Here is a 56,554-nt window from a genome sequence, read left to right as displayed (position 1 = left end):
GACAGGAGGAATCATGCAGAAGTTTCGTACCGGCGTCGTGGCGACAATCGCCACGCTCTCCCTGATCGGCGTCGCCGCCCCAGCCGCGGGGGCTCCGGCCCAGGCCGTCGCGGCGCCGACCGTGGTGCCGTGGTCGGCATCGCACGGTGCGGCCACCGCGAGCGGTGGACGCTGGTTGGAGACCCGGCCTGGTCAGGTCATTCCCGACGTGGTGGTCGAGGGGCAACTGGCGACGACAGGTGCCGGCTGCCATGCGGTCTGGGTGCAGTGGCGGCGCGACTTCTTCCCGTTGCCCTGGACCCAGGTCGCGAGTCGGTGCGGTGCCGGGACCACGCCGGTGGCCACCCGCTTCTACGGCTACCTCCCGACGGTGACCGGTCAGCTCAAGGTCTGTCGGGGTCAGGCCGATCAGCAGGACTGCGGACCGTCGACGTCGCTGACCAGCTGGCCGGTGGCGCAGCAATAGGGCCATCGTCCTCGGTTGCTGTCCCCCGCCGCCCGCCGCCCGTCGCCCGTCGCCCGCCGCCCGCCGCCCGTCGCCCGTCCCCCGTCGCCCGCCGCATGATCGCGCTCGATCCAGGATCGAGTGGCCTCCGGGCGCCAGCGACACCACTACAACGTGGATCGAGCGCGATCATGCCCGGGGGGCGGCGGCGGGCGGGGGGCGGTAGCGACGAGTCGTCGCCACACCCAGGTTGAAATGTACCTAATGCCATAACTTGTCCTGTTTGTTTTCGTTCAGTCGTTGACGGGTGTCGACCGCCGAGCACGCCCGTCAGTCGAACTGAACGGGGGAAATTGGTGAGCTCTGTCCTGCGAAGAATCACGACCGCATCCACGGCGATGCTTGTCGTCGGCCTGGCAACCCTGGGATTGGGGACGCCGGCCTGGGCGGCGCCTGGTGACGCGAGTGCGCGAGGTGTGGTCGTCGACCTGTCCGCGGTGGTGCTCGGCACGCCCGTGATCAGCGCCGACGCGACAATCGGCACGGCCACCGCCCCGCCCGGAGGCGGCACCGACACCGACAACAGGGCCGTCTCGCTGCCCGGGGCGATCGGTATGACCGCCAGCGGCACCGTGGAGGTGTCCGCCACCCGTGCGGCGGCCTCCTCGTCGGCGTCCGCCCGCGTCACCGACTTCAACCTGGCCGTGCTCAGCGTCGACGTGGTGGGCCTGACCGAGGCCACCGCCACCGCGACCTGTCCGCAGGCCGGCGCGACAAGCGCCGGCACCACGCTTGTCGGGCTGGAACTCTTCGGCTCGGCGGCGACGCCGGAGCCGAACGGCCCTCCCGTCGTGGCGAGTGTGCCCGTGGTGGTGCCGGGGTTGGTAGGCGCGAGCCTGAACGCCTCGTTGACCCGGACCGAGACGACGACAGCCGACGGTGCCGCCGCGGTCGCCCTTCGGGCCGCCCTCACCCTGACGGGCCTCCTCCTCGGCGAACAGACGACCATCCCGATCGGGACCGTGATCGCGGCCGAGGCGACCTGCGCGCGTCCGCCCGCGGCACCCACCGCCGCGACGATCACGCCGGACGAGGGCCCGCAGGCGGGCGGCCAGACCGTCACGATCGCCGGTACGGGGTTCATCCAGGGCGGCACCACCGTCACCGTCGACGGAGTGCCGGCGACAGGTGTCACGGTGGCGCCGAACGGCACGTCCCTCACGGCGGTCACCCCGGCCGGCGCGGTCGGCCCCGCATCGGTGGTGATCAGCACGGTGAACGGCACGGCGCCCCCGCTGGGCTACACGTACCTGGCCGGTGGCGGTGTGGTCACCGGACTCTCGCCGACCTCCGGACCGACCTCGGGGGGCACGACGGTGACGATCACCGGGACCGGCCTCACCGGCGCGACAGGCGTGACCTTCGGTGGCACACCGGGCACCAACCTCGTCGTCGCCCCGGGCGGCACGTCGCTGACCGTGGTCACACCGCCGGGGCCGGCTGGCACGGCGGACGTCACCGTGCTCCTCCCGGGTGGGAACGCGGACGCGCCGGACGGCTTCACCTACGTGGCGGCCGCACCGACCGCCGGGACGATCGCGCCGAACCAGGGGCCGCAGGCGGGCGGCCAGACCGTGACCATCACCGGTACGGGCTTCGTGCCCGGGAGCACGACTGTCACGTTCGACGGTGCCCCGGCCACCAACGTCACGGTCAACGCGCAGGGCACGTCGTTGACGGCGGTCACGCCCCCCGGCGCCGTCGGTCCGGCGGTCGTGGTGGTGAGCACCGGCGGTGGCGCGTCCGCGCCGCTGGACTACGCGTACCTGGCCGGCGGCGGCAACGCCACCGTGACGGGGCTGACCCCGACCACCGGGCCGACCTCGGGTGGCACCACTGTGACGATCACCGGGACCGGCCTCACCGGCGCGACCGGCGTGACCTTCGACGGGGTGCCCGGCACCGGGTTCACCGTGAACCCGGCCGGCACCACGATCACCGTGGTCACCCCACCCGGCCTGCCCGGCCCGGTGGACGTGATCGTGCAGGTGCCCGGCGACGACGTCGTCAGGGCGGACGGCTTCACGTACCGGATCGCCCCACCCGTCGTCGACGCGCTGACCCCGGCCGAGGGGCCGGCCGCCGGCGGTAGCACGGTGACGGTCCGTGGCTCCGGCTTCCTGCCAGGTCGGACCGTGGTCACCATCTGCGGTCAGACCATCCCGGCGAGCGGGGTCACCGTGGCGTCGGGCGGACGTTCGTTGACCTTCCGTACGCCGGCCTGCGCGGCCGGGAACACCACTGTCGCCGTACGTACCGACGGCGGGGTCTCCAGTGGCCTGGCCTTCCGCTACCTACCGCGGAGCCTGCCGGTGACCGGTGACGCCCTCACGGCGCCGTTGGCCGTCGGCGCGCTGCTGGCTCTCCTCGGCATGGTCCTCGTGCTGGTGACCCGGCGCAGGCGACCCGCCGACCGGATCGGCTGACCGACGGTCCCGGTCAGGACCCGGTCCGGGTCCTGACCGGGACGCACGGCACGAAAGGCCGACCAGCGGGTGTACCGGTGTCGCGGCGCGCATCGGACCGGCGCTCGGAGCTAACCGCTCGCGGCGTTGTGTTTCGCGACCAGGCTCGGCAGTTCGTCCAGCGAGTCGATGCGGAACAGGCAGTGCGCGGCCACGTCGGGGAGGTCGAGGATGTGACCCCACGGGCCGCGCCGGATCAGGCACGTCGGCATCCCGACCTCCTGGGCCGGGCGTACGTCGTTGTCGGGCCGATCACCGACGTACAGGATCGACGCCGCGTCGCCGCCGCCGGCGCGGACGACCCGCTCGAAGAAGGCAGGTGACGGCTTCGCCACCCCCCATCCGTGCGACGTGCCGATCACGTCCACGGGGAGGCCGAGTGCGCGGAGGGTCGCCTCGGCGTGCGCGGGTTGGTTGCCGGCCAGGCCCAGGAGCAGGCCCTGGTCCTTCAGGGAGGTCAGGCACCGCCGCGCGTCAGGGTAGAGATCCTCTTCGCCGAACGACTCCTCCCGGCCCGCGGCGGCCCGGCGCTCAAGCTCGGTGTCGAGGTCGAAGTCGGGCCGGAAGGCCCGGAACGTCTCCTGGTAGTCCAGACCTCTGGCGATCACCGAACCGAGGACGGCCGAGAGCGTGTGCCGTGGCACGCCGAACCAGTCGGCCCAGGCCTCGAACTCACGGGACTCGTCGAGAATCGTCCCACCAACATCGAAGAAAACCGCGTTGATCACTGCGCCCCCGGTCACGGTCGTGGTGTCGGTGCAGCATAGACAACTCGGTCGCATGTGGACGCCCGACGAGGGCGTACGGTGTTCCGGTGCACGTGCTCGACGATCCGACGGTGTCCGCCAGGGTGGCCCGTTTCCTCGGCACACACGGGGAGCGGTGGCCGAGCACCCCGGCCGAGCGGATCCGGCGGTCGGCGAGTGCGGACGGACCCGACGGGCCGCTGGCCGTGGTGCCCGACGAGCTGGTCGCGGTCGCCGTCGCGTTCGAGGAACGCTACGGCGGGCTCGCCTACCGGCTCAAGACAGACGGCAACCACATGGAGTACGGCCTGGAGGGCCCGGCGTACTTCCGCTGGACCTCCGACCTCGGGTGGATGTTCCCGGCAGCCCTCGACGGAGCCTGGACGTGGGGCGTCGATGTCCTGCTCGACGGGCGCACCGCCATGGCCCCGGGCAACTGGCCGTACCGGCTGATCGACCGCACCATCGAGCAGCGGCTCGAGAAACACGCGCTCCTGGCGGAGGTGCGGCGTTGGCCGCACGTCACGCTCACCTACGAGACCGCGACCCTGGTGTCGCCGACGGTCACCCTGAGCGGTGTCCCGGAGGTGCGCGAGGCCACCGGCCCAGCCGATCGTCTGTGGTACGACGGTGCGGTGGCGGCGTGCCTCTCCCTTCGTGGCTGGCCCGCCGGGAGGGACCGCTGGGTGTTGCGGTGCTTCTCCCGGACGAGATCCGGGTTGTCCGGCGTGCTCGACCAGCTCAGTGAGATCGGCGAGCTGGACGACTGGTGCTCGATCTGTGGCCGCGCCCTGCGGCCGTCGATGCCTTCCTACGTCCCGCAGGGCGGCGAACCGGGCCTCTGTCTACCCTCGGTCCATGGGGGAGTCAGCGGAGCCGGTGGGTGAGGTGCTCGTGCTCGGGCGGTCGCGGGTCTGGCCCGCCGTCGCGGTGCCGTCCGCGATGGTGGTCGGCCTGGTCGTCGTCGCGGTGCTGCTCGACTGGGTCAGCTGGGGCGGGTTGGTGCTCGGCGCCGTGTCGATGGTCCTCGCGTTCGTCCGCTGGCGAAACGCGGTGTTGGCCGACGACACCGGGCTGCTGGTACGCGACCGTGGCGGCTTGCGGCGCTCGTACGCGTGGTCGGAGATCGAGCGAATGGGCTGGCAGGGGAATTCCCTTGTGGTCTATCCCCGCGGCGGCCCCTACGACGTCCCGGGACCCAATGCGTCAGTCACCGTGGCACGCATCGCGCAACCGAGACGTGCGCACCTCGCCGACCCGATGCCGGGGCTGCTCCAGACACATGGCATCAAGGCGCTAAGCGAGCCCTGATTCGCTCAACGTCGTCGACCACGGTCAGCCGCAGCGTCCGAGCGGTGGTGGGTGCGAAGCCCAGGGCCCGGTAGATGGACTCCCCGTCCTCGCTGGCCTTCAACTCGATCACCGTGACCCCACGGTGGTGATACCAGTCCAGCAGCGCTTCGAGGCAGGCTCGGGCGTAGCCGCGCCGGCGATGGCCGGGGTCGGTGGCGACGTTGAAGACGTACCCGGTCGCTCCGCTGGGGTTGATCGGGCCGCCGAGCCGGTGCTCGATGACGCCGACCACGCACGCGGCCAGCTCGTCGGGTGCGTCCGGCTTGTCGACGACGTACGCCGCCAGCGTCCCCTCCGGATCCGCCAGTCGCCGGCGCAGCGTCCCCAGCGCTTCGTCCTGCCACGGGCCGGGCTCCGGCGGGCGACCGTCTAGTGTGGTCAGCAGCACCCCGCGCAGCCGTACCAGTTCCTGGGCATCGTCGATGCTCGCGCGGCGTACCGTGATCACACGCCAGACCCTAACGCCCGTCGCGGAGGTGTGGGTCGGGCTAGTAGGGCGGGGTGGGCATCTCCGGTGCGTGCCGGCGTGACCGTCGGGAGTCCGCGCCCGCCACCGCGAGCAGCACCACCCCGGCGGTGGCACCGGCGGTGAGCGGATTGAGGCGCATCGTCGCCGGCACCAGCAGGCCGAGGGCCAGGAGGCCGGCCAGCCGGGAGCGGGAGACCCGGGCGAACACCTGGTATTCGAGGGCTGATCGTCCGGCGAGGAAGACGACGGGGCCGCCGAGGATGGCGATGAGCCATGCCGCTGGCAGGTGCCCGAGCGGCTCGGTGATGAGCAGTTCGAAGCCAACGCCGGTGAGCACGATCCCGGCGATCATGACCAGGTGGGCGAACGCCATCTCGGTCGCGAGCCGATCGGCGTGGCCCGAGCGGCTGACGGCGGTGTCCATCACCTTCCCCGCCAGGTGGAAGTAGATCCGCCAGAGCAGCACTGTGGTCGCCAGGGCCAGGACGAAGCCGGCCGTCTGGTCGGCGTGGAAATCGCTGCCGCTGAACGCCAGACCGATGACGAAGATCGCCTCACCGATCGCGATGAGGAGGAACTGTTGGTAGCGCTCGGCCAGGTGCCCGGCCGCGATCGCCCGGCCGCCGATCCGTTGCGCGCCGATGCGGGGGGTCGGCCACCCGAGGTAGAGCCCGGTGTAGTCGATCAGCACGGCGATGATCCAGAGTGGCCCACGGATCGTGCCCTCGTCGGCCAGACCACCGATGATCCAGAGCGGTGCGCTCAGAGCGAACCAGACCAGGACCCGGGTGGTCTGCCGGGGATCGGGCCGGCCGTGCCCGGCGATGTGGAAATAGACCACGCGGCCGATCTGGAGGCTCACGTAGGTGATGGCGAAGAGGGCGGCGCGCGCGCCGAAGCCGTCGGGCACCGCGACCGCCATCGTCATGGCGCCGACCGCCGTCATCACGATGACGACCTGGACGATCGGCGCCTCCGGGTCCAGCCAACTTGTCGACCAGACGGTCAACGACCAGACCGCCCACAGCGCCAGGAACAGCAGGAGTGCCTGACCGAGGCCCGCGACCACGCCGCGCCCACCGTCGGTGAAGTCGCTGATCACGCGTGCCGAGATCCGGGTGAGGGCGAAGACGAAGACGAGGTCGAGAAAGAGTTCCAGGAACGTGGCTCGTTGCCGGCTGGCGGCGTCGCGCACCAGCCCTTCGTCGCGCTGCTCGCTCATCCGTCCGCCACGGCCCGGTGCCGTCGAACGACCACGTGGCCTCCCGTCGTGATGATCCCCTCACCTAACGAGCGACGGTCGGCGGTGGCACGTGGGGCCGGAGGAACGGCTTCGTTCGCCTTACGGCTGTAAGGTCATACGGTGACCACACCGAGAACGCGCGCTCGCAACAAGCGTGGCGAAGGCAGCCAGTTGCGCGAGGAGATCGTCCGCGCCGCCGGCACGCTGCTGGACGGTGGCGACCCGCAGAGCGTGACGCTGCGGGCGGTGGCCCGGGAGGCCGGCATCTCGGCGCCGTCGATCTACGCGCACTTCCCGGACCTGGACTCGATTCTGCTGGTGGTCGCCCAGCGCGCGTTCGCCGCCCTGGAGCAGGAGTTGGCCGGGCCGGACGACAGGGACCCGGCCGAGCGGCTGCGGGCGATAAGCGCTGCCTACCTGACCTTCGCCGAGCGCCAGCCGCACCGGTACCGGCTGATGTTCGGGGCGGTCTGGGATGCCGGCGAGGCCCGCGATCGGACGCCGGCGTTGGCGGACGACCTCGCCGTGCTCGGCATGGGCGCCTTCGAGGTCATCCACCGCACCGTCGCCGAGTGTGCCGCGAAGGGACTCTCGACGAGCGCGGATCCCTTCGCCGACGCGACGGCGCTCTGGGTGGGGCTGCACGGGCTCGCCCAACTCCAGGTGGCGACTCCCCTGTTTCCCTGGCCACCCCACCTGCGGGAGGCCCTCATCGGACGGCTGGCACTGCTGGTCTGACCAGCCCCGACAGTCGCCAATCCGTCACCAGGCGACTGCTGTCGGTGTCCGCCCTTACGCTCAACTGCGTGCCCGGACCTGCCGAGAAGGCCACCGAACAGGACCGGCGTGACCTCATCGTCACGGTCGCGCGCGAGCTGGCCGAGGCGGAGGGCTGGGCGGGGGTGAGCACCCGACGCCTCGCCGAGCGGACCGACATCGACGTCGGCGACCTCTACCGGCACTTCGCGGATCTCGACGCTCTCCTCGCCGCCGTGGCCGTCTGCGCCTTCGCCGACCTGGCCGCCGATCTGGCGGAGGCGCACGCGGAGGGCGCCGGCAGCCCCGAGGGGGCCTGGCCGGCTGTCGCTTCCGCGTACCTCGACTTCGCGTACACGAATCCCGAGGTCTATGACGCGATGCTCGCGCTGACCCCCGACCTGGCCCTCGGCGTCGGTGGGGTCCCGGCCGCGCCGCGGGCGGTCTTCGCCGAACTGCGCGCGGCCCTGACCCCGCTGGCCGAGGGGCGCGACCCGGACACCCTCGCCGAGGTGGGTTGGAGCCTGCTGCACGGCGTGGTGATGCTCACCCGGGGCGGACGACTCCGACCCGAGGGGCAGGAGGAACGCGAGGTGTTGATCGCCAAGCGGTTGCTGCGGTGGCCGTGACGGGCGCCCTGGTCAGTTGAGGGGCTGGCGGTCGGACGGCCCCTTGTCGACGAACCGGAACGTGCTGTCCAGCGGCGCGGTGCTCAACTCCTTGAGGATCAGACCGTTGCCGGCGGCGTACAGAAGGAACCGGGTCTCACTGCCGATCGCGTACGTGCCGGCGTCCATGGGAGTGATGCTGAACCGCTGGATCGGATTGTCCGGATCGCAGACGGCGGCCTCGACGGTCAGCTCGGGCTCGATGTCCAGAGCGTTCACCTGCCAGCAGGACGGATCGTCGTTGGCGGGGTGATCGTCCTTCGTGCCGAAAGCCTTGATCACGTACTGGTCGTTGCCGATCGGCGTCGGAACGAACAGGACGCGTCCGCCGGTGTCGCCGCCCTCCTCAAGGCGGCCGCTGAGTTCCAGCGCGTTCCCTGGTCCCTGCACCCGCGCCATGGTGACCTCGTGCTTGCCGGACAGCAGGGGGTCGGTCGCGAGTGCCGCCGGTGACGGCGTTCCCCCCGGTGGCGTCGACGGGGACGCCACGGCACCCGACGGCGTCGGCGTGGCCTTCGGCGCCTTGTCGGCGTCGCTCCCGCACGCCACAAGCGCGCCGGTGCACGCCAGCAGCGCCGCGCCGGCACCCCAGTTCATCGTGATCACGTCGTACTCCTCATGAGCTGTCCCGACCTCTCGGCCGCGAGGAATTCTCCCACCCACCAGACGAAAGTCAGGCCGGGACGGTTCACGGAAAAATCCGAAATTCACAGCGGATCTCCCGCCTATCCTGTCCCTTCGACGGGGCGGCGAAGGCATGGGGAGGGGACGGGATGACGGACGGCGCGGCGGCGCGGCGGCAGGCGCAGGTGCTGATCTTCGATGCGGACGACACGTTGTGGGAGAACAACGTGGTCTTCGAGCAGGTGATCGACGACTTTCTTGGGTGGCTCGACCACCCCACGTTGGATCGCACCGAGATCCGATTGATCCTCGACGACATCGAGCGGGCCAACACGGTGGCGCACGGGTACGGCAGCAAGGTCTTCCTGCGCAGTCTGGCGGAGTGCCTGGAGCGGCTGCGTGAACGGCCGGCCACCGACTCCGAGCGCCAGGAGATCGAGCGCCTGGCGGTCGCCCTCGTCGAGCACAAGGTGGAGCTGATGCCGGGGGTGGCCGACGCGCTCGACGAGCTGGCCGGCCGGCACGAGCTGCTGCTGCTCACCAAGGGCGACCAGGCGGATCAGCAGCGCAAGCTGGACGCCTGCGGGCTGCTGCACCACTTCCGGGCCGCGCACATCGTCGCCGAGAAGGACGTCGAGACGTACCGGTGGCTGGTCCGGGAACACCGGCTTGATCCGACCCGGGCCTGGATGATCGGCAACTCCCCGAAGTCGGACATCCTGCCGGCACGTGCGGCCGGGTTGAACGCGGTCTTCATTCCCAACGTGAACACGTGGGTGTTGGAGAACGACGAACTGGACCCCACCGACGGCGGGGTGTTGCGGCTCGCCGCGTTCCGCGACCTGTTGCACCACTTCTAAGGCCGGTGCCGAAAGCGAACAGCGTCGACGATCATGGTCGCGTTACGCCGGCTTGTCTGATTTTCACCCTGGGATCAGTCCCGCCGTCGGTCGCCCGGCGCGGCTTGTCCGGCCGGTCCGGGTCGGCCTAACCTGGCCCGGCGCTCACGGCCTTCGGGGTGTCTGCCGGGAGCGCGCCGGCGTTCGGCGGCTGGCACCGTGGAGCTGAGTGCCGGAGCTGTCCGCTCCCATCCGGACGGCCGAGGGTCAGGGTCGGGTAGTTGCGGACCCGATCCTGGCCCGGCCACCGATCGACCGCGCCCGGCCGAGCGGCGCAGACCAAGCGCCGCAGGCCGGGCGGTCGTGCGGCGCAGGCCGGGCGGTCGTGCGGCGCAGGCCGGGCGGTCGTGCGGCGCAGGCCGGGCGGCGTGCGCCGCAGGCCGGGCGGTCGTGCGGCGCAGGCCGGGCGGTCGTGCGGCGCAGGCCGGGCGGCGTGGTGGGTCGCGACCTCAGGAGGCCCCGCCCCGGACGATCGACACCGCCACCCGGCAGAACTCGTCCATGTCCGGGTTGAACCCGGCCGCGATGTCGGGATGCAACCCGGAGCGGGTCTCCTCCAACAGTCGCTGGCAGACCTGCTCGACCGGCTCGCCGCCGTAGCCGGCGCGAACCCGGTCGGTGGCCGCCTGAAGCGCCGAGGTCAACTGCTCTTCCAGCGGGCCCCGCAGCTTCTGCTGCACAGGGTCGAGCCCGCGTGGGTCGAGCGTGACATGTGGCTCCGACATCGGTGCTCCCTTCGTCGGCGTCCGCGATACCCCACCGCGGTCGTCGGTCAAACCCCGTCCGGTACGGCAGCGACCCGCACCCGGTACGAGAAGTCCTCGGCCGGCTCCTCCTGGTACGACAATCGGCGGATCTGCCGGTCGTCCTGGTAGAGCGCGACGTCCACAAGCACACCGAGGTGGGTGAGGCCGATGGACGTCACCCGCTTCTTGTCCTGCAGCACTGCGCAGACGCCGCCGAGCAGGGTGCTGGCGTCGCCCGTGCGGTGCCCGGGCGGACACCGCAGGACCATCTCCACCGCGATCGGCCCGCCCAACGGCGTCCAGCCGGTGCGCTGAGCCGCGATGAGGGCGGCCTGGAGCAGGGTGCGGACCCTCGTCGCCTGCCGATGCCCGGCCGCGAAGATGGACAACGCTTCGGTCTTGACCGGTGGCAGGCCGCTCACCTCGAATGTCAGGGCGAGAGCGCGGGTGTCCTGCACGACGGCACCTCCTCGTTGGGACGATCCTGCCGAACCGGGGGAGCGGCGGTGGGACGTTCCCGCGATTACCAACCGATCGGGCAGGACGGGGGTCGGCCGGAGGCGTGTCGACGGCGGCGGCGAGCGCCCTGGCTGCGGCGTGAGGAAAACGCTAGCCGACGCCGGCCGCCCCCGGTAGTCGGCCAGTCACCCGATGGGGCGCGGCGGAAAGGCGCAGAACTCGTTGCCCTCCGGGTCGGCCAGCACCCACCACCAGTGTGTCGCGTCGAGCGGCTCCCGCAGCAACGTCGCGCCCGCCGCGATCAGCGCCATCGGCTCCGGGTCGAGCAGGTCGACGTCCCAGTGCAGCCGGTTCTTGACCGTCTTGGGCTCGGGCACCCCGGCGAAAACCCAGTGGTCCCAGGGGAACCCGGCCGCGCCGGTGACCCCCGCGTGGGTCGACTCGTCCTCGACGGCGCCGCCGACCACACCGGCCCACCAGGTCGCCTGCGCGAGCGGGTCGGCCGAGTCGACGACCAGCTCGAACGGGCCCGGCCCGGTGCCCTCACGAGCCGGGAAGGCGCAGAACTCGTTGCCCTCCGGGTCGACGAGCACCCACCAGGTGGCCTCGCCGGCCGGCTCCCGGACCAGCCGTGCGCCGGCCGCGAGCAGCGCCGCCGGGTCCGCGCCGGCCAACCGCAGATCCAGGTGTACGCGGGTCTTGCCGACCCGGGGTTCGGGAACCTTGTTCACCCAGATCGACTCGGCGGTCGAACGCGCCGAGCGGGGATCGACCCGGGTGTCGTCGTCGCCGGCATCGGCCACGTCACCGTCGAGCATCCGGGCCCAGAAGGCGCCGAGTGCGAGCGCGTCGGTGGCGTCCAGGCAGAGGTCCTTGAAGCGCGCGATCATCTGTCGATGGGGCTCAGTGCTGCTTGGCGTACGCGATGAAGGCCTTCCAGGCCGTGGGGTCGACGCGCAGGGTGCCGCCGTCGCGGTCCTTGGTGTCGCGCACCAGCACCACGCTCGGCAGGTTGTCGGCGACCTCCACGCAGGCTCCGCCGTTGCCGCCGGACCTGGTCGACGTGCGCCACTGTGGGGTCAGCATGTCCATGACTTGGCCACTTCCTTGATCAGCTCGGTTGACTGCCGGCGGGGGAGCGCCTCGTTTCGCACGATCTCCCACGTCTTCGCCAGCTTAGCGACGTCGGAAGGCGCATCGACGATCTGCGCGGTGAGTTGGTTGTCCGCATAGGTCACCCGCTCCCCGTCGGGCATCTCGGCGATGATGAACTGACCGCCCATCCCCAGATACATTCCCGCATCCACCGGCACGATGTGCACCTGGATATGCTCCGCCGTCGCCAACTGCACCAGGTGCTCACACTGCTCGACCATGAGCCCCGGCTGGTCGAGCACCGGCCGACGCAGCACCGCCTCGTCCAGGACGGCGATGAGCTGCGGTGGGCGCGGGCGTTGCAGGATCGCCTGCCGCTCCAGCCGGGAGGCGACGATCCGATCCACGTCCTCGGCGTCGAACCGGCCACCGGCCAGCGTGGCCCGCGCGTACCGCTCGGTCTGGAGCAGACCCGGCACGTACGCCAACTCGAACCAGCGCAGCGTGGTCGCCTCCCGCTCGAACTCGATCCACTCGCGCAGCCAGGCCGGCTCGGCGTCGAGCCGGGCCAACTTCTCCAGCATCCGTTGGAAGCGTCCCGCGGTCGGGTGGTGCGTGTCGATGGCCCGCATGTACTCCTTGGTGGGCGCCCGGCCGCCGGTCTCCACCGAGCTGACGTGTGAGCCGGAATAGCCGATGCCCCGGCCGAAGTCGTCCTGACTGAACCCGAGCCCCGTGCGGAACAGGCGAAGCTCCTCCAACACGTAGTCGGTGACGTTGCCCATCGAATCCCCAATCCCTGCCCAACCTGAACCGGCGTGTCCGTCGTGGTTGCTCGACCGGGCCGCTGAGCTGCACGGATGCCGCGAGCACGTATCGACCGTAGTCGGGTCCTCGCAAACTGTCACCAGTGGCGGGCTCGCCGGTGGCCGAGAGGGCGGCGGCGGGCTCTGCTCCCGGGGTCGCTCCCGTCTCCCCCTTGCGGGAGCGGCCCCCTTCCCCGTCCCCGAGGAGGTCACTGTGCTGAGCCCGACCGGGCACCACGACGAAACGAGGTGGCGGTGATGGTGGTCCGGCCCCCCGTACCGCACGTCGCCATGCGTCCGCTGTGGCGGTGCCGCAACTGTGGCCGGGAATGGCCCTGCCAGCCGGCCAAACTCGCCCTGCTGTCGGAGTACCGGACCAGCAGGACCACGCTGCTCATCTACCTCGGCACCCTCATGAACGAGGCGACGGCCCAGCTCACCCAACTGCACCCGGACCACCCGCCGGCCCGGATGACCGAGCGCTTCCTCTCCTGGGCGAGAGCCCGGGGCTGACGTTGCCCGCCGTCGGTCATCCCGGGAAGTGGATCAGCGGCACCCCGTCGGAGTATTCGGGACCTTCACTTGTCAGCACCGCGGAGTCATGGGTCAGGCCCGCCACCGCTGCGGCGGCCAGGTCGAAGCGGCGGGTCCTGCGCTGCCAGAAGGTCAGCTCCGGCAGATCCTCCGACCGCTCCGGCAGCAGCGCGCAGGAGGGCAGGGCCAGCAGCTTGTGCAGCAGCGCCAGGTCCTTGCCGGTCGTGATGGTCAACGCTTCGGTCGCTGCCACCACCGGCACCCCGAAACGCACCCCGTCCTCAATCACCTCGTGGACGGGCTCGCCCACGTGCACCGTCCGGAGGACGGCGTAGCCCAGCAGAGCCGACCGGTCCAGGATCAGCCGGACCGGTGGCGTCGTCTCCGAGGTCATGCGGCGTCGGCGCGGGGAGCGTCGTCGTCGCCGTCCATCTCGGCCGCCATGGCGGCGCGGATCTTGGCGCGCTCCGCCTCGAACCGCTCCGGGGACCACTCGGCGTCCACGCCCAGGCGACGGGCCCGCGCCTCGGCCACACCCTGCTCGGTGACGTGGATGCCGGAGGCAAGCAACAACTCCCTGTGCTGCTCCACGCGTCGGCGGCGGCGCACCGCCTCGGTGACGTAGGCGCTGGCCATGCGGTTGCCCTGGCTCTCCAGGATCTGACTCACGTCCGGGGGAACGGAGATCGTGAAGCGGCGCTGAGGCTCTGTCATACGCGCAGCCTACACCTGTCATACTTCAGGGCGGGCGTTGCGCGTACGTCAGGCGGGTTTGACTCTGGTGGTTTCCGGGTGCGGGCTGGCGGCGGCGGTCCGGGCCTCACGGAGTGACAAGCGACGTGCCAGCGCCGTGGCGCCCGCGATCGCGCCCAGGACCATGGCGATCTCCGTGAGCACCACTGACGGGGCCAGGCTGTAGTCGGTGGCCCAGGCGAAGCCGACGGTGATCGGCGTGATGACGATGCCGGCCACCGGCACGAGGACGCTCATCAACCGGGCCGTCCGGCGGATCTCGGGCAGGGCGCGGAGCCGGGTCCGCACCGCGACGACGGCTCCCGCGGCGACCACGGCCCCCGGTGTGCCGTAGGCGACGGCGACGGCGAGCTGGATTGGTACGTCGATCGAGCGGGGGATGTCGATCAGGTGGACGAACACCGGGTAGGCCGCCTCCAGGAGGCCGTAGCCGAGCACGGCGCCGAGCACCGCGCCGATCAGTGCGGTGCCCACAACGCGGCCGTAGTCGCCGCGAACCCGTCGGACGCCAGCCTCGTCGGCGAGCCGGCGGGCGAAGCCGGCCACGTCACCACCGATCAACTGCGCGGGATCGCCCCCGTCGTTGGCTGCGGCCCGCAGGTCGAGGCGCAGGTCCGCGGCGAGTGTCGCCCGATCGGCGGAGCCCACCCCGTACCCGCGCCACGCCTGGTCGGCTTCGCCCAGCAGGCGGTCGATGGTGTCCATGGGTCAACTCCTCGTGGGTGTGTGGTCGAGCGGAGTGAGCACGGCGTCGACCGTCTCGGTAAAGCGGTCCCACTGTCTCTGCCAGGCGTCCAGATGGGTGCGACCGGACCCGGTCAGCGCGTAGACCTTTCGGGGTGGGCCGGTCGGACTGACCTGCTGCTCGTGAGCGACAAGGCCGAGTCGGCGCATCCGGGTCAGCAGCGGATAGATGGTGCCGTAGCTGATGGCGCCGAAACCGGCCGTCTCCATCCGCCGCACCAACTCGTAGCCGTGCGCGGGCTCGCGTGCCAGCAGCGCCAGCAGGCACATGTCGAGCGCGCCCCGCAGGAGTTGGGTCTGCCGGTCGTTGTCGTCGATGGACTGGCTATCCGCCGCTACCATGCGACACATACTACCCCGCTAATTGGTCTCGCGATATACCGGAACGAACTCCCGCTGTGACAGCCAGGTTTCGCGACTTCGCGGGTGGGGCAGAGTAGCCACACAGAGCATCCGGGCCGGGGCGTTGTCGCAGCTCATCGAACCTGGACATGGCTCGCCGTGCGCCGGGGCACGGACGCCCTCCCCGGCCTTTCGCCGAGGAGAGGGGGAGGGCGATGACGGACCCCGAAACGGCTCCACACCGACGTCGATCGATTGTTCGGCTGGGCGCGGCGGCCGCCGCGTTGGCGCTTGTCGCACCGCTGGCCGCGTGCGGCGCGGACGACGATGGCGGCCCGCCGACGATCAACCTGTACTACCCGCCCGAGCAGAACCTGCAAAAGGTCGTCGACGACTGCAACGCGCAGGCGCAGGGGCGGTACGAGATCTCCTACCAGGTGCTGCCCCGACAGGCCGACGACCAGCGGGTACAGATGGTGCGCCGGCTCGCCGCCCAGGACAGCGGAATGGACCTGCTCGGGCTGGACGTCACCTGGACCCAGGAGTTCGCCAGCGCCGACTGGATCCGCGAGTGGACCGGCCAGGACAAGGCCGAGGTCGAGCAGGGCACCCTCGCCGGGCCGCTGGCCACCGCCCGCTACGAGGACAAGCTGTACGCGGCGCCGAAGAACACGAACGTCCAGTTGCTCTGGTACCGCAAGGACCTGGTGCCGCAGCCGCCGACCACTTGGGACCAGATGATCAGCGCGGCACAGCAGCTCAAGGACCAGGGCAAGCCGTACCAGGTGCTCACCATGGGCGCCCAGTACGAGGGCCTGGTCGTCCTCTACAACACCCTGGCCGAGAGCGCCGGAGGAAAGATCCTCAACGACGACGGCACGAAGGCCGTGATGGACGACGGCACCGTCCGGGCGTTGGAGCAACTGAAGAAGTTCGCCACGTCGGGCGTGACCTCGCCGTCGTTCAGCAACGCCACCGAGGACCCCGTCCGGCTGGAGTTCCAGTCCGGCTCGGGCGCGTTCCAGGTCAACTGGCCGTTCGTCTACCCGGCCCTGCAGGAGGCCAACCCCGACCTGGCCAAGCAGGTCGGCTGGGCCCGGATCCCCGGCATCGACGAGGGCACCCCCAGCAAGGTCACCATCGGCGGGGTCAACCTGGCCGTCAGCTCCTACTCCAAGCACCCGGAGATGTCCTTCGAGGCGGCCCGGTGCATCCGCAGCGCCGAGCACCAGAAGTTCTCCGCCATCAAGGACGGCGTGCCACCCACGATCGAGGCGGTCTTCGACGACCCGGAGATGACCGAGGCGTACCCGATGAAGGACACCATCCTGGAAGAGCTGAAGGAACCGGCGACCCGCCCCCTGACCCCGGCCTACCAGAGCATCTCCACGGTGATGTCGGCGATCCTGTCGCCCCCCTCGGCGATCCGTCCCCAGCAGACCGCCGACGAGCTGCGCGACGCCATCGCCGATGCCCTCCAGTCGAAGGGGGTTCTGCCGTGAGCGCGAGGAGTGAGCCGGTCCTGCGAGCCCCGCAGTCGCGAAAGAAGGTGGCACCGTGAGCATCAACGCCACGCCGACCGGCGCGGACGTCGCCGCGGAGGAGACCCGAGCGCCCGCCGCCGTGCCCACCCAACGCGGTGGTCGCCGTAAGCCGCAACTGAGCGCGAACAAGAAATCCGAACGCCGGCTGGGCTGGTTGCTCTGCGCCCCCGCCGCGCTGGTCATGATCCTGGTGACCGCGTACCCGATCCTCTACTCGGTCTGGCTGTCGTTGCAGCGCTACGACCTGCGCTTCCCCGATCAGCGCGAGTTCATCGGTCTGGAAAACTACGTCACGGTGCTCACCAACGAGTTCTGGTGGACCGCGTTCGGGGTGACCGCGCTGATCACCGTGGTCACCGTGGCCGTCGAGCTGGTGCTCGGCATGGGTCTGGCGATCATCATGCACCGCACCCTGGTCGGGCGGGGCATCGTCCGCACCTCGGCGCTCATCCCGTACGGGATCGTCACGGTTGTCGCGGCGTTCTCCTGGCGGTACGCCTGGACGCCCGGCACCGGCTACCTGGCCGACGTGTTCAGCGACGGCGCGCCGCTCACCGAACGGGCCAGCTCTCTGGCGATCATCATGCTCGCGGAGATCTGGAAGACCACCCCGTTCATGGCGCTGCTGCTGATGGCCGGGCTGGCGCTGGTGCCGGAGGACCTGCTCAAGGCGGCGTCCACCGACGGCGCCACCGCCTGGCAGAAGTTCACGAAGGTGATGCTGCCGGTGATGAAGCCGGCGATCCTGGTCGCGCTGCTGTTCCGCACCCTGGACGCGTTCCGGGTCTTCGACAACATCTTCGTGCTGACCTCCGGGGCCAACGAGACCTCGTCGGTGTCGATGCTCGCCTACAACAACCTGATCCGAGGCCTCAACCTCGGGATCGGCTCGACGATGTCGGTGCTGATCTTCATCGCCGTGGCGATCATCGCGTTCGTCTTCGTGAAGCTGTTCGGCACCGCTGCCCCCGGCAGCGACGACGGGGAGAGGCGCTGACATGGCTGTCGAAACCACCACCCGGGCCAAACTGCGCTGGGGGCTGCTGGACGTCGTCGTGGTCGTCTTCGCGCTCGTCCCGGTGCTGTGGATCGCGTCGCTGTCGTTCAAGACACCGGCCACCCTCACCGACGGAAACTTCATTCCGCGGGAGTGGACACTGGACAACTACAAGACGATCTTCGACACCGACCAGTTCGTCCGGGCACTCGTCAACTCGATCGGCATCGCCCTGATCGCCACGCTGATCGCGGTGGTGCTCGGCGCGATGGCCGCGTACGCCATCAGTCGGCTGGACTTCCCCGGCAAGAAGGTGCTCGTCGGTGTGTCCCTGCTGATCGCGATGTTCCCGCAGGTGTCGCTGGTGTCACCGCTGTTCGAGATCGAGCGGACGATCGGCATCTTCGACACCTGGCTCGGGCTGATCACCCCGTACATCACCTTCGCGCTGCCGCTGGCGATCTACACGCTGTCGGCGTTCTTCAAGCAGATCCCCTGGGACCTGGAGAAGGCCGCCAAGATGGACGGCGCCACGCAGGCCCAGGCGTTCCGCCGGGTGATCGCCCCGCTGGCCGCCCCCGGGCTGTTCACCACGGCGATCCTGGTGTTCATCTTCTGCTGGAACGACTTCCTGTTCGCCATCTCGCTGACGTCCACCGAGCGGTCCCGCACGGTGCCGGCGGCACTGTCGTTCTTCACCGGCGCGTCGCAGTTCGAGGACCCCACCGGGGCGATCTGCGCCGCCGCCGTCGTGATCACCGTACCGATCATCCTGTTCGTCCTCTTCTTCCAGCGCCGCATCGTGTCCGGCCTGACCTCCGGCGCAGTCAAGGGATAGGTGAGTAGTCATGGCTGACATCGTGCTCGACAAGGTGAGCAAGAGTTTCCCGGACGGGACCGTCGCCGTGCAGGACGTCGACCTGGAGATCGCCGACGGCGAGTTCGTGATCCTGGTCGGCCCCTCGGGCTGCGGAAAGTCCACCACCCTCAACATGATCGCCGGCCTGGAGGACATCAGCTCCGGCGAGCTGCGCATCGGCGGCCAGCGGGTGAACGACAAGGCCCCCCGGGACCGGGACATCGCGATGGTCTTCCAGTCGTACGCCCTGTACCCGAACATGACCGTGCGGGAGAACATGGCGTTCCCGCTGCGGCTGGCGAAGCTGGACAAGGAGACCATCAACTCCAAGGTCGACGAGGCGGCCAAGGTGCTGGAGTTGACCACCCTGCTGGACCGCAAGCCCGCCAACCTCTCCGGAGGGCAGCGGCAGCGCGTCGCGATGGGTCGGGCGATCGTCCGCCAGCCCAAGGCGTTCCTGATGGACGAGCCGCTGTCCAACCTCGACGCCAAACTGCGCGTGCAGATGCGTACGGTGGTGTCCCGGTTGCAGAAGCAGCTCGGCACGACCACCGTCTACGTCACCCACGACCAGACCGAGGCGATGACCCTCGGCGACCGGGTGGTGATCATGCGCGGCGGCGCGGTGCAGCAGGTCGGCCCACCCCAGGAGCTCTATGACCACCCGCGCAACCTCTTCGTGGCCGGCTTCATCGGCTCACCGTCGATGAACTTCCTGCACGCCGCCGTACAGGACGGCAGCCTGCACACCGCGCTGGGTGACGTGCCGCTCGGCGACCGCGTCCGCCGTGAGCTGGAGGCGGCCGACGCACCCCGGGAGCTGATCCTCGGCATCCGCCCCGAGCACTTCGAGGACGCCGAACTTGTCGACGACGACACCCGCCGCCGGGGCATGGAGTTCGAGGCGCCCGTCGACATCGTCGAGTCGATGGGCTCCGACAAGTACGTCTACTTTACCGTGGAGGGCGAGAAGGCCAGCGCCGCCGAGCTGGAGGAGTTGGCCGCCGACGCCGGTGCCGCCGACTTCGCCGGCGCCGGCGGCAACCTGGTGACCCGGCTGTCCGCGGAGTCACCGGCGGCCGAGGGACAGTCACGCCGGGTCTGGTTCAACCTGGAGAAGATCCACCTGTTCGACCCGGCCACCGGCCGCAACCTGACCCTGCACGAGGGGCGGGCCTCCGGCGCGCTCGCCGACTGACAACGCCACATCCCGTCGATCTTGCACTTTCTGTCGCCGATATAGGGCGGATTACGCCCATCTGCCGGGACAGAGAGTGCAAGATCGACGGGCGCGGGGCGCGGGGCGCGGGGCGCGGGGCGCGGGGCGCGGGGCGCGGGGCGCGGGTCTGTTCTGCGGGTTGGGGTTGGTCGTGGCAAGGTGGTCGGAGGTCGCGTCGTGAGGCGGGGGGCGGGATGGACCGACAACTGGCCGCGCTGGCGAAGGCGCACGGGGTGTCCACCTGGTACGAGGACTGGCGGCACCGTCGCGTCGAGGTCGCACCGGAGACAGTGGTGGGCGTGCTCGGCCTGCTCGATGTGGACGCCACCAGCCCGGCGGCCATCGCCGACGGTCTCGCCGCCGCTCGCGCGGTCGACCGGAGTGCGTTGCCGGAGACGGTCGTGCTCACCCACGGCGCCACCCGGGCGCTGCCCGGCCCCGGGGTGGTGATCCTGGAGGACGGCGGCCGGCGCGCGGTCGACAGCGAGCTGCCCGGAGATCTGCCGCTGGGCTGGCACCGGCTGGCCTGCGCCGGCCGCGAGGTGACGCTTGTGGTGGTGCCCCGCCGGCTGCCCGCGCCGCCGCGCACCTGGGGTTGGCTGCTCCAGCTCTACGCGCTCACCTCGGACCGCTCGTGGGGCATGGGCGACCTCGGCGACCTCGCCGATTTCACCGGCTGGGCCGGTGCCACGGGTGCGGGTCTGGTGCTGCTCAACCCGCTGCACGCGGTCGGGCCCGCGCACCCGGTCGCCGCCTCGCCCTACTCGCCCGCCAGTCGACGCTTCGTCAACCCGCTCTACCTGCGAGTGAGCGACACCGCCGCGTTCCGGGCGGCGGACCCGGCGACCCGGGCCGTGGTCGACGCCCTGCGCCCCGACCGTGGTGACCTGATCGACTACGACGAGGTGTGGACGGCCAAGCGGCACGCCCTGGAGCTACTGCACCCGTACGCCCAGCCGGTCGACCTCGCCGCGGACCCGGCGCTGGCGAGCTTCGCCACCTGGTGCGCCCTGGCCGAGCGGCACGGCAACGACTGGCGGGCCTGGCCGGCGGAGCTGCACCACCCGGACGCCCCGGCGGTCGCCGAGCAGCGCCGCCAGCTCGCCGACCGGGTGGCCTTCCACGCATGGCTGCAACACCTCTGCGACGAGCAGCTCGACGCCGTCACAGCGGCGGCGCGCGCGGCCGGGATGCCGGTCGGCGTGGTGCACGACCTGGCCGTCGGCATCGACCCGGGCGGCGCCGACGGCTGGCAGCTCGCCGACGTGCTGGCCCAGGGCGTGCGGGTCGGGGCCCCGCCCGACGACTTCAACCAGCTCGGCCAGGACTGGGGGCTCGCCGCCTGGCGCCCGGACCGGCTGGCCGCGACCGGCTATGCGGCGTACCGGGACATGCTGCGCCGGACCCTGCGGCACGCGGGCGGCCTGCGGGTCGACCACGTCGCCGGCCTGTGGCGGCTGTGGTGGGTGCCGCCGGCTGGTGGGGCCGCCGAGGGCACCTACGTCCGGTACGACGCCGAGGCGATGCTCGGCATCCTCGCGCTGGAGGCGCAGCGGGCCGGCGCGGTCGTGGTCGGTGAGGATCTCGGCACCGTCCAACCCGCGGTGACCCGAGGGCTGCGCGGGCGCAACATGCTCGGCTCGACGGTGCTGTGGTTCGCGCGCGACGCCGAGGGTGACTTCATCCCACCGGCCCGGTGGCCGCGCAACGCTCTCGCCACGATCTCCACCCACGACCTGCCGACCGCGCCGGGCTTCCTGACCGGGGAGCACGTGCGGGTACGCGACGACCTGAAGCTGCTCGACACCGACGTGGCGGTGGAGCGGGCCCGCGCCGTCGCCGACCGGGAGCGCCTGCTCGCGATGCTGCGGGCCGAGAGCCTGCTGTCCGATGCGGCGCTGTCCGATAAGGCGCTGCCCGGTCCGGCGCTGTCCGATAAGGCGCTGCCCGGTCCGGCGCTGTCCGATACGGCGGTGCCCGGTCCGGCCGCGACACCCGATGCGGCGCTGCCCGACCCGGCGCTGCCCGACCCACCCGCGACACCCGACCCGGTATTGCCCGACCCGGCCGCGACACCCGATCCGGCGCTGGGCCGGCAGGCCGCGACATCACACGACGGCGAGGTGGTGGTGGCGATGCACGCCGCGCTCGCGGCGAGTCCGGCCCGGCTGCTCGGCGTCTCCCTCTACGACGTGCTGGGCGAGGTGCGCCAGCCAAACCTGCCGGGCACGGTCGACGAATATCCGAACTGGCGGTTGCCACTGCCGGCCACCGTGGCGCAGATCCGCGCCGACCCCCGCGTGGCCCGGGTCGTCCACCTGCTCAACACGGCGCGCCCACGATCGGGTGACGCGCGACCGGCACGCCCACGATCGGGTGACACCCGGCCGGCGCGCCCGACCGAGGACTGACGCTCAACCCGGCCGGACCGGGCCGGGCCGAACCCACCCGGCCGAGCCGAGCCGGAACCAACCGGCCGGACCAGGCCGGGCTAACCGGCCGGACTGGGTGGGCCGGCCCGCTGCCCGTCGCTCAGCCTGGCCAGTCGAAGCGGGGCGGCAGACCGAGGTAGTCGGCGTACCGCTGTAGTGCCTGCTCGACGCGGGTCCGCTCGTCGGCGGGCATCGCGGTGAGGGGCTGGATCGTGATGGTGACCGCGGCCCGACCCACCTTGCGCTTCCACACGCCCACGACCCGGCCGGCGCGGACCACGGTGGCCTGGAAGATGCCGTTGTTGCCCGGCACCACGGCGGCCTGGTGCGCCGGGTCGAGCATCAGTGTGCGGTCGCGGTAGCCGAGCAGGTACTCGTCGAAGCCGGGCAGCACCAGCACGTCGTCCAGTGCGCCGTGCGGTGCGTCGGCCAGCGCCGCGTCGACGTACATCGGCTCGCCGTCGACCTGGACCGGGCTCAGCAGGTCGCCGGCGGCGGCCAGCCCGCGCCGGGCGTCGGTCAAGGTGAGGCCGGTCCAGCCGGCGAACTCGCGGTCGGTGACCGGCCCGTGCCCCCGGACGTAGCGGTGGGCGAGCAGGGCCAGCGCCTCGTCCCGTTCCAGCCGACATTGCGCGGGGGCCCACTCGTCGAGCAGGGCGAAGGTCTGGTCGGTGCCGACGTTGGGTGCCACACAGGTCACCCCGCGCACGCTGGCGAACCAGAGCAGGTGGTAGCCGCGCTGACCGTCGGTGCCCAGCCCGGCGTCGCGCAGGGTGGCCAGGCACTCCGCGCGGGTGAGCCGGCCGCCGCCGGCCAACGCGGCGCCGAGGACGTCCACCGCCCGATCAGCGTCGGCCTCGGTCAGCCCGAGTTGTGCCCGGCGGGTCGCCGCGCCGGCAAGCGAGCGAACGCCGGTCAGCTCCAGCATCCAGCGGGCGTCGGCTGGCGGGACGAGGTGCACGGTGCCCCGCATCGGCCAGGTGCGGAGCGCCTCGCGCCGTTCCAGGGCCGCCTGCACGTCCAGGACGGTCCGGCCGGGCAGCCGCGCGCCCAGTGACCACAGCCCGCTGGCCAGGTCCTGTGCCTGCATCGCGCCGAACCACTCGACGACGTCGGCGACACCGGCGGGTCGGGTGCTCGGATGCGGGCGCAGCAGCAGGCTGGTCATCCGCAGCGCCAACGCGTCGGCCGCGCTGAGGTCGACAGGCATCGGGCGGTCCTCTCGTCGCTGGACGACCAGCCTAGAGCCGGCCACCGACACCGCCGCGGATCGGAGGCGTAACGGTGGTGGTAGGGGGAAAGCGGCTCGCCGGAAGTGCGCGCGCCGCGCGTACGGAAGGGACTCTCATGACTGCCGCAAGCGAGCCGGTACGGGGTGCCGGCGCACCGGCCGGATCCCGGAGCCATCGAGGGGACGCCCGCGCGAAGACGAGCGCCGCCGCGACCTTCGCCCTGGTGTTCGGGGTGGCCGGTTTCTTCAGCGTGTTGACGGCGATCCTCTTCTGGTTGGGGTTGGTGCTCGGCATCATCGGGATCATCCTCGGCATCATCGGTCTCCGGATGGCGCGCCGACCCGGGGTCACCGGCCGTGGCGTGTCGATCGGCGGCCTGGTGTTGAGCATCCTGGCCGTGCTGATCGGCCTCGGACTGGCCGCGGGTATCTCCACGTTCGTCAACAACGAGAACGCGGTGGACCGGCTCCAGACCCAGGTCGACAAGCTGCGCGACAAGCTCGACTGACACCTGCCACTCGGCGGACCCGAGCCGCGACGAGCAAACTCGTTCCTCGGGCGGTGGTACCACGCTCGGTAGCGTGCCGGGCGCGGTTCCACCGTGCGCCCAGAGCGAAGGGTGGCGGACACCGGCCGGGTCGGCGGCACACGTGCCGGTCGCGGCCGGGACCCCAGTAGGGTGGGCGGCGTGCTCCGCCAGGTCACCGCGATCCGCTACGTCACCCCGCTGCGCGAGGGTGGGTCGCTGCCGGGCGTGGTGGAGGCCGACGACCTGGGCACGTACGTGGCGAAGTTCCGCGGCGCCGGGCAGGGGCCCAAGGCGCTGATCGCCGAGGTGATCTGCGGTGAGCTGGCCCGCCGTCTGGAGCTGCGGGTGCCCCCGCTGGTCGTGCTCGACATCGACCCGGTGATCGGGCGGGCCGAGCCCGACCAGGAGGTGCAGGAGCTGCTGCGCAACAGCGGCGGGGCCAACCTGGGGATGGACTTCCTGCCCGGGGCGCTGGGCTTCGACCCGCTCGCGCACCCCGTCGACCCGGTGCTGGCCTCCCGGGTGCTCTGGTTCGACGCGTACGTGGAGAACGTCGACAGGAGTTGGCGCAACCCCAACCTGCTGGTCTGGCACCGGGAGTTGTGGCTGATCGACCACGGGGCCGCGCTGTACTTCCACCACAACTGGCCGCGAGCCGGGGCGGCCGTGCACCGTGCCTACCGAGCTGACGACCACGTGCTCGCCCCGTACGCCTCCCGGCTGGCCGACGCCGACGCCGAGCTGGCCCCCCGGATCACCCCGGAGCTGCTCGGTGAGGTGTTGGCGCTGGTGCCGGGGGAGTGGCTGACCGCCGCCGACTTCGAGACGGCCGAGGCCGCTCGTGCCGCGTACCTGGACCACCTGTCCCGCCGGGTCGCCCGCACCGCCGACTGGCTGCCGCAGGGGAGCGTCGCATGAGGCAGCCCTTCGAGTACGCGCTGATCCGGCTGGTGCCGCGCATCGAGCGCGGCGAGCAGATAAACGTCGGGGTGTTGCTCTACTGCCAACAGCGTGACTTCCTGGCGGCGCGTACGCACCTGGACGCCGACCGGGTCCGCGCGCTGGCGCCGGACGTCGATCTGCCGGCGGTGGCCGCGGTGCTCTCCTCCTGGGACCGGACCTGCTCCGGTGACGGGCCGGCGACCCGGATGCGACTCGGTGAGCGGTTCCACTGGCTGGCCGCTCCGCGGAGCACGATGATCCAGACCGGGCCCGTGCACACCGGGCTCACCGCCGATCCGGCGGCCGAGTTGGAACGGCTGATGGCGGCCCTGGTCCGCTGAGCGGCGGCACCCGCGACACCCCTGATCGCGCTGCGCCAGCTCCGTTGCTGGCGGAGCGCGATCCCCCGTTCAGGTGCTCGGTGCGGGGCGACGGTTGGTTCCCGCCGGCACCGGTGACATCAGGATCGCCGTCCGTAGGGGCCGTGGGGCCGAAACAGTCGGGAAGTTGCGGAAAATTTGAGCCGGCGGTCCGGAACAGGGTCCGTGGACCCTGCCGTTAGAGGTCGCGCCCACCGGGTAGTCGCGGGAGCTGACCCGAGACGAGAAGGGGACATCTGATGGCTGCCCAGACCAAGGTAGCGGTGATCTACTACAGCGCCACCAGCATCACGTACCAGATGGCGCAGGCCGTCTGCGAGGCCGCCGGAGACGCGGGCGCCGACGTGCGCCTGCGCAAGGTCCGCGAGCTGGCGCCGGACGAGGCGATCCGCTCCAACTCCGGCTGGCAGGCACACCATCTGGAGACCCAGGACGTGCCCGAGGCGATGGTCGACGACCTGGCCTGGGCCGACGTGGTGATCATGGGTGCTCCGACCCGGTACGGCATGATCGCGGCCCAGTTGAAGCAGTTCATCGACACCACGGGTCCGCTGTGGGCACAGGGTGCGCTGGCCAACAAGGTCTACGCCGCCTTCACCTCGACGGCGACCGCGCACGGCGGGCAGGAGACCACGCTGACCTCGCTGTTCAACGTCTTCTACCACTGGGGTGGCGTCGTGGTCGCCCCCGGTTACACCGACACCAGCCAGTTCATCGCCGGCAACCCGTACGGCGCCTCGCACACGAGCAACAACGGGGAGATCGCCCCGGACGCCGTGGCGCTCGGGGCCTGCGCGCTCACCGCCCGACGTGCGGTGCTGCTCGGGACCGCGCTGAAGGCGGGCATGGCCGGCTGACGACGGCGGACGACCGGTGGCGCGGGCGGGGGCTCTCGGCCCGTCCACGCCACCGGTCGGCTTCAGCCGTACCCGGCGACGGGACGGCTATGCGCGCCCGCCCGTGGCGGACAGCTCGTCGGCGCGCGGTGCCGGCAGCAGATCGGTCAGCAGCTCGGTCAGCACCGCGAGCCCGTCCGGGCTGAGCACCGACTCCGGGTGGAACTGCACCCCGGCGAAGCCGCGCCCCCGCAGGGCGTGCACCGCGCCGTCGCCCGCGTCGCGGGCCAGCTCCACCGGCCCGTACGCGCCGGTCACCCGGTCCGCGTCCGCGCGTGCCGTGAACGTCGAGTAGAACCCCACCCGGCGGGTCCGGCCGAACAGCGACACCTCCCGCTGCGTGCCCTGGTAGGGCGCCTCCCGGCGGTGCAGGGCCAGCCCCAGCAGCCCGGCCAGCACCTGATGGCCGAGGCAGACCGCGAGGGTGGGCCGCCCGGTCGCCAGCAGCTCGGTCAGCAGCTCCCGCAGCGCCACCATCTTCGGCTCGTCCCGGCTGCCCGGGTCGCCCGGCCCGGGACCGACCACCACCAGGTCGTACCCGTCGACGGGGCCTCCCGCGTGCCACGGCCGCAGGCTCACCGCGAGGCCCAGCGCGCCCAGTTGGTGGGCCAGCATCGCGGTGAAGGTGTCCTCGGCGTCCACGATCAACACCTGGCGGCCGACCAGACCGGGCAACCCGGCCGCGTTCGGTGCACGCTGGTCCAGCCAGAACCGCGCCAGTGGCGCGTTGCGCGCGGCCAGCGCGTCGCGTACCTCCGGGTCGTCGGCCAGCCGCGCGACCGGGCCGGCGCCGCCGGACGCCGCCGGCCCGAGACCGAGCGCGGCCAGCACGCCGGCGGCCTTGGCGTGCGTCTCCGCGACCTCGCCGGCCGCCGTCGAGTGCCGGACCAGGGTGGCGCCCACCGGCACCCGCAGGTGCCCGGCGGGGGAGATCTCGGCGGTCCGGATCAGGATCGGCGCGTCGAGCGTCTGCCGACCGGCCTCGTCGTGGCCGAGCAGCGCCAGCACACCCGCGTAGTAGCTCCGGCCGCGGCCCTCGTGTCGGGCGATCACCCGGCAGGCGTTCTCCATCGGGCTGCCGGTCACCGTCGGGGCGAACATCGTCTCGCGCAACACCTCCCGGACGTCGCGGGTGCCCCGCCCGGCCAGCAGGTACTCGGTGTGCGCCAGGTGCGACATCTCCTTCAGGTACGGGCCGATCACCTGACCGCCGTCCTCGGCGACGGTGGCCATCATCTTCAGTTCCTCGTCGAGCACCATGTACAGCTCCTCGACCTCTTTCGGGTCGGCGAGGAAGCGCAGCAGCGCCGCCCGGTCCGGGATACCACCGCCGGACCGGAAGGTGCCGCTGATCGGGTTCATCATGACCAGCCCGTCGTCGACGCTCACGTGCCGTTCCGGGCTGGCCCCGACGAGCGTCCGGGTGCCGGTGTGCACGACGAACGTCCAGTACGCGCCGCGTTCGGCGACCAGCAACCGGCGTAGCGCGGCCAGCGCGGCCACCAGCGGTCGGCCCTGCACGGTGGCGTGCAGGGTGCGGTGGATGACGAAGTTCGCGCCCTCGCCGCGGCCGATCTCCTCGGTGAGCACCCGCTGCACCGTCTCGGCGTACTCCTCGTCGGTGACGTCGAAGGCGGCGTCGGTGGTGCGGACCGGTTCGTCGGGCAGCGTGGCCAGGGCGTCGGCCAGCGCGATCCGCCGATGCTCGCGGACCCGGAGGCACTCCAGCGGAGCGCCGTCGTCGACGCAGGCGAAGCCGCGTTCGGTGATCTGGCGGTACGGCACCAGGGCCAGCGTCCGCGCCCCGGGCGTGCCCGGCGGCAGCGGGATGTCGGCCAGACGCTCGACGGTGTCGACGGGGCCGGTGAACAACTCCAGCTCGTCCGCGCCGTCGCGGCGCAGCAGCGCGAAGGGGCCCGGGTCGACGCCGCTGGTCACGGCGGTGAGCAGGTCGGTCAGGTGGGTCATCGAGGTCTCCGTGGGGCCGGGCGCCGCCGGTCGCGGCGGCCATCCGGGCCGGGGAGAACCGGCGGCCGCCTCGATGGCGGCCGCGTGGATGAAGCTACGCGCGGAGGGTGGCCGCCGGGTCGGCGGGCCACCAGCAGGTCGGATGCGCGAGCATGTGATCCACCCTACGCGCCCGGCGCCCGCCTGGCACCGGGTAACTTGACCGGCGATGAACATTCTCGCGCTCGATCTGGGTACCTCCTCGGTACGCGGGCTCGTGCTGGACTCCGACAGCCGTCCATTGCCCGGTGCCCTGGCCCGGCGCAAGGTCGACCTCGCCATCGGCGACGACGGCACCGGCACGCTGTCCGGCCCCGGCTACCTCGCCTGTCTGATCGAGTGCCTCGACGAGTTGGCCGACGCGAGGCACCTGCACGAGGTGGACCTGGTGGCGATCTCCGCCCAGTGGCACTCGGTGCTGCCGCTCGACCGCGACGGCGCCCCGATCGGCCCGGTGGTCACCTGGCTGGACACCCGGCCCGCGCCGGTCGGCGGCACGGCCGGACCCGCCGACCCGGACGGCTTCCACCAGCGCACCGGCTGCTGGTGGCACCGCTCGTACTGGTCGATGCGGTTGCCCTGGCTGCGCGAGCAGTCCGGCAGCCCGATCGCCCGGTTCGTCGGCCTGCCCGAGTACGTGCTCGGCGAGTTGCTCGACGACGCGCCCATGTCGGTGTCCCAGGCCTCCGGGACCGGCCTGCTGGACCTGCGCACCCTGCGCTGGGACGAGGAGGCGCTGACCCTGGCCGGCGCACGGCCAGGGGACCTGCCGGCCCTCGGCGGGTTGGACTGGCACGGCCGGCTCCGGGCCGACCTGGCCCGCCGGTGGCCGCAGCTGGCGCAGGCCCGCTGGTCACCGCCGGTGGGCGACGGTGGGGCGTCGAACGTCGGCTCGGGCTGCGTCGATCCGAGCCGGGCCGCGGTCACCGTGGGCACCTCCGCGGCCGTACGGCTGATGCAGCGGATCCCGGCCGGCGAACCGATGCCCCGGCTCCCCGAGCGTCTGTGGCGCTACCGGGTCGACCACGACCACGTGGTCACCGGCGCGGCGTACGCCTGCGGCGGCAACCTGTTCGCCTGGGCGAACCGGGAGCTGCGGTTGCCGCAGGGCGCCGAGCTGGACGCGGCGCTGGCGCTGGTGCCGGTGGGCGGTGGCCGACCGGCCGACCCCCGCTTCGGTGGCGACCGGCCGCCCGGCCTGCTGCCGGCGGGCAGCGGACAGCTCCGCGACCTGAGCTTCAGCACCACCTCGGTGGACATCCTGGCCGGGCTGATGCAGGGGCTGTGTGAGCTGGTCGCCGAGGATCTCGCGGTGCTGGAGTCCACGATCGACAAACCGGTGGGTGTGGTGCTGGGCGGGGGCGCGGTGGCCGCCTCGGTGTGGTGGCGGCAGGCCTTCGCCGCCGCGCTGGCGCCGCGCCCGGTGTCGCACCAGCGCAACCCGGAGATCGGTGCCACCGGCGCGGCGCTCGTGGCGTTGGGTCGGTTCGGAGACGCGATCGGGCTCGCCGACATCGGCCGGACGGACGAGCTGGTCTTGCCGACCACGGCAGGACGTTCCCACCCGCAGTATCCTTCCTGAACCTCCGCGTCGCCCGGGCCGTTGACAGAGCTCCCGAGCCTGGTTGGATGGACTGCGCTCCCCGGACCGCGGTGGACGCGGTAGGACCGAGGAGGCAGGGTGGCGGTGGGTTCCGGCCCGGCGAACGGCACGGTGTCGAACCACCGCCGACGCCGCTTCGACGTCCGAGTCGTACCGCATCGACGGCGGTCGCCGTTCCGGCTGCGGGACTGGCGGATGAGCACGAAGCTCGCGACCGTGCTGATGGTGCCGTCGATGGCGTTCCTGGTGCTCGCCGGGGTGCAGACCAGCGCGCTTGTGGGGCGGACGACGGCGTTGAACGACTTCTCCCGCCAGGTCGGCATCGGCCGGCAGATCACCGCCGCGGTGCACCAGCTCCAGCAGGAGCGCGACCGCTCGGCGGGGGAGTTGGGTGACCGGCGCGGGGGCGGCGACCGGGACGACACGGTGACCAACCTGAAGCCGTTGCAGACGGCGACCGACCGGGCGATCGGGGACCTGCGTCGGGCCGCCGAGCCGCTCGCGGACGCCGACGCGTCCTGGCGGGTCGCCTTCTCCGAGGCGATGGAGGCGTACGACCAGGTTGTCGACATCCGGGCGGCGATCGCGCCGGCGGTGCTCAGCAGCGAGACGATCCTGAGCAACTACCACCGGGCGGTCGGCGCGATGCTCGACCTGCTGGCCGAGCCGAACCCCGGTCAGGACCAGCCCGCGTTGAACAACGCGGTCCTGCGCTACGTGCAGCTCGCCCGGGTCAAGGAGCTGTCCTCCCGGCTCCGCGCCCAGCTCTACGCCGCCTCCCGCGCGGGCGGGTACGGCACCGAGGACCGGGTGCTCCTCGCGGATCTGCGCGGCCAACAGTTGACCGCGCTCGGCGCGTTCCGGGTGGCCGCGACCGACGACCAGATCCGCCGCTACGACCAGACCACCGTGACTCCGGAGTTCGTGGTCGCCACGCGGCTGGAGGAACGCAGCCTGCCGGCCAGCGACGCGGCGCCGAAGGTGCTGCCGTCGGAGCAGTGGTGGGCGGCCAGCCAGCAGCGCCAGGACCTGTTGCGCCAGCTTGAGGCGGGGGTGCTTGACGACGCGGTCCGGCAGGCCGACGACGCCAGCAGCGGTCAGCTACGGGCCACCCTGCTCGTCGTCGGCGGAGTCGTGGTGGTCCTGCTGGTGGCCCTGCTGATCTCGTTGCTGATCGGGCGGTCGGTGGCCCGTTCGATGCGGTTGCTGCGGAGTCAGGCGTTGCGGATCGCGCAGGTCGAGCTGCCGGAGGCGCTGGACCGGCTGAAGACCGTCACCGGTGGGGTGCCCGGCATCGACGTCGCGCCGGCGGTGGTCCGTTCGCTCGACGAGATCGGCGAGCTGGCGGAGGCGTTCGTGGCGGTGCACCGCAGCGCCGTCACCGTCGCCGTCGAGCAGGCGCTCATGCGGCGCAACGTCAACGCGATGTTCGTCAACCTCGCCCGCCGCAGCCAGGTGCTCGTGGAACGGCAACTGGAGCTGCTGGACGACCTGGAGCGTGAGGAGAGCGACCCGGACCAGTTGGAGAACCTGTTCAAGCTCGACCACCTGGCCGCCCGCATGCGCCGCAACGACGAGAGTCTGCTGGTGCTCGCCGGCACCGATTCGACGCGGCGGTGGAACCGGCCGGTCGGCATCGGTTCGATGCTGCTGGCCGCCGCCGCGGAGATCGAGCAGTACCAGCGGGTCCGCATCGAGTCGGTGGCCGACGTGTATGTGGTCGGGCACGCCGTCGGCGAGCTGGTGCACCTGTTGGCCGAGTTGTTGGAGAACGCCACGGCCTTCTCCCGCCCGGACACCCTCGTGGTGGTGACCGCCAAGGTCGAGGCCACGACCACCCTGATCGAGATAGTCGACAGTGGTCTCGGCATGAGCACGACCGCCTTGGCCGAGGCGAACGCGGTGCTGGCCAGTCCGCCGGCCGCGGATGTGGCGGCGGTGGAGCGGATGGGTCTGTTCGTGGTCAGCCACCTGGCGGCCCGGCTGGGCGTCTCGGTGCGCCTGCACGGGGGCCAGGACGGCCTGGTGGCTCGGCTCGTGCTGCCCGCCACGCTGTTGGCGCCGGCGGGCGCGGTGGAGCTGGATTCGCCCGCGCCGGCCCGGATGCTGGCGACGAGCGCCGCGCGGGGAATGGCCGCGCCGTCCGGGGGTGCCCGGGAGGCAGATGCGTCGGGGCCGGGCTTCGACGCCAGGGAGCTGCCGGTGGCCGGCCGGCGGCCGGGAGTGGCCGTGCCGCGTCCGGCCCGTCCGGTGCGCTCCGCGGATGTGTTGGCCCCGGCCGCCGCACCCGGTGGCGGCGCGGGCTGGTGGTCGCGGCAGGGTCCGTCCGCGCCGGCGGTGCCCGTGGCGGCGATGCCGCCGGCCGTTCCGGTGACCGCCGGCACGAACGAGCGGGGGCTGCCGGTGCGGGTGCCGATGGCGCAGTTGAGCGCGGTCACCCGTACGGCGCAACCGACCTCGACGCCGAACCGCGTCGACCTGGACCCGGAAGCGGTCGGCGGCATGCTGTCCCGGCTCTACAGCGGGGTGCGGCGTGCCGAGGCCGAGGACACCACCGAGATACCCGTGCCACCGTCCGGGGGGCACGACGAAGGGGGACGACGACAGTGACGACGTTGAGCCAGGAGGCGCGTGACCTGAGCTGGCTGGTGAGCGCGTTCGCGGACCGGGTGCCGGGCGTGGCGCACGCGGTGGTGGTCTCCTCGGACGGGTTGTTGGTGGCGATCTCCGACCATCTGCCCCGTGACAACGCGGACAAGCTCGCGGCGGTGACCTCCGGCCTGATGAGTATCACGGCGGGCGCGGCCTCGATGTTCGACGGCGACATCGTCAAGCAGACCGTGGTCGAGATGGGCCGCGGCTACTTCCTGGTGATGCAGATCCGCGACGGTTCGATCCTGGCCACGCTGGCGGCCGGGGACGCGGACATCGGTGTCGTGGGTTACGAGATGGCCCGGCTGGCCAAGCAGGCGGGGGAGATGCTCACCCCGGCGCTGCGAGCGGAGTTGCAGCAGGCGCTGCCCCGCTGACCGGCCGGTCCGGAACCCGGACGGTCACCGGCTCACCCGAGCCGAGCCGTCCGGGCCCGGCATTCCGGGTGGCGGCCGGCTCAGAAGCCGCCGTCGGTGATGACGGAGCGGTACCAGGTGGCGCTGCTCTTGAGCACGCGCCGCTGGGTCGGGTAGTCCACGTAGACAAGGCCCCAGCGCTGGTCGTATCCCGCGTCCCACTCGAAGTTGTCAAGCAGCGACCAGACGTGGAAGCTCTCCAGCGGCACCCCGGCGGCGATGGCCCGGTGCACGGCGGTCAGGTGGTCGCGCAGGAAGCTGATCCGGCCCGCGTCGTGGACGGTGTCGTCCGCCGTCAGGGTGTCGGCTGTGGGCAGGCCGTTCTCGGTGATGGTGAGGGGGATCGGGCCGTAGTCGCGGGTGACCCGGGTCAGCAGGTCGTACATCCCCTCGGGGTAGATCTGCTGCCACTCGGCCTCGGTGGTCGCCCAGCGTCGCACCGTGCTGCCGTCGCCGGTGACGTAGATCGGTGTGTAGTACTGCACGGCGAGCAGGTCGATGGGCGCCGAGATGATCTTCAGGTCGCCGTCGCGGATGCCCCGGACCATCCGGCTCTGCGGGCCCAGGTCGGCCAGCAGGTCCTCCGGGTAGCTGCCCCGGAGCACGGAGTCGAGGTAGAGGCGGTTCTCGTAGCCGTCGTAGAGGTGGGCCGCGGCGGCCGCCTGGGCGGAGTCGTCGGCGGGGTAGCAGGGGTGCAGGTTGAGCGCGGGGCCGATCCGGCTGTCGCTGCCGCTGGCCCGCAGCGTGCCGACGGCCAGCCCGTGCGCGAGTTGCAGGTGGTGGGCGACCAGGTAGGCGGCGTCCGGGTCCTGTCGGCCGGGGGCGTGGTGGCCGGTGAGGTAGCCGTTCTGCACCACGGTCTTCGGTTCGTTGATGGTGAGCCACGCCGGCACCGAGTCGCCCAGGGCGCGGAAGACCACGTCGGCGTAGTCGGCGAAGCGGTGGGCGGTGTCGCGCGACTCCCAGCCGCCGGCGTCCTGCAGTGCCTGCGGGAGGTCCCAGTGGAACAGGGTGGCCATCGGGGCGATGCCGCGCTCGTGCAGGCCGTCGATGAGCCGGCGGTAGAAGTCGAGCCCGCGCTGGTTGGGCAGGCCGCTGCCGTCGGGCTGGATCCGTGGCCAGGAGATGGAGAAGCGGTAGCTGCGCAGCCCGAGGTCGCGCATGAGGTCGAGGTCCTCGGCGTACCGGTGGTAGTGGTCGGCGGCCACGTCGCCGGTGTCGCCGTTACGGGTGCTGCCCGGGACGCGGCTGAAGGTGTCCCAGACGGATTCGCCGCGCCCGTCCTCCTTGGCGGCGCCCTCGATCTGGTACGCCGAGGTGGCCGCACCCCAACCGAAGTTGTCGGGGAAGCGCAGTGGGCTGGCGGGCCCGGTAGGTATCGACATGGATTCTCCTCGTGGATACGGGGCCACCGCCGAGATTCGGGAGCGCTCCCAGAATAGGCCAGGGGCGGCCGGCCCGGTCAGCTGACCGTCATGGCGGCCGGCGATGGCGGGTCGAGGCGGTTGGGGGCCCCAGACAGCGAACAAGGCCGCCGGGCGGCGCGGCGCGCCTGTCCCGTCGGCCTCTTTTCCCATCGTGTACGGGGGTTTAGTGTGGGGACGGGGGAGGGCAACCCCCGTCCCCACCGTAACTGCACACACACGGGCGAGATTTGGGTCCTGCCGTGCGTGTCGCGCGGGAGCCGGGCCACGCGAGTGGCTCTGGTTCCACCTCCCTCCGTAAGGCGGGACGATGGCTGACGACGGCGTCCGGGCTGGCCCGTCGTCGGCCCTCGGGCTGGTTCGCCAGGCCCGTCAGAAACGACCCTAGCGATCTTCTTGTTGGAACCTTGTCGATGGAAGCGCTCCCATCGACCGATGTTGCGACTGTAACGCCCGTCACGGCTTTGTGAAAGACCCAAAACGAGATCGAAACAACGAGCTGAACGAGTGGCGTCTGCGCTTGTTGTGGGAGCGCTTCCATGGCAGACTGTCGATTCAACGCGACAGGAGCCACATCGCGTGAGCGCGGGTTCACCGAGGGCAGCCGGCAGCACGATCCCGGTCACGGTCACCCGATCGCAGCCGGCGGGACCCCCTCCCGTGCGGGCCGCACACCGCCCTACCCCGGCCGGGCCCGGGGGAAACCACCTTCCCGGCGCCTCGAATCTCCCGCGGACCACCACCCTCGCGGGCAGGCGCCTTCGCCGGGGACCGTCCCGGCCTGGTCCGAGGAGACACCGCGCACATGAGACAACTGGCAAGACGCCGTCGCGTGGCGATCATCGCTGCCGTCGCGCTCGCCGCCGGCGGGGTGACCCTGCCCGCCGGCGCCGCACAGGCCGCGCCCGCCTGCGACGTGGTCTACGCGACCAACGACTGGAACAACGGCTTCACCGCCAACGTGACGATCAAGAACCTGGGCGATCCGATCAGCAACTGGACGCTCAAGTGGACCTTCCCGAACAGCGGCCAGCGGGTCGTTCAGGGTTGGTCGGCCAAATACAGCCAGACCGGCAGCGACGTCACCGTGACCAACGAGTCGTACAACGGCAACCTCGCCGCCGGTGCCTCCACCACGATCGGCTTCAACGGCGCCCACTCGGGCAGCAACCCGAAGCCCACCTCGTTCACGCTCAACGGCACCCCGTGCAACGGCACCCCGGCGAACCGGCCGCCGACGGTCTCCCTCGGCGTGCCGAGCGGGCCGTTCACCGCGCCGGCCGACGTGCCGCTGACCGCCACCGCCAGTGACCCGGACGGGACGATCAGCAAGGTCGAGTTCTACCGCAACGGCCTGCTGATCAACACCGACACCTCCGCGCCGTACGCGTACACGCAGGAGGACCTGCCGGCCGGCAGCTACACCGTGCAGGCCAAGGCGTACGACAACGCCAACGGCATCGGGGTCGACGAGAAGGCGTTCACCGTCGGCGCCCCCAGCGGCCCGACGCTCGTCGCCACCCCGTCCGCGGTGAGCGTCAGTGAGGGTGGCACCTCCACCTTCAACCTGAAGCTCAGCGCCGCGCCGACGGCCAACGTGCCGGTCACCCTCACCCCCAGCGGCGACGCCGACGTCACGGTCTCGCCGACCACCGCCACGCTGACCCCGAGCAACTGGAACACCGGGGTCACCGTCACGGTCGCCGCGGCGGAGGACACCGACACCCTGGGCGGCGCCGCCACCATCACCGCCGCCGCCACCGGTCTCGCCTCGCTGGCGGTCACCGCCACCGAGATCGACAACGACACCCCCGGTGGCGACAACACCTACATCGCGAAGTTCCTCGAGCAGTACGGCAAGATCAAGAACTCGGGCTACTTCAGCCCCGAGGGCGTGCCGTACCACTCGGTGGAGACGCTCATCGTCGAGGCGCCCGACCACGGGCACGAGACGACCTCCGAGGCGTTCAGCTTCTGGCTCTGGCTGGAGGCGAACTACGGGCGCGTCACCCAGAACTGGGCGCCGTTCAACAACGCCTGGACGGTGATGGAGAAGTACATCATCCCGACGCACGCCGACCAGCCGACCGCCGGCTCCGCGGGCACCCCGCAGTACGCCGCGGAGTACAACCTGCCCAGCCAGTACCCCTCGGCGCTGAACCCGAACATCTCGGTCGGGCAGGACCCGCTCCGCTCGGAGCTGCAGTCGACCTACGGCACCGGTGACATCTACGGCATGCACTGGCTGATGGACGTCGACAACACCTACGGCTTCGGTCACTGCGGCGACGGCACCACCAAGCCGGCCTACATCAACACCTTCCAGCGGGGCACCCAGGAGTCGGTGTGGGAGACCGTCCCGCAGCCCTCCTGCGACACCTTCAAGCACGGCGGTCAGTACGGCTACCTCGACCTGTTCGTCAAGGACACCGGCGCCCCCGCCAAGCAGTGGAAGTACACGAACGCCCCGGACGCCGACGCCCGCGCCGTGCAGGCCGCGTACTGGGCGCTGACCTGGGCCAAGGCGCAGAACAAGCAGGCCGACGTCGCGGCCACCATCGCGAAGGCCGCCAAGATGGGCGACTACCTGCGGTACTCGATGTTCGACAAGTACTTCAAGAAGATCGGCAACTGCGTCGGGGCCAGCACCTGCCCCGCCGGCAGCGGCAAGGACTCTGCGCACTACCTGCTCTCCTGGTACTACGCCTGGGGCGGTGCGTACGACACCAGCCAGAACTGGTCCTGGCGGATCGGCTCCAGCCACAACCACTTCGGCTACCAGAACCCGTTCGCGGCCTGGGCGCTGACGAACACCCCGGAGCTCAAGCCGCAGTCGCCGACCGCGACCGCGGACTGGACCAAGAGCCTCGAACGGCAGCTGGAGTTCTACACCTGGCTCCAGTCCGCCGAGGGCGGCATCGCCGGTGGCGCCACCAACAGCTGGGACGGCAGCTACGCCCAGCCGCCGGCCGGCACCAGCACCTTCTACGGCATGTTCTACGACGTCGACCCGGTCTACAACGACCCGCCGTCGAACCAGTGGTTCGGTATGCAGGCCTGGTCGATGCAGCGCATCGCCGAGCTGTACCTGCAGACCGGTAACGCGAAGGCCAAGGCGCTGCTGGACAAGTGGGTGCCGTGGGCGATCGCCAACACCACCCTCGGCACCAACTGGTCGATCCCGTCGGACCTGGCGTGGACCGGCCAGCCGACCACCTGGAACCCGTCCAGCCCGCAGCCCAACACCGGCCTACACGTCGAGGTCACGGTGAAGGGCCAGGACGTCGGCGTCGCCGGCGCCTACGCCCGGACCCTGATCGCGTACGCGGCCAAGTCGGGCAACGTGGCGGCCAAGGACACGGCGAAGGGGCTGCTCGACGCGCTCTCCGCCGCGGCCGACGCCAAGGGTGTCTCCACCACCGAGAAGCGTGGCGACTACCGGCGCTTCGACGACACCTACAACGCGTCCACCGGGCAGGGCCTCTACGTCCCGCCGGGCTGGACCGGGAAGATGCCGAACGGCGACGCCATCGCCGCCGGCAAGAGCTTCCTCGACATCCGGTCCTTCTACAAGAACGACCCGGACTGGCCCAAGGTGCAGGCGTACCTGGACGGTGGCCCGGAGCCGAGCTTCAACTACCACCGGTTCTGGGCACAGGCTGACATCGCCATGGCGTACGCCGACTACGGCAGCCTGTTCCCGAACGGCTGACGACGACCCGGGGTGGGTGGCGTGGACCGCCCACCCCGGGATCCGGCCGGGGTCCGGGGAACGACGGACTCCGGCCGGCGGGACGGCCTGACACCCACGGTCAGGCCGGGGTGGGCCGGCCATCTGGCCGACGCAGCGGATCGGCTGGCCCACCCCACCGCCCGGACTGGAGCCAACCGCGAAAAAGCCCAGAAATTCGGGCCGTCACGGGATCACGCCGAGGTCCGGAACGGAGTAACGTACGTCACCGGAGAGGCCGCTCCCCCCGTGGCGGCCTCTCCACTTTTTTGCCCGTAGCGCCCCTGGTCGGCCCTGGTTCAGCCCGGCGGCGCCGGCGGCTCCGCACCGACCGGATGACGCAGACCGGGGTGCCCGGCCGGCAACGACCGCCGCAGCACCACCCAGCTCACTGCCAGCGCCGCGGCGACCAGCGGCCAGGTCAACGCCACCCGGGCCACCACCAGCGCGAGCACCTGCCCACCCAGGTACAGCGGCACGAACACCGCCAGCCGCACCAGGTAGGTCGCCGTCCACACCCAACTCGCCCGGCCGTACCCGCGCAGCAGCGCCCGGTCGCGCCGCCACCGGGTGCGCTGGCCCAGCACCCCACCGACCAACACACCGAGCAGCGGCCAGCGCACCACGATGCTGACCGCCCAGGCGAGAGCGCTGGCGGCGTTGGACAGCACCTGAATGAGGAAGAAGTCCTCGGCCCGGCCGGTGCGCACCGCGATCAGCGCCGCGACGCAGACGGCCAGCAGACCGACAAGCACCGACCGCGGCCGGTCACCCCGGCGCAGCCGTACGCCGGCCACCGTCGCGCCCACGGCCAGCGCCGCGCCGATCCCACCCCACAGCGACTCGCCGCCCAGCAGCCAGCCCGCCGCGAACGCGAGCGGCGGCAGGGTGGCGTCGACGGCCCCGCCCCGCCCGCCCAACAGGTCCGCGAGCGACTCGGCGCGCGCCCGCCCGTCGGGGCCCCGGTCGGGGCTCATCCGCTGGTCCGGACCGGGTGCGGCCTGGCCATCGCCGTGCTCGGGTGTTCCGCCCATCGCCGCCTCCTCGCTCTGGCACAACCTAACCGTCGGCGGGCGGCGGGCCACCGGTCGGCAGTCCGACACCTGCCGCTACGGTGTGCGGATGCGCGCGACGGCACGGGGTTGGACCGCGGTCTGGTTGGTCGTTCTGGCCCTTGTCCAGACGGCCGCCTTCCTCGCCGTGTGGCGGGTGGCCCTGCACACCGAGATCGGCCAGTGGGTGGACACCGTCGCCCTCACCGGCAACCGGATCGGGCAGGACACCATCGAGGGCCCCGTCGACCGGATCCTCAACGCGATGTCGGTGGTCTCCCTCCTCGCCGCCACCGCGATGATCGGGTTCATCGCGCTGATCCGCGGACGGATCGCCCTGGCGATCACCGCGACGCTCCTGATCGCCGGGGCGAACGTCTCGACCCAACTGCTGAAGTACGGGCTGAACCGGCCCGACTACGGCGTCGACCCCGAGCGCGCCGGGGTGGGCAACAGCCTGCCCAGCGGGCACACCACGGTGGCCGCGGCGGTGGCTGTCGCGCTGGTGCTCGTGTTGCCGGCCAAGGTGCGGGCGGTCGGTGCCGTCCTCGCCGCGGCCTATGCCGCCACCGCCGGCGTCGCCACCCTCTCCGCCGGCTGGCACCGACCCAGCGACGCGATCGCCGCGTACCTGGTGGTGGGTGTCTGGGCGGCGCTGGCCGGGCTGGTCCTGCTGATCACCCAGCGGGAGCAGGCCGAGGTCGCTCCCGGCGACGCGCACCGTACGGTCGCGCTGGTGCTCGGAGGGGCCGGGGTGCTCGCCCTGGTCGCCTGCGGGCTGTGCCTCACCTGGCTGGTCGGCCTGCGCGACACCGGCCCGGACGAGTTGAGCCGCCAACCCCTGTTCGTCGCGTACGCGGGCAGCGCCACCGGGATCGCCGGCACGATGGCGGTGGTGATGGCGTTGGTGCTCACCGTCGTGCACCGGCTGGTGCCCAGGGTCAAGGGCTGAGCGGGCCGATGGACCCGGTCGGCAGGGCGTTCGCCGCGGAGTGCGCGCGGCTCACCGAGATCCTCGCCGAGCTTGTCGACGCCGACCTGGACCGGCCCACCGACTGTCCACCGTGGACGGTCCGGGAGCTGGTCGCGCACGTGCGCACCGGAGTCGGCCGGCTGACCGACATGCTCGCCGCGCCGGCCCCGCCCCGCGCCGAGGTCGACGCCGCCGGTTATTTCGGCCTGGCGAAGTTCACCCCGACTGTCGACGCCGACCGGATCGCCGGAGCCCGCCGCGACGCGTCGCCGGCAGACCGGGCGGCGTTGGCGACCGAGTTCGAGCGCGCCTGGCGGGCCACCGACGCCGCGGTCGCCGCCGCGCCGCCCGATCGCGTCGTACGGACCCGGCACGGCGACGCGATGGGCGTCACCGAGTTCCTGCGTACCCGGGTCGTCGAGGTGGGCGTGCACGGTCTGGACCTGGCCGCCGCGCTGGGCCGTCCGCCCTGGCTCACCCCACCGGCGGCCGAGGTGATCGCCGACCTGCTCACCGGGGGCCGACCGGCGCCCGCCGGGTTGCGCTGGGACCGGCTGACCCTGATCCGCAAGACCACCGGACGGGCGGCGCTGACCGCCCCGGAGCGGTCCGCGATCGACGCCGCCGACTTCCGCTGGCTCACCTTCGGCCGCTGACCCGCCCACCGGGGGCATCGGTCACCGTTCGTGCGGTGACGGTCAGCTCGCGGCGCGGGGTGCGGGGACGTGCGGGGCGACGCCGCGCAGGTGGGTCAGCACCACCGGGTCGATCCGCCCCGGCACCAGCCGCTCCTCCAGGTTCTCCAGCCCCGCCCAGGAGACCAACGCCGCCTCCGTGCCGCCGTCGGCCACCGGATGGCCCAGCGCGGCGAGCAACGCCGCCACCTCGTCGGCGACCGCGCCGCTCAGGTCGAGCAGGGTGGCCGGGTCGGGCCGGCTGAACAGCATGGTGTGCACGGCGAGCAGCCGACCCAGCTCGGCGACCGGATCCGGGTGATCGTCCACCCGAAGGTCGACGAGCACGTCGCTGGTGCCGCCGTACCCGCCGCCGCGCTCGACCACCAGCAGCCCGGCGCTCTGCCGCCCCCGCCGGTCGCCGCCGGCCTCGTCGCCGGCCCGCAACGCGGCGACCAGCCGCTCGGCGAACGGCAGCGCCGACCCGGCCAGCCAGGCGGCGCCAAGCGCGTCGACGACCTCCGGGCCGGTGAGCACGTTGCCCTGCGCGGCCCAGCCGTCGCCGGTCCGCCCACCCGCCCACGGGTGGCAGGCCGGCCCGGTCCAGGTGGCGCCCGGACCCTCGACGCCCACCACGCCGAGCTGGCGGTGCTCCCGCTCAGGGTCGGCGGCGACCAGCCCGGCCACCACGTCGGCCGCAGCCACCCCGGTACGCAGCAGGGTGAGGCCCTGCGGACGGTACGCGAGGTTGACGTGCGCCTGGGTGGCAAGCGCGCCGACCTCGGCGGCGGCAGCCGGCACCAGCGCCCCGGCGGCGAGGAACTTGCTGGCGACGACGACGCCGTGCAGGCGGGCGTCGGTGGAGCGGGCGACGAGCGAGAAGGTCACCCGCCGAGCCTAGACGGGCGTCGCCTGGGCCCGTCGCAGGCCGGTCAGGGGTTTGACACAGCCCCCAGACGGGCGTCGTCGTGCCGTGCTGGCTCAGAAGGGTGGAGTGGCGGCCTCCGGTGGGGCGCCGTACGCCCGGCGGGCATCGACGACCACGACGACGGCCAACACCAGCACCCCGACCGCGCTCGCGAACACACCGGGCAGGGACAGCAGTGGCACCGCCGACGCCGCCAACACCAGCAGGGCGATCCACCGGGACGGGGACACCCGCGCGAACACCTCGTACTCCAGGCGGGCCCGCCCGGCCAGGAACAGGGCCGGGCCACCGAGCGCCATGGCCAGCCACGGTCCCGGGATCTGTTCCAGCGGATGCTGGATGATCAGCTCGTAGCCGATCGCGGTGGCCGCGAGACCGACCACCATCACCAGGTGGGTGTCGGCCGCCGACCGGCCGATGGTGGCGGGGTGTCGGGCCTTCACCACCGCCTCGCCCAGAATCCGCCCGGCCCGTTGCACGTAGATCCGCCACAGCAGGATCGAGGTGGCCAACGCGAGCGCGAACGCCCACGCGTGCCCCGACTCGTACGGTCCCTCGCTGTACGCGAAACCCGCCACCAGGATCGTCTCGCCGAGCGCGACGAGGAAGAACTGCTGGTACCGCTCCGCCAGGTGTTCCCCGGCGATCTCCCACTTGGAGACCGTCGAGCGACCCAGCCCCGGCACCGGCCAGCCACACCGGGCGGCCAGGTACTCGAGGACCAGCGCCGCCGTCCAGAGCGTGACCTGCGCGTTGGTGGGCAGCAGCGCCCCGGTGATCCAGAGGACCCCGCTGACGGAGAACACCACGGCCATGCGGACCTTCAGCCGGCGGTACGGGTGGGCGCCCAACGCGAGCGACAGGATCACCGGACGGGCCACCTGCGCGACCACGTACGCCACCGCGAACATCAGCGCGGTCTCGCTGAACGCCCGGGGGATCGCCACCCCGAGCAGCATGCTGCACACCAACGCGGTGATCACCACGGTCTGCAGCGGCACCCGGTACGGGTCGTAGCGGCTCGTCGTCCACGCGGTGCCCTGCCAGACCGACCAGAGTGCGAGCAGCAGCAGCAACGTCTTGCCGCTCCCGGTGAGCGCCGCCATGACGTGCTCCCGAGCCGGCCCGTCGGTCAGGTCCTCGAACGCGCGCGCCGAGATCCGGGTGAGCGCGAAGACGTACACCAGGTCGAAGAAAAGCTCGAGGAAGGTCGCCCGGCCCGGGTCGCGTTTGGCCGGCTCCAGGTGCCCCGCTGCCCCGGAACCCATGGTCAGCGGCCTGCGCCGTTGGTCCGGTCCACCTCGAAGTCGTAGCATCCGCGCCGGCACGGGCGACCGGAAACCGGCGATTCTGCCCAACCCGGGGATCTTGCCCGTACCCCCGTCAACGGGCACGATCGATCGGTGACGAATCGATGGGGCATGACGGTGCCGCTGGGCGGGCTCGCGCTGGCGCACCACGACGCGGCCTACGCGGCCCTCGACGAGGCCGGGTTCACCGACGTCTGGTCGTCCGAGGTCGCCGGGACCGACGCGTTCACCCCGCTGGCGCTCGCCGCGGCCTGGCAGCCGGGCCTGCGACTGGGCACCGCGATCGCGCCGGCCTTCACCCGCGGCCCCGGACTGCTGGCGATGAGCGCGGCGGCGCTGGCCGAGGCCGCGCCGGGCCGGTTCGCCCTCGGCATCGGCGCGTCCTCACCCGTGCTCGTGCGGGACTGGAACGCCGTGCCGTTCGACGAGCCGTTCCGCCGTACCCGCGACGTGCTGCGCTTCCTGCGCGCCGCGCTGCGCGGCGAGACCGTCGACGAGGCCTACGACACGTTCACCATCCGCCGGTTCACGCTCGAACAACCGCCGGCGGTGCCGCCACCGATCCTGCTGGCCGCGCTGCGCCCGGGGATGCTCCGGCTGGCCGGTGCGGAGGCCGACGGCGTCATCCTCAACTGGCTCAGCGCCGACGACGTGCCGCGGGCCCTCGCCGAGTTGGGCGAGCGGCGCGCCGGCTTCGAGGTCGCCGCCCGGATCTTCGTCTGCCCCACCGAGGACGCCGCGTACGCCCGAGCACTGGGCCGCCGGCTCATCACCAGCTACCTCACCGTCGGGGCGTACGCCGAGTTCCACCGCTGGCTCGGCCGGGACGAGGCGCTCGGGCCCATGTGGGCGGCCTGGGCCGCCGGTGACCGGCGCGGCGCCAACGCGGCGGTGCCCGACGACGTGGTCGACGCGTTGGTGCTGCACGGCGCACCGGAGCGGTGCCGCGCCGAGGTGCGCCGCTACGCCGACGCCGGTGTCGACGTGCCGATCATGGCGCTGCTGCCCACCCCGGAGGTCACCGCCGGCGGCGCGACCGCGCTGCTCAACCTCATCGCCCAGCTCGGGGCCGACACCGTGGGAGCGTCCGCGTGAACCTCACCGACCGGATCGTGGTGGTCACCGGCGGGGCCGGCGGCATCGGCGCGGCGCTGTCCCGCCGCTTCGCCGCGGAGGGGGCCGCCGCCGTGGTGGTCGCCGACCTGGACGCCGCCGCGGCGGACGCCGTGGCCGAGGGCATCGGCCCGGTCGCGCACGCCATCGCCCTCGACGTCACCGACGAGGAGCAGGTACGCGACCTGGTGGCCGACACCGAGGAGCGCTACGGCCGGATCGACCTGTTCTGCGCCAACGCGGGGGTGACCACCGGCGGGGGAGTGGAGGTCGACGACGCCGGCTGGGACCGGGCGTGGCGGGTGAACGTGCTCGCCCACGTCTACTCGGCCCGCGCGGTGTTGCCCGGGATGCTCGCCAGGGGTGGCGGTCACCTGCTGCACACCTGCTCGGCGGCGGGTGTGCTGACCGCGGTGGGCGATGCCCCGTACACCGCGACGAAGCACGCCTCGGTGGGGTTCGCCGAGTGGCTCGCCATCACCTACCGCGACCGGGGCATCCGGGTCAGCGCGCTCTGCCCGCAGGGGGTGGACACTCCGATGCTCACCGACGGGATCGTGAGCGGTCATCTCGGTGCCCGGGTGGTCGCCGCGTCCGGGGCGGTCCTCACGCCCGACCAGGTCGCCGAGGCGGCGGTCGCCGGGCTGGCCGAGGAACGTTTCCTGATCCTGCCGCACCCGGAGGTCGCCGACTACGCCCGCCGCCGCGCCGAAGACCCGGACGGCTGGCAGGCCGGCATGCGCAAACTCGTCCGCCGTCTGACCGGTTAGGGCAGCGGGACGCGTCCGGCGGCCAGGAGATGGGCACTCGAACTGATCAGCGCCGGCTCGCTGCTGTAGAGCCGGGCGAGGTCCAACGCCGCGGCGAAGACCGTGTCCGCCGCCGGTCCGTTCGCCGCCGCCTCCGCCGCGGTCCACGCCGGCCCCTCCACCCCGTGTACGACGACGTCGGTCAGCCCCGCTGCCGAGCACTCGTCGGTCAGTTCCTCGACCCGATGGAAATAGGCGTGGGTGAAACCGATCTGTGCGTCGTTGACGCCGTCGGTGAGCAGTGCCCTGGCCTCGTCGAGCAGCCTCCGGTCCAGTCGCCCGGTGGCCGCGAAGTCCAGCGGGCCGGCGAAGCGTGAGATGACAGCGGCCACGACGTGACCGCCGGGACGCGTGACCCGGACGGCCTCCCGTAGAGCCTGTAGTCGATCGACGCGGCGCACCAGGTGGTAGAGGGGACCCAGGAGCAGCGCGGCGTCGTACACCCCGTCGGCATCGGGCAACGCACGAGCGTCGCCGACCTCCGCCTCGACCGGAGGCTGCCCGGCGCGGGCCTGCGCCACGTGACTCGGCACCAGGTCGACGAGGCGGACCTTGTAGCCGGCGTCCACCAGAGCCCGCGCGTACTCGCCGGTGCCCCCACCGATGTCCAGCACCCGGGCACCCGGGCCGGGCAGGAGATCCAGCAGCAGCTCCATCGTGCGGGTCCACTCCAGTCGAGCCTGCGGCCGGGCGGACAGGCGCTGGTCCTCGCGGTAGCGCACCGTGTAGTAGTCGACGATGTCGCTCATGTGCTGATCCACCCCCTGATCCTCACGGTCGCGCGTACGCACCGCCAGCATGTTTCGCGCAGCGGGCGGGCCGATCGGCCGCTCTCCTGGTCGAGATCAACGAAGCACTCGGCCGAGCGAGCGTGCGATCAGCGGCGGGCGCGGCGCAGGGGAGTGGGGTGCACCGACCAGAGGAGGCGACGCCACCAGGGACGCGCGGAGCGCAGGGTGTTGACATAGGCCATCGCCACCTCGGCGGCGCGGGCGGCCTGGTCGGGCGTCGCGGCACCCGGGGCGAAGCTCACCTGGTTGAGCAGGGCCGCCAGATCGTCGACGGCCGGCCCGTCGGTCGTACCGTCGGCGGTCGTACTGTCGGCGGTCGTCCCCGCACGGGCGGCGGCGAGGGTCTGGCGGGCGTGCCCGGCGACCTCGGTGGCGGCCAGGTCGTCCCCGACCGGTCGGCCGGCCAGCCGGAGCGCGTCGGTGACCTCCCGCCAGGCGCCGGCGATGCGCTGGCCGGGATCGCCCCGACCGAGCCGGGCGCGGGTGAGCGAGCGGCGCATCGCCAGCAGGGTGAGCAGCAGCGCCCCCACCAGCAGCACCAGGCCACCACTGCCGCCGGCGACCAGCAGCGGCGTGGACACGCCAGCCCGGCCGGGTGGTCCGTCACCGGCGGCGACCGGCTCCGGTGACGCGCTCGGCTCCACGGTCGGCGCGGGCGCCTCCGACGGCGGCGGATCCTCGGGTGTCGGGCGGAAATCCTCCTCCACCGGCCTCGGCTCCTCGTTCGGGCGGGGCAGCGGGTCGAACGGCACCCAACCCAGCCCGTCGAAGAGCACCTCCGGCCAGGCGAACGCGTCACCGGCGAGCACCGGCCCCTGCTTGCCGGCCCGGAAACCCACCACCACCCGGGTCGGCAGCCCGGACAGGCGGCCGAGCACCGCGAACGCCGCCGCGAACTGCTCCGACGTGCCCTCCTGCCCGCCGCCGGCCCGGGGCCCGAAGAGGAAGAAACCCAGATTCGGGTACGCGTGCCCACTCGGCGCGTCCGCCACCACCCGGTAGTGCTCGGCCAGGAACTGCTCGATCGCCTGCGCCCGCGCGTACGGCGCGCCGTTCTCCTCGGCGAGCTGCGCGGCCAGCCGGCGCATCGGGTCGGGCACCCCGTCGGCCACCCGCAGCACCCGGGCCACCTCCGCACCGGCGGGCACGTTCGCACTGGCCAACAGGTTCGGGTCCGGCTGCTCCTCGGCGGAGGTCACCGCGTACCGCAGCCCCGGCGTCAACCCCTCCGGCCGGATCAACGTCCCGCTCGCTGGGTCGTACGCCACCCGCGCGCCGCTGACCTCCCGGGGCGTCGCCACCGCGGGCAGCAGCCGACCGCTCAGCTCCGCCACGGTGATCTGCTGGCGGACCGTCTCCACAGTGCTGTCCCGGGACGGGGCGGCGGCCGGCAGGATCCGCCCAGCGTTGCGGTACGTCGCGCCGACCCGCCAGGTCACCCCGTCGTAGTCGCTGAGCACGGCCAACCGGATCCGCGCACCGCCACCGGCACCGCCGGCCGGCTCGGCCCCCGGCGCGGCGCCCCCGGGCACCTGGGGTGAGACACCGGTGCGCTCCGTGCTCACGTCGAGGAGCTTCTGCTCCGGGCGCAGCGCCCAGCCGGAGATCCGGATCAACGGGTTCTCGTCGAGTGTCTGCACCTGCGGCGGCTCCACGTACCGGCGCGGGTCCACCGGCCGCCCGTCGACCTGGTCGGCGACCACCGGTCCGAGCAGCGCGACCAGCCCGACCACAAGCGCCACCCCGAGCGCCGCGCTGGTGGCCAGCCGCAGCCGCACCGCCGCGCGTACCCGAGGGGCCAGATCGGTGGGAGCCGACGCCGCGCCGGTGGGGGCCGCCAGACCGACAGCGGCGACCGCGACGAACGCCACCGTCACCCCGACCGCCGGGGCGGCATTCGGGCCCACCACGTAGAGGGCGGCGGCGTAGAGCCCCGCCGCCGGCAGGTAGCCCAGCAGCACCCGGCCGGTGCGCAGCGCGACCTCCGCACCGGCCAGCCCGGCCAGCCAGGCGGCGACCACGGGCACCAACACCGTGTCCGGGGTGGGCTCCACCGGGATCATCGCGGTCAACAAACGCGGAATACCGTTGCGCGCGGCGTCGCCGGTGATCTCCAGCAGACCGCCCGGAAGCGCGGCCCGGTCGGCGGCCAGCCGCAGCGACCACAGTGTCCAGCCGACCATCGCGGCCACCGACACCGGTGCCACCAGCCAGGACGGCAGCCGGCGGGCGGCCACGCTGACCAGCACCGAACCGGCCGCCGCGCCGACGACCAGCCCGGTCAGCAGACTCCCCGCGTACACCCGGCCCAGCACCACCCCGGCGAGCGCGGTCAACCCGATCAGCGCCAGCGGGACCACCGCCGCCCGCAGCACCCGCACGGCGCCCGTCACCACCGGCGTACCCCGTCCCACTCGGCGGCGAACTGCGCGCCGTCCGCCGCGTCGACCACCACCAGGCCGGCCGCGCCCGGCGGCGTCGGCTCGGCCGCGCCGAACACCCCGACCACCACCGACGGGTACGCCCCCCGCAGCGCCCCGACGTGCCCCAGGTCGTCCCGCCCACCCGGCCCGGTCAGGAAGATCAACGTGTCACCGAGCCGGTCCTGGCGCAGCCGGGAAGCTGCCCCGCGGACCGCCTCGTCCGCGTCGGACAGTTCGGCGGCGGCCAGCCGGTCCAGCGGCCCCAGCGCGCTGCCGACATCCGTCTGCTCGTCGTGCGTTCCCGGCGCAGCCGATCCGGTGGCCGCTCCCGGCGCGGTCGGCTCGGCAGCGGCGAACAGCAACACCACCGGCAGGTCCGCGCGGTGCGCGGCCGTGACGACCGACGCCGCCGCCTCACACGCCGACTCGAACGACTCCGCCACCCCGCCCACCCGCTGCGGGTGCGCCCGGTAGCGGTTGTCCAGCAGGACGACCAGGCGCGGCAGGCTCGTGTCCACGTTCTCCCGCACCATCAGCTCACCCACCCGGGCGCTGGTCCGCCAGTGCACCCGGCGCAGCTCGTCGCCGACCACGTACTCCCGCAGCGAGTCGAACGTGATCGAACCGTGGGGCACCCCGTCCACCCGGCCGTCGAGGCTGCGCCCGGCACCCCGCGGCACCGCCGTCAGCGGGTGCACCCGGGGGTAGACCCAGACCGGCACCGCCGCGCCGTACGCGCGGGCCAACGCCACCAACCCCAGCGGATCGCGCCGGGTCACCCGCAGCGGCCCCACCGGCACCACCCCACGCCTGTGGGTCGGCACGTCGTAGCGGACCTCGGTGTCCCGGCCGGGCCGCAGACGCAACACCGGCACCGGCACGCTGCGCTCCCCACACCGGTCCTCGGCCAACAGGTTCGCCGACCGCAGCCGGCCCGCGTTGCGCACGGTCAACGTCATGCTCGCCGGCTCGCCACGCGCCACCCGATCCGGATCGGCGTGCCGGGTCACCGTCAGCCGGGGCCGCCAGGCCGCGACCAGCGCCGCGTAGCCGACGGCCGCCCCGGCCGCCGCGCCCAGCAACGTCAACTCGGGGTACGCGAACCGGAAACCCGTCCCCAGCAGCACCACGGCGGCGACGAGCAGCCCGATCCCACGGGCGGTGATCCCCATCGCGCTGCTGCCGGTCAGCCCTGCACCGGAGCGGGCTGCCCCGACGGCAGGGGCACCGGCACCGAGGCGACGGCCTGACGCAGCACCTCGGCGGCGGTCATCCCGCGCACCTGGGCGTCCGGCGTCAACAGCAACCGATGCGCGAACACCGCCTCGACGAGCGCCTTCAGATCCTCCGGCATGATCCAACCCCGACCGTCGACGAGCGCGTACGCGCACGCCGCACGGGTCAACGCGATCACACCCCGGGGACTGACCCCGACCCGCACCTGCGGGTGGGTGCGGGTCGCGGCGGCCAACCGGACCGCGTACGCGTAGAGCGGCTCGGCGATGTGCACCCGGCGCGCCATCCGGACCATCTCCCCGACGGTGGCGGTGTCGGTGACCGGGGCGAGCGCCTCCGGGGACCGCACCGTCGCACCCCGCAGCACCTCCACCTCGACCGCCTCGTCCGGGTAGCCGACGGACAGCTTCACCAGGAAACGGTCCAACTGCGCCTCGGGCAACCGGTAGGTGCCGTCCATCTCCACCGGGTTCTGCGTGGCCACCACCAGGAACGGCGACGGCACCGGGTGCCGGACCCCGTCCACGGTGACCGTGCGTTCCTCCATCACCTCCAGCAGCGCCGACTGGGTCTTCGGCGACGCCCGGTTGATCTCGTCGGCGATGACGATGTTGGCGAAGACCGGGCCCGGATGAAACTCGAAGTCCCGGCTCGCCTGGTTGAAGATGGTCACCCCGGACACGTCCGACGGGAGCAGGTCGGGCGTGAACTGGATACGCCGCCACTCACCCTTCACCGTGGCGGCGATGGCCCGCGCCAGGGTCGTCTTACCGACCCCCGGCACGTCCTCCAGGAGCACGTGACCCTGCGCGAACAGCGCGGTCAGCGCCAGCCGCACCACCTGCGGTTTGCCGAGCACCACCGCGTTGACGTTCTCGGCCAGCCGGGCGGCCAGGGCGGCGAAGCCCTGCACCTCCGGCTGGGTGAGCGGCTCGTGGGTGTTCACGGTCGGCGGTGCTCCTTGGCTGGTGGTTCAGCAGGTGGGCAGGACGTTGATGTCGTCGCCGCCCTCCAGGTTGAGCCAGGCCCAGGGAATGTAGTTCTTCCCGCTGTACTCGACCTGCACCCACCATTTGCTGCGCTTCTGGTTGTTGTAGATCCACGAGTCGACGTCCTCGCCGGTCTTCTTGCAGTACGCCTTCAACCGGGTGCCGGGCTCCGCCCAGCCGGCCTGCTTGTCGTTGTCCTGCTCGGCGACCTTGAAGATCTCGTTGCCGTTGCGGCCGTCGACCTCCCTGTTGCAGTAGGTGCGCTGGGCGCCGTCAGGCCCGTTGTTGCAGGTCGCGATCCCGTACAGCGCGGGCGTGGCCTGGGCCCTCGTCGCCGTGCCCTTGCCGGCGGCGTTTGTCGCCGTCACCGTGAACGTGTACGCCGTGCCCGGCGTCAGGCCCGTCATCGTGATGCTGGAGCACGCCCCGGCCTTCGTCGGCTCACCAGGCGTGCTCACCGCGCAGGTGGCCTGCCCGCCGCCCGCGTCCACAGTGAACGTCACGGTCGCCCCGACGGCCGTCGCCGACGAGCCGGTCACCGTGACCCGTGGCTCGGCGACCGTGCGGGCGGTGGCGGTGGCCTCCGGACCCGGCCCCGCCTCGTTCACCGCCCTCACCTTCACGGTCACGTTCTGGCCGTTGCCCAACCCGGTGACCGTCGTGCGCGTGTCGGCCACCTCGCTGACCCGCCCACCGACGTCGACCAGGTATTTCGTCACCGGACGACCATTGGCCTCGGCCGGCGCCCACTGCACCGTGACCGCGCCCGGCTGGTTGGCGACAGTGCCGGCCCGCAGGTCGAGCGGCGCACCGGGCACCGCGAACGGCACCACCGTGTTGCTGACCGGCGACGCCGCCGAACCGGCGCCCTTGTCGTTGACCGCGACAACCGTGAACGCGTACTGGGTGCCGAACTCCAACTCACCGGCGGGCACCACCAGCTCCGTCTTCGTCGACTCACCGACCGGCGCGTTCGTCCCCGCCGAACTGGCCGTCACGGCGTACCGGGCGATGGTGTTGCCCTGGCCGTTCGCCGCCGGCCACTTCACCAGCACCGTGCCGTCCGGTCGCTCCTGGGCGGTCACGCTTGCCGGCGGATCGGGCACCGCGGCCGTCGGGATCACCGGGTTGCTGTTGCGCGGCGGACCGTCGCCCTTGGCGTTGACGGCGTGCACCGCGAACCGGTACGTCTCGCCGTTGGTCAGGCCCTTGACCTCCACCGCGCGTTGGTTGGCACCCACCTCCAGGCGCTGGCCGGCACCCTCCACCACGTACTTGATGATCTCGGCGCCGTTCGCGGCGGCCGGCCGCCAACTCACCCGCGCCTGGGCGTTGCCGGCGGCGGCGGTGACACTGCGCGGCGCGCTCGGCTTGCCCACCCGGGGCTTCTTCGGCGGGGGCGGCGGCGGGGCAACAGGTGGCGGATCGCCGCCGAGCACGTCGTTGGCGTACTTGTCGACCTCGCGCACCTGGTGCTTGTCGTCCACCACCCGGGCGGTCGACGCGTCGGGAGAGTTGATGAACAGGTGATTCTCCCGGACCTCCAGCTCCAGCGGCCCGTTCGCCCGCCCGCTGATCGTCTCGACCAGCTGACCACCCGTGTCGAAGGCATAGATCTTGCCGGTGGCCTCGTCGGCGCAGTAGAACCGGTCCGCCCACGCCACCGCCGCACTGAGCCGGTCGCCCTCGCCCGGCACCGTGAAGGCCCGCTCCTCCCCACCGTCACCCACCACCAGCACCCGCCGCTCGCCGGGCACGGTCACCGGAACCCGCTGCCCGCTGGTGCGGGTGGGCATCGCCACCGCACCGGACAACGCCAACGGCGTCGGGTGGACCTTGCCCTGCTGCACCCGCACCAGCTTCCCGGCCGTGCGGTCGAGCACCGCCACCCCCTCGTCCAGGGTGGACACCGCAAGCTCGTGGCTGGCCTCGGCGACGTCGTACGACTCGACCTGCTTCGGGCTGAGCCCGGCACCGGCGGGCGCGGCCGAGGCCGGCGCGGACGGCAACGTGGCGGCGGTGATCGCCGAGACGGTGCCCTGGCTCGGCACCGCGACCCAGAGCCGGCCCTCACCGTCGAACGTCCCGCCGGTGATGCCCGGGGGATAGTGCACCGGCTCGCCGACCGGGGTCAGCGACCGCGGGTCGAGCTGCCGCACGATGCCCTGCACGGCGTCGACGACGAACGCCGAATCTTCGTGCAGAGCGACACTCACACCCAGGCCGGGGGTGGTCCGGGTGGTCGCCGTGAGCTGGAGCGTGGCCAGGTCCAGTGAGCTGACCTGCCCCGTGTGCAGGTCACGCAGGACCAGCAACCGGTCGGTCTGGGTGATCTGCATCGGGTGCCGGACCGCGCCGGGGATCTCGGTGCGGGTGTCCACCCGGGCGGTGACCCCGTTGACCCGGGCCAGCTCGCTGCGCGCCGCGCTCCACAACCACGAACTCGCGTCGTAGTTGGCCACCGCGTTGTCGGCCGCGCCGAGCCCGAGGACGGTCAGCCCCATGGCCGCCAGCAGTGCGGCCACCGTGCCAACGGTCACCAGCCCGCCGCGCAGCCGGGACCGGGAGCGGGGGGCGTCGGTCGGTACGGCGTCTTCGATGCTGGCCACAGCCGGCTGCCTCCCGTGAGTCGTGGCAGGTGGCGTGCCTCGCGGCCGCCCCTCCCCTGAGCCGGGTGCCATCATATGGCCCTGCTGGTGGCGGGGGAACCCGCACCGTCACCCCTGTGGATACCGAGCGTGTGCGCAGTGGACGCCCAGCTCAGCTCGGTGCGGCCCGGCACGCCTCAGCTCGGCGACGGTCGGGCCGAGGGCCCGCCGCTCGGTGGGGTGGCGCGCTCCCGCGTCGTACAGACCTGTCCGGAGGTCGCGAAGCTGTCGGTGGAGTAGACCGCCAACACGGTGAAGCAGTGATCCACCCGCGAGTTCAGCCCGTTGACCGTGTAGCTCGTCCGACCCGGGTCCACGGTGGCCATCACCCCCAGGGGCTGCCCGGCCCGACCGGCGGCGACCATGAACGGCACCGCCCCGCCGGACGGGTCCGTCCACGTCAGCGTGATCGTGGTCGCGTCGTCGCGGAGCTGCAGATCGCCGGGAGGCGGCCCGACCGTCGCCTGTGCCGTGGCAGTCGGCGTGCTCCCCGCGGGCGGCGGGTCGTCGCGGGTCAGCACCACCACACCCAGGCCGGCCACCGCCACGACGGCCACCCCGGCCGCCACCGCCGCGCCGATCAGCGTCGCCCGGTTGCGCCCCGACCCGCCCTCATCGGTGTACGACGGCCGGTAGTCGGGCAGCGGATGGTACTGCTGACCCGGGTACGGCACCTGCGTCTGCTGGTGCTCCCGAATTGGGTACTGATCCTGGCCCGGGTACTGATCGTGGGTCGGGTACTGGTCCTGGGTCGGGTACTGAGGGTGGGTCGGATATTGGTCCTGGGCCGGGTACTGGTCCTGGCCCGGGTACTGGGTGTGGGTCGGGTACTGGCCCTGGCCGGGATACTGGGTGTGGGTCGGGTGCTGGTCAGGGTGCTGCGGTACCGATCGCGGTGCGGTCGGCACCGGCCCCGCCGCCCCGGCGCCTGCGTCAGTCGACCCTGCCGCCCCGGCGCCTACGTGCGTCGACCCTGCCGCCCCGGCGCCTACGTGCGTCGACCCTGCCGCCCCGGCGCCTACGTCCGTCGACCACGCTGCCGGAGTCGGTTCGGCCGACGGCACGACCACACTCGACTGCGCGGCGGCGGCCAGGGGCGGCCTGGCGTCGCCCCTGGTCGGGTCGCTGTTCGGCTGGACGGACGGGATCACCTCGGTCTGGTCGAAGATCGCGGGCGGGGTGCGCTGTGCCGGCACCACCGCGGCGTCGCCGCCACCCAACCCGAACCCATCGTCCACGCCACCGTCGTCCACGTCGGTCGGGGACCCCTCGGCGGAGCCGGCACCGGGAGTCGGCAGGGGTTGCGGTGGGGCGGTGCGGCTCCACGGCGGCGCGGTCATCCCCCACGGCGGTACGGGCGGCGCACTCACCGGAGGCGCGGAGACAGGGTGCCCGAAGCCGGGTGGTGCGGAGACGGGGTAGGTGTGCCCGGGTGGTGCGGAGGAGGGTTGTCCGTAACCGGGTGGTGCGGAGACGGGGTAGGTGTGCCCGGGTGGTGCGGAGGAGGGCTGTCCGTAACCGGGTGGTGCGGAGACGGGGTAGGCGTGCCCGGGTGGTGCGGAGACGGGTTGTCCGTGGCTGGGTGGGGCGGAGACCGGGTGGGGGTGCGCCGGTGGTGCGGACGTCGGAGAGAGGTGCGCCGGTGGCCCGGAGACCGGGTACCGGTGGACGGGCGGCGTCCCGACCGGTGGCCCACTGACCGGGTGGGCTGGTGGTCCGCTCACCGGGTGGGCTGGTGGTCCGCTCACCGGGTGGGCTGGTGGTCCGCTCACCGGGTGGGCTGGTGGTCCGCTCACCGGCTGCGCCGGGCCTGGCTGCCCAACGGCTGGGGACGGTCGGCCCGACGACGTCGCGTCGATGGCGGACGCGTCGGCCGGTCCGGTCGCTCCGGCTTGTCCGGCAGCGGCTCGTTCAGCCTCCTCGGCGAGGAGCGGCTCGATCTGTCGTACCTGGATCGTGGGGTTGTCCCACGGAGGTGCCGGCGTCCCCGGCGCTGGCGTGGTGACGGCCGGCGCCGGGGCGGGTGGGGTCGACGGCCGGTGCGGCACGTCGGCCGCCGGGTGGGTCGCCTGGTCGCCTACCCGCTGTCGGGGCGCCGCGGTTGGCCCGGCCGTCGGTCGCGGTGGCGGCCGGTCGCCAGACGGCGGTGGCTGGCTTTCAGCCCATGGCCGGGGTGGTTGGCCCTGGGCGCTCGACTGGGTTGGCGGGCCCTCCGCTGCCCATCGGAGCGGCTGGCTCTCCGGGACGGGCCGGGAGGATTGGCTGACCGCTGGCCGGGCGGACCCGGGCGGTTGCTCGTCGACGCGTTGGCGGGGCGCCACCGCGGGTGCGCCGGGCCCCCGGCTGGGCTGCGTCGGCGTGTTCGGGGAAGGGCCCGGCGTACGCGGAGAAGAAGCCGGCGCTGCGGCGGTGTGGCCGGGGGGGTGGGGTGCGGCGGTGTCGCGTACCCCGGGAGGGGTTGCTCGGGGTGTGACCGGCGGTGGCGGAGCCCACGGGGAGTTGGTGGGCGTCGGGCCATCGGCGGAGGGACGCATCGCGGCCAGCGTCGCCATCGACAGGGTCGGGCCGGACAGCGCCGACCGGATGCCCGACTCCGCCGACGCGGCGACCGGGTCCGACCCGTGCTGCTCGGTGGGCGTCGACGCGGACGGGCCGAGGTAGGCGCGGGCTGCGCGTACCGCCGGGTGGTGCTCCCCGAGGGTGGCCGGCCCGGCGGCGGCGACGCGGGTGTAGTTGCGTCGGGCCTCGTGCCGGTTGCCCAGTTCCTCGGCGACCTCGGCGAGTTCGAAGGCGAGCGCGAGCATCACCGGGTCGGAGTGCTCCCAACGTCGCTCGCCCGCCGCGAACGCCTCCTCCAGCACCCGGCGGGCGCCGAGCGGATCGTCCGCCTCGCGGTGCAGCCGCGCCAGCAGGTGCGCGGTGTGCAGCATCTCAGGATGATCGTCGCCGTACGGCGGGGGAGCGGATGCGACGGCCTCCGCGAGTAGCTGCCGGGCGGCCCTGAGGTCGCCCGTGGCGCGCAGGGCGAGGGCCCGGTGCTGGGCGGCTGCCAGGGGAGAGGGATGGGACACGTGGCAATGCTGCCGTCAGAGGGCCGCCGGACGCTACCCGGACACGCCCCGGGCGGCGAGTTGACGGGGTGTACGCGGCCCGTGAGCGGGCCTTTGAGCAGCCCGTGAGCAGGCCTTTGAGCAGCGGCGGAAGTGCCGGGAGAGGAGCGCCGGAAGGCGATGTGCATGATCCACGGACGGCGTGTACAGTAACTCCCCGTGCGGCCCGCCGTACCGACATCGGGTGGAAAGATCATCTGGTCGGCAGGGTAGGCTTAACGTGTAGGTCCGGGTGGCGGAATGGCAGACGCGCTAGCTTGAGGTGCTAGTGCCCGTATAGGGCGTGGGGGTTCAAGTCCCCCCTCGGACACGAACCATTACTCCACGGTGCGCGCTGAGATCGATTGCAGCGCGCACCGTTTGCGTTTCAGGCTGGTAGTTCAGTCGGAGACCGAGTTGCCGGTAGACCTCGGCCTTTTCGGCGGGATC

Annotated in this window: 51 protein-coding genes and 1 tRNA gene (1 of these 52 cut by a window edge); 26 read left to right on the top strand and 26 right to left on the bottom strand. The window is 72.4% G+C overall.

The window, feature by feature from the left end; genetic code table 11:
* Positions 1-13 precede the first annotated feature (13 nt).
* On the top strand, positions 14-466 hold the full coding sequence (locus tag ACGFH8_RS03285; RefSeq protein ID WP_393362664.1) for a hypothetical protein: 453 nt from the start codon (positions 14-16) through the stop codon (positions 464-466).
* Positions 467-801: 335 nt separating this feature from the next.
* The gene (locus tag ACGFH8_RS03280) at positions 802-2,931 is read left to right on the top strand and encodes an IPT/TIG domain-containing protein (RefSeq protein ID WP_393362662.1); all 2,130 of its coding nucleotides are present in this window, start codon (positions 802-804) and stop codon (positions 2,929-2,931) included.
* Between the two features lie 110 nt (positions 2,932-3,041).
* On the opposite strand, the gene ACGFH8_RS03275 is transcribed toward ACGFH8_RS03280, so the two are convergent.
* Positions 3,042-3,698: an HAD family hydrolase gene (locus tag ACGFH8_RS03275; RefSeq protein WP_393364454.1), complete on the bottom strand. Its 657-nt coding sequence runs from the start codon at positions 3,696-3,698 to the stop codon at positions 3,042-3,044.
* A gap of 86 nt (positions 3,699-3,784) precedes the next feature.
* On the opposite strand from ACGFH8_RS03275, the gene ACGFH8_RS03270 reads away from it, so the two are divergent.
* Entirely contained in the window at positions 3,785-4,603 is an 819-nt protein-coding gene (locus ACGFH8_RS03270; protein WP_393362659.1) for a hypothetical protein, read from the top strand.
* A complete protein-coding gene (locus tag ACGFH8_RS03265; protein WP_393362656.1) occupies positions 4,575-5,027 on the top strand; it encodes a hypothetical protein in 453 nt (150 codons plus the stop codon). Before ACGFH8_RS03270 ends, ACGFH8_RS03265 begins: the two co-directional genes overlap by 29 nt.
* Here the strand turns inward: ACGFH8_RS03265 and ACGFH8_RS03260 are convergent.
* Both ACGFH8_RS03260 and ACGFH8_RS03255 read right to left on the bottom strand, forming a co-directional pair.
* On the bottom strand, positions 5,005-5,517 hold the full coding sequence (locus ACGFH8_RS03260; protein ID WP_393362653.1) for a GNAT family N-acetyltransferase: 513 nt from the start codon (positions 5,515-5,517) through the stop codon (positions 5,005-5,007). The genes ACGFH8_RS03265 and ACGFH8_RS03260 overlap by 23 nt on opposite strands.
* Before the next feature lie 40 nt (positions 5,518-5,557).
* Positions 5,558-6,760, bottom strand: a complete 1,203-nt coding sequence (locus tag ACGFH8_RS03255; RefSeq protein WP_393362650.1) for a low temperature requirement protein A — start codon at positions 6,758-6,760, stop codon at positions 5,558-5,560.
* A gap of 141 nt (positions 6,761-6,901) precedes the next feature.
* On the opposite strand from ACGFH8_RS03255, the gene ACGFH8_RS03250 reads away from it, so the two are divergent.
* Together ACGFH8_RS03250 and ACGFH8_RS03245 are read left to right on the top strand one after the other, a co-directional pair.
* A complete protein-coding gene (locus ACGFH8_RS03250) occupies positions 6,902-7,519 on the top strand; it encodes a TetR/AcrR family transcriptional regulator (protein ID WP_393362647.1) in 618 nt (205 codons plus the stop codon).
* A 68-nt stretch (positions 7,520-7,587) separates the two neighbouring features.
* Positions 7,588-8,166 carry a TetR/AcrR family transcriptional regulator gene (locus ACGFH8_RS03245; protein WP_393362644.1) on the top strand — a complete coding sequence of 193 codons (579 nt, stop codon included), beginning with the start codon at positions 7,588-7,590 and terminating at the stop codon, positions 8,164-8,166.
* 12 nt (positions 8,167-8,178) lie between these two features.
* Here the strand turns inward: ACGFH8_RS03245 and ACGFH8_RS03240 are convergent, their stop codons facing one another.
* Positions 8,179-8,811: a hypothetical protein gene (locus tag ACGFH8_RS03240; RefSeq protein ID WP_393362641.1), complete on the bottom strand. Its 633-nt coding sequence runs from the start codon at positions 8,809-8,811 to the stop codon at positions 8,179-8,181.
* A 167-nt stretch (positions 8,812-8,978) separates the two neighbouring features.
* Between ACGFH8_RS03240 and ACGFH8_RS03235 the strand changes: the two genes are divergently transcribed.
* Positions 8,979-9,689, top strand: a complete 711-nt coding sequence (locus ACGFH8_RS03235; protein WP_393362638.1) for an HAD family hydrolase — start codon at positions 8,979-8,981, stop codon at positions 9,687-9,689.
* 488 nt (positions 9,690-10,177) lie between these two features.
* Here the strand turns inward: ACGFH8_RS03235 and ACGFH8_RS03230 are convergent, their stop codons facing one another.
* From ACGFH8_RS03230 to ACGFH8_RS03210, 5 genes are all read right to left on the bottom strand, one after another.
* Positions 10,178-10,453, bottom strand: coding sequence for a hypothetical protein (locus tag ACGFH8_RS03230; protein WP_393362635.1), 276 nt, complete (start codon positions 10,451-10,453; stop codon positions 10,178-10,180).
* A 47-nt stretch (positions 10,454-10,500) separates the two neighbouring features.
* Complete coding sequence (locus ACGFH8_RS03225; RefSeq protein ID WP_393362632.1) at positions 10,501-10,932, bottom strand: hypothetical protein; 432 nt, start codon at positions 10,930-10,932, stop codon at positions 10,501-10,503.
* A gap of 186 nt (positions 10,933-11,118) precedes the next feature.
* The gene (locus tag ACGFH8_RS03220; RefSeq protein ID WP_393362629.1) at positions 11,119-11,823 is read right to left on the bottom strand and encodes a VOC family protein; all 705 of its coding nucleotides are present in this window, start codon (positions 11,821-11,823) and stop codon (positions 11,119-11,121) included.
* 13 nt (positions 11,824-11,836) lie between these two features.
* Positions 11,837-12,019, bottom strand: coding sequence for a DUF397 domain-containing protein (locus ACGFH8_RS03215; protein ID WP_393364451.1), 183 nt, complete (start codon positions 12,017-12,019; stop codon positions 11,837-11,839).
* Positions 12,013-12,813, bottom strand: a complete 801-nt coding sequence (locus ACGFH8_RS03210) for a helix-turn-helix domain-containing protein (RefSeq protein WP_393362626.1) — start codon at positions 12,811-12,813, stop codon at positions 12,013-12,015. Before ACGFH8_RS03210 ends, ACGFH8_RS03215 begins: the two co-directional genes overlap by 7 nt.
* Before the next feature lie 279 nt (positions 12,814-13,092).
* On the opposite strand from ACGFH8_RS03210, the gene ACGFH8_RS03205 reads away from it, so the two are divergent.
* Positions 13,093-13,347 (top strand): flavin reductase, encoded by a 255-nt coding sequence (locus ACGFH8_RS03205; protein WP_393362624.1) that lies wholly within the window; start codon positions 13,093-13,095, stop codon positions 13,345-13,347.
* Between the two features lie 16 nt (positions 13,348-13,363).
* On the opposite strand, the gene ACGFH8_RS03200 is transcribed toward ACGFH8_RS03205, so the two are convergent.
* The 4 genes from ACGFH8_RS03200 to ACGFH8_RS03185 are packed head-to-tail and all read right to left on the bottom strand — an operon-like array spanning position 13,364 to position 15,207.
* Positions 13,364-13,762, bottom strand: a complete 399-nt coding sequence (locus ACGFH8_RS03200; protein WP_393362621.1) for a hypothetical protein — start codon at positions 13,760-13,762, stop codon at positions 13,364-13,366.
* The gene (locus tag ACGFH8_RS03195) at positions 13,759-14,082 is read right to left on the bottom strand and encodes a hypothetical protein (protein WP_393362618.1); all 324 of its coding nucleotides are present in this window, start codon (positions 14,080-14,082) and stop codon (positions 13,759-13,761) included. The genes ACGFH8_RS03200 and ACGFH8_RS03195 overlap by 4 nt, the downstream gene beginning before the upstream one ends.
* A 48-nt stretch (positions 14,083-14,130) precedes the next feature.
* Positions 14,131-14,826, bottom strand: a complete 696-nt coding sequence (locus tag ACGFH8_RS03190) for a hypothetical protein (protein WP_393362615.1) — start codon at positions 14,824-14,826, stop codon at positions 14,131-14,133.
* Between the two features lie 3 nt (positions 14,827-14,829).
* Positions 14,830-15,207, bottom strand: a complete 378-nt coding sequence (locus ACGFH8_RS03185; RefSeq protein ID WP_393362613.1) for a PadR family transcriptional regulator — start codon at positions 15,205-15,207, stop codon at positions 14,830-14,832.
* A gap of 215 nt (positions 15,208-15,422) precedes the next feature.
* On the opposite strand from ACGFH8_RS03185, the gene ACGFH8_RS03180 reads away from it, so the two are divergent.
* From ACGFH8_RS03180 to malQ, 5 genes are all read left to right on the top strand, one after another.
* A complete protein-coding gene (locus tag ACGFH8_RS03180) occupies positions 15,423-16,709 on the top strand; it encodes an ABC transporter substrate-binding protein (RefSeq protein ID WP_393362610.1) in 1,287 nt (428 codons plus the stop codon).
* 55 nt (positions 16,710-16,764) lie between these two features.
* On the top strand, positions 16,765-17,748 hold the full coding sequence (locus ACGFH8_RS03175) for a carbohydrate ABC transporter permease (protein ID WP_393362607.1): 984 nt from the start codon (positions 16,765-16,767) through the stop codon (positions 17,746-17,748).
* Position 17,749: 1 nt separating this feature from the next.
* Entirely contained in the window at positions 17,750-18,586 is an 837-nt protein-coding gene (locus ACGFH8_RS03170; RefSeq protein ID WP_357248472.1) for a carbohydrate ABC transporter permease, read from the top strand.
* Positions 18,587-18,596: 10 nt separating this feature from the next.
* Positions 18,597-19,805 (top strand): ABC transporter ATP-binding protein, encoded by a 1,209-nt coding sequence (locus ACGFH8_RS03165; RefSeq protein WP_393362603.1) that lies wholly within the window; start codon positions 18,597-18,599, stop codon positions 19,803-19,805.
* A gap of 215 nt (positions 19,806-20,020) precedes the next feature.
* Positions 20,021-22,237 carry a 4-alpha-glucanotransferase gene (malQ, locus tag ACGFH8_RS03160; RefSeq protein ID WP_393362600.1) on the top strand — a complete coding sequence of 739 codons (2,217 nt, stop codon included), beginning with the start codon at positions 20,021-20,023 and terminating at the stop codon, positions 22,235-22,237.
* A 121-nt stretch (positions 22,238-22,358) separates the two neighbouring features.
* Here malQ and ACGFH8_RS03155 read toward each other — a convergent pair whose 3' ends face one another.
* Positions 22,359-23,468 carry a winged helix DNA-binding domain-containing protein gene (locus ACGFH8_RS03155; RefSeq protein WP_393362597.1) on the bottom strand — a complete coding sequence of 370 codons (1,110 nt, stop codon included), beginning with the start codon at positions 23,466-23,468 and terminating at the stop codon, positions 22,359-22,361.
* A gap of 137 nt (positions 23,469-23,605) precedes the next feature.
* Between ACGFH8_RS03155 and ACGFH8_RS03150 the strand changes: the two genes are divergently transcribed.
* From ACGFH8_RS03150 to wrbA, 4 genes are all read left to right on the top strand, one after another.
* The gene (locus ACGFH8_RS03150; protein WP_393362594.1) at positions 23,606-23,998 is read left to right on the top strand and encodes a hypothetical protein; all 393 of its coding nucleotides are present in this window, start codon (positions 23,606-23,608) and stop codon (positions 23,996-23,998) included.
* A 180-nt stretch (positions 23,999-24,178) separates the two neighbouring features.
* Positions 24,179-24,937, top strand: a complete 759-nt coding sequence (locus ACGFH8_RS03145) for a HipA family kinase (protein ID WP_393362591.1) — start codon at positions 24,179-24,181, stop codon at positions 24,935-24,937.
* Positions 24,934-25,302: a DUF3037 domain-containing protein gene (locus tag ACGFH8_RS03140; RefSeq protein WP_393362588.1), complete on the top strand. Its 369-nt coding sequence runs from the start codon at positions 24,934-24,936 to the stop codon at positions 25,300-25,302. Before ACGFH8_RS03145 ends, ACGFH8_RS03140 begins: the two co-directional genes overlap by 4 nt.
* A 278-nt stretch (positions 25,303-25,580) precedes the next feature.
* Entirely contained in the window at positions 25,581-26,198 is a 618-nt protein-coding gene (gene wrbA, locus ACGFH8_RS03135; RefSeq protein ID WP_393362585.1) for an NAD(P)H:quinone oxidoreductase, read from the top strand.
* Positions 26,199-26,285: 87 nt separating this feature from the next.
* On the opposite strand, the gene ACGFH8_RS03130 is transcribed toward wrbA, so the two are convergent.
* The gene (locus tag ACGFH8_RS03130; RefSeq protein ID WP_393362583.1) at positions 26,286-28,205 is read right to left on the bottom strand and encodes an anthranilate synthase family protein; all 1,920 of its coding nucleotides are present in this window, start codon (positions 28,203-28,205) and stop codon (positions 26,286-26,288) included.
* Between the two features lie 208 nt (positions 28,206-28,413).
* On the opposite strand from ACGFH8_RS03130, the gene ACGFH8_RS03125 reads away from it, so the two are divergent.
* The 3 genes from ACGFH8_RS03125 (at position 28,414) to ACGFH8_RS03115 (ending at position 32,876) form a co-directional block, all read left to right on the top strand.
* Positions 28,414-29,826, top strand: a complete 1,413-nt coding sequence (locus tag ACGFH8_RS03125; protein ID WP_393362581.1) for an FGGY family carbohydrate kinase — start codon at positions 28,414-28,416, stop codon at positions 29,824-29,826.
* Positions 29,827-29,925: 99 nt separating this feature from the next.
* Positions 29,926-32,457, top strand: a complete 2,532-nt coding sequence (locus tag ACGFH8_RS03120; RefSeq protein ID WP_393362578.1) for a nitrate- and nitrite sensing domain-containing protein — start codon at positions 29,926-29,928, stop codon at positions 32,455-32,457.
* Positions 32,458-32,462: 5 nt separating this feature from the next.
* Positions 32,463-32,876, top strand: coding sequence for a roadblock/LC7 domain-containing protein (locus ACGFH8_RS03115; protein WP_393319473.1), 414 nt, complete (start codon positions 32,463-32,465; stop codon positions 32,874-32,876).
* Positions 32,877-32,956: 80 nt separating this feature from the next.
* On the opposite strand, the gene ACGFH8_RS03110 is transcribed toward ACGFH8_RS03115, so the two are convergent.
* Positions 32,957-34,300: a GH1 family beta-glucosidase gene (locus ACGFH8_RS03110; protein WP_393362575.1), complete on the bottom strand. Its 1,344-nt coding sequence runs from the start codon at positions 34,298-34,300 to the stop codon at positions 32,957-32,959.
* 844 nt (positions 34,301-35,144) lie between these two features.
* On the opposite strand from ACGFH8_RS03110, the gene ACGFH8_RS03105 reads away from it, so the two are divergent.
* Positions 35,145-38,051: a glycoside hydrolase family 48 protein gene (locus ACGFH8_RS03105; RefSeq protein WP_393362572.1), complete on the top strand. Its 2,907-nt coding sequence runs from the start codon at positions 35,145-35,147 to the stop codon at positions 38,049-38,051.
* 317 nt (positions 38,052-38,368) lie between these two features.
* On the opposite strand, the gene ACGFH8_RS03100 is transcribed toward ACGFH8_RS03105, so the two are convergent.
* Positions 38,369-39,103 carry a DUF3159 domain-containing protein gene (locus ACGFH8_RS03100; RefSeq protein ID WP_393362569.1) on the bottom strand — a complete coding sequence of 245 codons (735 nt, stop codon included), beginning with the start codon at positions 39,101-39,103 and terminating at the stop codon, positions 38,369-38,371.
* An 82-nt stretch (positions 39,104-39,185) separates the two neighbouring features.
* Between ACGFH8_RS03100 and ACGFH8_RS03095 the strand changes: the two genes are divergently transcribed.
* Together ACGFH8_RS03095 and ACGFH8_RS03090 are read left to right on the top strand one after the other, a co-directional pair.
* Positions 39,186-40,073: a phosphatase PAP2 family protein gene (locus ACGFH8_RS03095; RefSeq protein WP_393362566.1), complete on the top strand. Its 888-nt coding sequence runs from the start codon at positions 39,186-39,188 to the stop codon at positions 40,071-40,073.
* 8 nt (positions 40,074-40,081) lie between these two features.
* On the top strand, positions 40,082-40,750 hold the full coding sequence (locus tag ACGFH8_RS03090; RefSeq protein WP_393362564.1) for a maleylpyruvate isomerase N-terminal domain-containing protein: 669 nt from the start codon (positions 40,082-40,084) through the stop codon (positions 40,748-40,750).
* Positions 40,751-40,792: 42 nt separating this feature from the next.
* Here ACGFH8_RS03090 and ACGFH8_RS03085 read toward each other — a convergent pair whose 3' ends face one another.
* Both ACGFH8_RS03085 and ACGFH8_RS03080 read right to left on the bottom strand, forming a co-directional pair.
* Positions 40,793-41,656, bottom strand: a complete 864-nt coding sequence (locus ACGFH8_RS03085) for a DUF1028 domain-containing protein (protein ID WP_393362561.1) — start codon at positions 41,654-41,656, stop codon at positions 40,793-40,795.
* Between the two features lie 93 nt (positions 41,657-41,749).
* Positions 41,750-42,964, bottom strand: a complete 1,215-nt coding sequence (locus ACGFH8_RS03080) for a low temperature requirement protein A (protein ID WP_393362558.1) — start codon at positions 42,962-42,964, stop codon at positions 41,750-41,752.
* Between the two features lie 153 nt (positions 42,965-43,117).
* Between ACGFH8_RS03080 and ACGFH8_RS03075 the strand changes: the two genes are divergently transcribed.
* Together ACGFH8_RS03075 and ACGFH8_RS03070 are read left to right on the top strand one after the other, a co-directional pair.
* Complete coding sequence (locus ACGFH8_RS03075; protein WP_393364448.1) at positions 43,118-44,101, top strand: LLM class F420-dependent oxidoreductase; 984 nt, start codon at positions 43,118-43,120, stop codon at positions 44,099-44,101.
* Positions 44,098-44,889, top strand: coding sequence for an SDR family oxidoreductase (locus tag ACGFH8_RS03070; protein ID WP_393362555.1), 792 nt, complete (start codon positions 44,098-44,100; stop codon positions 44,887-44,889). Before ACGFH8_RS03075 ends, ACGFH8_RS03070 begins: the two co-directional genes overlap by 4 nt.
* Here the strand turns inward: ACGFH8_RS03070 and ACGFH8_RS03065 are convergent.
* The 6 genes from ACGFH8_RS03065 to ACGFH8_RS03040 all read right to left on the bottom strand — a co-directional run bounded on the left by ACGFH8_RS03065 (position 44,886) and on the right by ACGFH8_RS03040 (position 56,086).
* On the bottom strand, positions 44,886-45,677 hold the full coding sequence (locus tag ACGFH8_RS03065) for a class I SAM-dependent methyltransferase (RefSeq protein ID WP_393362553.1): 792 nt from the start codon (positions 45,675-45,677) through the stop codon (positions 44,886-44,888). The genes ACGFH8_RS03070 and ACGFH8_RS03065 overlap by 4 nt on opposite strands.
* Before the next feature lie 128 nt (positions 45,678-45,805).
* Complete coding sequence (locus tag ACGFH8_RS03060) at positions 45,806-48,115, bottom strand: DUF3488 and transglutaminase-like domain-containing protein (RefSeq protein ID WP_393362550.1); 2,310 nt, start codon at positions 48,113-48,115, stop codon at positions 45,806-45,808.
* Entirely contained in the window at positions 48,109-49,314 is a 1,206-nt protein-coding gene (locus ACGFH8_RS03055) for a DUF58 domain-containing protein (protein WP_393362547.1), read from the bottom strand. Before ACGFH8_RS03055 ends, ACGFH8_RS03060 begins: the two co-directional genes overlap by 7 nt.
* 14 nt (positions 49,315-49,328) lie before the next feature.
* The gene (locus ACGFH8_RS03050) at positions 49,329-50,324 is read right to left on the bottom strand and encodes an AAA family ATPase (protein ID WP_393362544.1); all 996 of its coding nucleotides are present in this window, start codon (positions 50,322-50,324) and stop codon (positions 49,329-49,331) included.
* Positions 50,325-50,351: 27 nt separating this feature from the next.
* On the bottom strand, positions 50,352-52,976 hold the full coding sequence (locus tag ACGFH8_RS03045) for a fibronectin type III domain-containing protein (RefSeq protein ID WP_393362541.1): 2,625 nt from the start codon (positions 52,974-52,976) through the stop codon (positions 50,352-50,354).
* A gap of 176 nt (positions 52,977-53,152) precedes the next feature.
* Positions 53,153-56,086, bottom strand: coding sequence for a tetratricopeptide repeat protein (locus ACGFH8_RS03040; RefSeq protein ID WP_393362538.1), 2,934 nt, complete (start codon positions 56,084-56,086; stop codon positions 53,153-53,155).
* Between the two features lie 265 nt (positions 56,087-56,351).
* On the opposite strand from ACGFH8_RS03040, the gene ACGFH8_RS03035 reads away from it, so the two are divergent.
* Positions 56,352-56,435, top strand: a tRNA-Leu gene (locus ACGFH8_RS03035).
* Here ACGFH8_RS03035 and ACGFH8_RS03030 read toward each other — a convergent pair.
* Positions 56,417-56,554 carry the 3' end of a hypothetical protein gene (locus ACGFH8_RS03030; RefSeq protein ID WP_393364563.1) on the bottom strand. The gene runs 387 nt beyond the window's last position, so 138 of the gene's 525 nt are visible here — the last part of the coding sequence; its start codon lies beyond the right edge, outside the window; its stop codon occupies positions 56,417-56,419. The genes ACGFH8_RS03035 and ACGFH8_RS03030 overlap by 19 nt on opposite strands.

The organism is Micromonospora sp. NPDC049175, assembly GCF_043197345.1.
Lineage (GTDB): Bacteria > Actinomycetota > Actinomycetes > Mycobacteriales > Micromonosporaceae > Micromonospora.
This window is presented reverse-complemented; position numbering and strand designations above follow the sequence as displayed.

Excerpts from the sequence above, each read along its gene's own strand:
- ACGFH8_RS03185 (WP_393362613.1), bottom strand. The coding sequence starts at position 15,207 with ATGGTAGCGGCGGATAGCCAGTCCATCGACGACAACGACCGGCAGACC.
- ACGFH8_RS03090 (WP_393362564.1), top strand. The coding sequence starts at position 40,082 with ATGGACCCGGTCGGCAGGGCGTTCGCCGCGGAGTGCGCGCGGCTCACC.
- wrbA (WP_393362585.1), top strand. The coding sequence starts at position 25,581 with ATGGCTGCCCAGACCAAGGTAGCGGTGATCTACTACAGCGCCACCAGC.
- ACGFH8_RS03110 (WP_393362575.1), bottom strand. The coding sequence starts at position 34,300 with ATGTCGATACCTACCGGGCCCGCCAGCCCACTGCGCTTCCCCGACAAC.
- ACGFH8_RS03265 (WP_393362656.1), top strand. The coding sequence starts at position 4,575 with ATGGGGGAGTCAGCGGAGCCGGTGGGTGAGGTGCTCGTGCTCGGGCGG.
- ACGFH8_RS03205 (WP_393362624.1), top strand. The coding sequence starts at position 13,093 with ATGGTGGTCCGGCCCCCCGTACCGCACGTCGCCATGCGTCCGCTGTGG.
- ACGFH8_RS03075 (WP_393364448.1), top strand. The coding sequence starts at position 43,118 with ATGACGGTGCCGCTGGGCGGGCTCGCGCTGGCGCACCACGACGCGGCC.
- ACGFH8_RS03195 (WP_393362618.1), bottom strand. The coding sequence starts at position 14,082 with ATGACAGAGCCTCAGCGCCGCTTCACGATCTCCGTTCCCCCGGACGTG.
- ACGFH8_RS03150 (WP_393362594.1), top strand. The coding sequence starts at position 23,606 with ATGACTGCCGCAAGCGAGCCGGTACGGGGTGCCGGCGCACCGGCCGGA.
- ACGFH8_RS03165 (WP_393362603.1), top strand. The coding sequence starts at position 18,597 with ATGGCTGACATCGTGCTCGACAAGGTGAGCAAGAGTTTCCCGGACGGG.
- ACGFH8_RS03080 (WP_393362558.1), bottom strand. The coding sequence starts at position 42,964 with ATGGGTTCCGGGGCAGCGGGGCACCTGGAGCCGGCCAAACGCGACCCG.
- ACGFH8_RS03180 (WP_393362610.1), top strand. The coding sequence starts at position 15,423 with ATGACGGACCCCGAAACGGCTCCACACCGACGTCGATCGATTGTTCGG.
- ACGFH8_RS03130 (WP_393362583.1), bottom strand. The coding sequence starts at position 28,205 with ATGACCCACCTGACCGACCTGCTCACCGCCGTGACCAGCGGCGTCGAC.
- ACGFH8_RS03220 (WP_393362629.1), bottom strand. The coding sequence starts at position 11,823 with ATGATCGCGCGCTTCAAGGACCTCTGCCTGGACGCCACCGACGCGCTC.
- malQ (WP_393362600.1), top strand. The coding sequence starts at position 20,021 with ATGGACCGACAACTGGCCGCGCTGGCGAAGGCGCACGGGGTGTCCACC.
- ACGFH8_RS03140 (WP_393362588.1), top strand. The coding sequence starts at position 24,934 with ATGAGGCAGCCCTTCGAGTACGCGCTGATCCGGCTGGTGCCGCGCATC.
- ACGFH8_RS03055 (WP_393362547.1), bottom strand. The coding sequence starts at position 49,314 with ATGGGGATCACCGCCCGTGGGATCGGGCTGCTCGTCGCCGCCGTGGTG.
- ACGFH8_RS03230 (WP_393362635.1), bottom strand. The coding sequence starts at position 10,453 with ATGTCGGAGCCACATGTCACGCTCGACCCACGCGGGCTCGACCCTGTG.
- ACGFH8_RS03170 (WP_357248472.1), top strand. The coding sequence starts at position 17,750 with ATGGCTGTCGAAACCACCACCCGGGCCAAACTGCGCTGGGGGCTGCTG.
- ACGFH8_RS03105 (WP_393362572.1), top strand. The coding sequence starts at position 35,145 with ATGAGACAACTGGCAAGACGCCGTCGCGTGGCGATCATCGCTGCCGTC.
- ACGFH8_RS03100 (WP_393362569.1), bottom strand. The coding sequence starts at position 39,103 with ATGGGCGGAACACCCGAGCACGGCGATGGCCAGGCCGCACCCGGTCCG.
- ACGFH8_RS03255 (WP_393362650.1), bottom strand. The coding sequence starts at position 6,760 with ATGAGCGAGCAGCGCGACGAAGGGCTGGTGCGCGACGCCGCCAGCCGG.
- ACGFH8_RS03215 (WP_393364451.1), bottom strand. The coding sequence starts at position 12,019 with ATGCTGACCCCACAGTGGCGCACGTCGACCAGGTCCGGCGGCAACGGC.
- ACGFH8_RS03065 (WP_393362553.1), bottom strand. The coding sequence starts at position 45,677 with ATGAGCGACATCGTCGACTACTACACGGTGCGCTACCGCGAGGACCAG.
- ACGFH8_RS03235 (WP_393362638.1), top strand. The coding sequence starts at position 8,979 with ATGACGGACGGCGCGGCGGCGCGGCGGCAGGCGCAGGTGCTGATCTTC.
- ACGFH8_RS03155 (WP_393362597.1), bottom strand. The coding sequence starts at position 23,468 with ATGCCTGTCGACCTCAGCGCGGCCGACGCGTTGGCGCTGCGGATGACC.
- ACGFH8_RS03200 (WP_393362621.1), bottom strand. The coding sequence starts at position 13,762 with ATGACCTCGGAGACGACGCCACCGGTCCGGCTGATCCTGGACCGGTCG.
- ACGFH8_RS03190 (WP_393362615.1), bottom strand. The coding sequence starts at position 14,826 with ATGGACACCATCGACCGCCTGCTGGGCGAAGCCGACCAGGCGTGGCGC.
- ACGFH8_RS03285 (WP_393362664.1), top strand. The coding sequence starts at position 14 with ATGCAGAAGTTTCGTACCGGCGTCGTGGCGACAATCGCCACGCTCTCC.
- ACGFH8_RS03210 (WP_393362626.1), bottom strand. The coding sequence starts at position 12,813 with ATGGGCAACGTCACCGACTACGTGTTGGAGGAGCTTCGCCTGTTCCGC.
- ACGFH8_RS03125 (WP_393362581.1), top strand. The coding sequence starts at position 28,414 with ATGAACATTCTCGCGCTCGATCTGGGTACCTCCTCGGTACGCGGGCTC.